Here is a 57671-nt window from a genome sequence, read left to right on the forward strand (position 1 = left end):
ACTTACCTCTCTGAGAACGAGTTGAAGAGCGGGGTGCCGAGAATCGTCAATTGGCGAGGATGACAGTGATTGCAATGACAAGCCGACCGAACTGAAATTTTATTAGTCAGATGCGTGATGCGCTGGTATCCCGTCTACGGGATACCAGCGCATATTTTCATTTAATGGACGGCTGGTTTTTAGGGCACAGGAGAACGACAGCGATCGTATTGGATATGGCGGCACCGGATATAAACTCCGGCCTGACCATTCATCACCAGAATGACCTGAATCGCAACAGATGTGTATAGCAATTTTATATACAAAGTCTATAATTGTGTATACGACTGCTACACATGAGGTATCTATGAAACCAGACGTTCGTGAAGCTCCGATAAACATTCGGGCGAAAACATCCCAGCGCGACCTTATCGACATGGCCGCAAATCTTGTATCTAAATCACGTACTGATTTTATGCTTGAAGTGGCCTGTCGCGAAGCTCAGGACATTCTGTTGGATCAGCGCTTGTTCCTGCTGGACGATAAGCAGTTTGCTAGTTTCATGGAAGAGCTTGACGCACCTATGACAGCGGAGCGTCAGGCACGTATTGATAACCTGATGAACCGCAAATCGCCATGGGAATGAGACCACCGGAACCACTCAGCACTGGACACAACATAGCAGAATTTTTTTGTCAGGATCAGGTTCTTAACGAGTGGTTGAAGAAGAAGGCGCTGAAGAACCACAGTACAGGCATTTCAAGGGTCTTTGTGGTCTGTGCCGAAAACACAAAAAGGGTCATCGCGTATTACAGCTTATCATCCGGGAGCGTGCACAGAAACACAGTACCGGGGGCATACCGTCGTAATGCACCTGAAGCTGTACCGGTCATTGTTCTGGGAAGGCTTGCGGTCGATGCAGCCTGGGCAGGGAAGGGACTCGGAGCGGCACTGCTTAAGGATGCAATATACCGTACAGAACATATCGCAGTTCAGGTCGGTGTAAGGGCGCTTCTCGTCCATGCCTTGAATGATGAAGTCAGGGAGTTTTACACCAGGTTTGGATTCGAGCCCTCGATTATCAATACACTGACATTATTGTTCCCGATAAAAGTATGAAAATGATGTTTCATTATTGATACAGCCGGCAACAGAGATTGTGGGAAACGAATGGAACTTCTTACTGGTTAAAATGGTAAACGGTAAAGAATGTTGAGTCTGATAATGAGTGGCAAACTCGTTGTTTGCGGGGAACCCTGAGACCAGCTTTAACCCTAAGCGACCGGACAGTTTCTGTGGACTGATGGTCATCAAGTTCCGCGAGTTTTTCACGTGCTAGTGTCGGCCCAAAGTCGATATAGCGTTCGCGGATTATGTTGAGTGCATACCGGGCAAGACCGGCCGGGAGCTGGTTATTGCTGGTTTTTCCCCGACGACGGTTAGCTGTGTTCGCGGAAACGTGAAAGAAGACGTCGCGACACTGACGCTCGAAGATACCCAAGGCGCTGCGCGGCTATCTGTATGGTCAGTCGCCGGCGACAACATAGTGAATGATTTTGAGTCGGTTAACTTCATCCAAAGTGAAAAACTCCGCTGCATGAACAATGCATCGGAATCCCTCGATGGTGAGAATCTACGGCTTAGGATATTATAGCTTTGCTACCACATCATTAGTGCGCATAATGTATATTATGTTAAATAAACTCCATGGGTCTATTACTTCATGGTTCACTCGTGCGGCCACAGAAATCAGCATGTTGTGAATTTTGAGATACCTCCCTTTTATTGCATTAGGTCTGTCGTACATTTACTTCACCTCATGCTGATTGTTGGGTGTTTCTATGTACTCACTTACCCAGATTGTAAGTTCAAACGGCCGAAGGCACTGGATTCTGATGGATGTAAAAATCTGTTTGCCAGCACTTTATCCGCTTAGGTATCTAGTTGACCATCTGGAGTATCGCTCGCTTTCAACTCAATCAGCTTCTCTCCAGGCGATTAAGTTTTTTTATGAGTACTGGTACATAAAGCATAGAACTACATTCTGTTATAGCTTTTACTGTTCTGGACATGACCCTGCAATCGCTATTCATGAAATGACCGATTTTTTTCAATACCTAGAAAATGGTCGCCTGGTCACCTTCGCACCACGAGCACTGCCATTTAAACATTCTTGCGGCATGACAAATGCCTCTAGTAGAGATGACAGAGCGACGCAAAGATCTGTAACCGATGTGGCCGTGACATTGTTATCTCTCATGCTCTCACAGTAGGCAATTATTTCTTCAATCAATGCCGTGGCGGATGTAGCACGGGTTTCGCCGAGTATATCCAGCGATTTGCGTCCGTATCCATTCAGTGAATGGAACTCTCGAACGATTGGTGTTAATGATGTTTCGTACCACTCGCAAAAGTCACCAGTCCCACCAAAGAAATCCAGGCCGACATGAGCATTCGTCACCACATCCAGCATTGAAGTATATCTTGGCCCGGCAAAAGCAATGGCGTCATCCAGACATTGTCGAATTTGAGCAGATGTCAGCAGCGTGTCATCAAACCAATACCTACGCATCCCTCCATTAGGGTCTATCTCAAGTAATTGATTGCAGATAACAGCTGCGGTACAAAGGACAATAGAAAGTGACTTCCCTTGCGCTGACGCGTCCGATTCGACTTTACTTTTCCATTCTTCAAAGCGTTCCGCCTGGCTTTTTCCTCGCTTTCCCGCAGCAACACGCCCGGTCAGGTCAAACGGTATATAAATCCAGTATTCGGTTAGTGTGGGATGGTTGCTTAGCGCGGCTTTAAGGGAACTATCAATCTGTGTAAGCTCTGCGGAAGCAAGCTGGAAAAAGTATTTTGCCTGAACACCGAATACGGCACCGTCCGGTGAGCGGAAATATGCCTCAACTCCACCGTCTCCACCATCTCCACGCAGACTAATAAATGTTGAATTTGTCGGTACTCGACAGGTTTTCCTAAATAACTGTACGGCGAGTGCTTCAAAGCTATCGTTACGGCTTTTGGGGGCGCTGCGAATTAAACTGAAATCAATATTCATCACCAGTCCTTGTTCCTGTCAATAATGCGGCAAAAGCAGCCACATATTATACCCATTAAAAATGTATTGGTATTGAAGCGAGGTAAGATGTTCGCTGTTATCAGGCTTGATAGCCCGTAGCCACTTGTAGAGGCTGTGCGCAGAAACGCCCAGACGGTCGGATACTTCAGCAACAGAGTAACCGCGCTCCATTATCTGACGGACGGCTTCTTCCCTAAATTCAGGTGTAAATCGTGGTGTGCCCATATGCTCCTCCTATGCTCAATCTATAGGGCAGGATCGTCTACCGGGGCGGGGTCAGTCCATAAATGGCTCTGAGGTGTCTGTTAAACCTGTGGCGATTCATGGCTCAGTGTAAGGCCATCTCAGCCTGCAAAAGGTTGACCCCGGTACAAAGCTCCGTTCTATCAGGGTTCGGGCATGGATTCGATCTCCACAGGATTTCACGCGCCACGGGTATACATCCAAAAACATGTTATTCCCATGTCAGTGCGATAACCGCCACGCTTAATCTGAGAAACATCACGGAACTGCGTTATTTTGCCGCCCTGTTACTTCCGAACTAAATATACAAGGCCCGCTTATATTCAGGCATGTACCGGACGTATCAACCAGTCCGAGCCGAGGCTTAAGACATACCGCATAAAGATTGCCCACATTTCATCCGGTAACAGGTACCGCGGTAGTATTCTCCTGGACGTGAACATTCCCGCAGCCAAGTAAAATTGGGTTGAACGCCAGAAAATATACCCAGCTGACAGTCAGCGTGCGCGTCTTACTGAGAGATAGGCGGCCTTTTCTGGTAACCTGTTATTGTTCAGACAAAAATCAGGCGGTCTTCATGGAAATGAATGATGTTTTGCTTTCGCGCATTGGGACAGTAGTAACAATCCTTTGCGCCATTGCGTCGCTTTACGGATGGCTTCAGTCGCGCCGAGCAGCAACGCAGGCCGAATCGGCCGTTAAACAAATACAGTATCATCGAAGTGTCAGGCAGGCAGGGACGGTTCATGCTGCCCTTAGCAATGCCATAAAGTCCCTGCGGACGGTGGGACTCGGTTGTAATGCTGAAAAAATTGTCGGCATTAAAATGGAGCCCATCATCGAGGAAACAGAACTGTTCCTTGAGCAGTTTCAGGCAGCATTTTCTGACCCCCACCTCGCCGATAAAATAAACGTGCATATTGATTCTTTTACGGCCGTTGTCAGACGACATATTTCACACCTGTCAGATGCGGTTTCCCCGGAAGATAAATTAAAGGAAAGCCGGCAAATCTATCTAAAATTGTCCTCTCTTCAACCGAAAATCGGCCGGATTGCCGATGAATTTACATTCAACCCAAAAGGTGACTGAACATGCAAATCAAAGACAGTGAAAAACTCATTCTTCTCATGCTATGCGATTTGTATGACAACAATGATGTTCAGGGGGATATTGATCATAACTTTATTCGCGATGCTATTTTCGACAAGCAGACGTGGGCCATTCCCTGGAAATTTTCCGGCATCCCCTTCGAAAACCAGGAAACGCCGTCTGAAGTTAAATATGTATTTGATATTCTTCAGATGTGGAGCCTCATCGAGTACAGTTATGCCGCGCTGACGGATGAAGAAAAAAACCGACTTGAAGTAGATGCAGCACCGTTTGGCCGGAACCCTGTTTTCAGAGGATTTGACGGTAATAATGAAACGGAATTACTGGTTGCCGCGGAGTTCATCATTAATAAGCTTCAGCGGTTTGAACAGTTTAAAGGTCGGGACCTGAATTCTCACGCCCCGAGCATCGGGACATATGCAAGAATGTTAAGCGCCTTTAACACGGCGTTTGAAAACAACATGGGTAATCTGCTGTCGGCAGAACAACTGGCCACAATCCTGAAAGAACGTATCCACCCTTCCAAACGCTGAGTCTCCACACGAAAAAGGGCGGGACCGAATGAGTCCCACCCTTTGAACATTATGGAAATCGCGGGCATGCGCCTGACTTTATACCGGAACGTTCATCTTCTGAGGGGCTTGCCAGCGGTAAGCATAGGTAAAAAGCGTCAGGTCCAGCTCAAAAGTCTCCCGCATTCCATCCACGGACACAGAGGTGCACAGTAATCCCCTCCGTGCCAGGGACTCCACGCCGGTTTGCGGATCATCAAGCCGGTTCATCTGCCCCCATGTCATGACGGCGCCGCCGTGTGCCACAAAGTGCTGCACCACATCTTTTTCACTGTCCGTCAGAGAATCACAAAGAGCGGCCAGCTGCTGCTCTGCAGTGGCCTTTCCTTTCCGGGCCATAAGACGCTGATGCCATCCTCCGGCAATAATCTTGACGATCGGAAACGAAATAATAAATGCAAACAGCGTCAGGACAGAGTCATGAAGGACCAGATAGCAGCTCATCCCGGCGAGTCCGGCGACAAATATGGCGACATTAATGCTGAAATCCTTCTCCGCATAAACCCTGTCGAACAGTTTTCCGAGAAATTTGGTCATTACTTCACTCCCTGCTTGCTATGTCGATAGCTTTAAAGACGCAAACCAAGTTGATGGTTTCGTTCATTGACATGCCCCCAGTCTTAGATAGAACGATCAGTCAGTAATGTCGGTTTGATTAACATCTAATGGCGGCAACCTGCAGCTGCTACTCAAAGGGCTCTTGTTCGTCTCAAGTAACGTTGACAGATGGTCCAGATAAACTTCATCGCCTCTGAACGATTCATTGTTTTTTGGGGATTACCACCACTCCCGGTACCACCAATTCCATGACGTGATGCGAGACCAAGCAATTCGAAGCTGTTTGCTGTAGCAGTGAATGCGCTAATATCGGCTAAAGGTATGCCGCAGAGCACCGAAACTAAATCCTTGGTTTGTGGTTTTGTTTTTTTTATGTCAGGTATAAATGCATTGTCGTTACTGTACTCTTCAGAAATGAAGTGCGACAGTGTATCCCATAATCTGTACAAATTAACCCAGTCATGCCTCATTGAGCACATACCTAAAATAACCCTGACATCATATCGTTGAGAGGCTACATAGACTAATTTGGAATATTCCTGAGCATTAGTGGCAAGCTTCATGTCAACACCGGAAGCGAATGGAGATGACTGCTCTATATCCAAAGATTCAATATTAGTAACATGCGATAAACTGATGCCTTCAGATGCATCTATTCCTAAAGGGCCAAATCTTTCAAATTGTTCAAATCCAAAACTTATTGAGAGTGCACCATTAATTAGCATGAGCAAACCTTTTAGCTTCCGAGTAACTTCCTTCTCATCAGTGAGACTGTTTATATGTGGTGATGTTAATACGTGTAGATCGTTGCATCCGATGTCGGAGTCTGACTCATCAGAAATAGCAAAGTCATTGGAGTTAACATTGACCAACCCTTTAACAAAAGCTGTGTATGGGGTTAATCTAAACAAATAATTTTGCGTTGTGCTGGACATTATTAGTGAACCATCCTGTATTTTTTTGAAGTGTAGGTGCTTTAAGTCACAAAACAACATCGAGAATGGCGGGGATTTCTACCCGCCTAATTTAACTTATGAACTATGTGTCACCCTGGAAATAATGACCTTCTTTTACACGAATTCGTATTAATCTATATGAATTACGATCTAATGCCATTTTGTAGACATCTATTCCTTTGTCTATTTGCTTACTGGCGTAATCTTGAAGTTTAAATGAAGCCCTGCAACCTAAAGTAATTTCTTTGATAAGAGACTTATCAAATTGTTTAACACCAGAACCCTCAGTAATTACTCTGTACTCATTTTCATAAGCCCACGGTTTACCCTTATGAAGATATGTGCCGCTTAAATAGTCTCTAGGAGCATCAGTGTAATAGTTATAATGGGGGTATGAGTCAACATACACGACATCACCCTCAATCGCACGATCTTCAATGCTATGAGAGAAGGCATCATCAAAGCCTATACAGAATCCGGTATGAGAGTTGGCGTAATGTGACCACATCAAGTAGTTATCATACTCACGCGTAAGGCACACAATACCTTTTGTCGTCAAAGTATAATTTCGCATACTATACTCAACACCCCACCTAGAATTTTCATCAAACGATTTGTACCATTCCCAAAATTCTTGCTCTGTTCTTTCTGGACGGGCTTGATGAAATCGTTGTTTGATCACCGATAATTCGGCATTATAGTCAAAAATTAACTTCAGTTCGGCTGGGTCGTTAAAGTTTAAGGCTCTGCTGGCATATATGGTGCCTTTATCAACAAAGGCATCCAAATATTCGATGGTTTTATCGTCATCAACATTTCCTACATATTTATATAGCATGGTATGAAACTGCTCCAATAAAAAGACACCTTTCAGCGCATAATAAGTTCAAACTTTCTTAATCATCTCGCAATTCATTTAGTAGTAGGCTACATCTGATTCTACAGCTATTATTCAACCTTAAAATTTTTACGGATTGCAAGCAAGGTTTTAACACTACTCTGAGATTTTTTTGACTTTAAAGACCCACTTACTCTGGAATGTTTTGAGTTTTCAACAAGAATATCCTAATGGTCGAATTGTTGGCTAAGGTACCAGAGCACCAAGTCCTTCAAGCAAATTCAGCTGTCGAAGCACAGAGATAAAATTACCAAATGGTGTCTGTGGCAATCCAGTTATTCAACTACGTTACGGCTAACCCCAATCTAGTATTAACCTCAAAGTTAGTACTTAGCTCAAATGAGGAAAACCATGCATCATTCGAGGAGTCACTAGCTTTATCACCACAGAACCACTTGCACGAATGACAAGCGACGATCAACACTCTGAAGTCTGCTGTTGAGGTGCTGCAGGTGGCACGGACGGCTTAATAATCTTGGAAAGCCGATATCCCACTATCGTCCCAATGATCTCCTTATAGCGTTCGTCTACTGTTTTGACTTTCGCTTTTCTTGCTTTCAATCCAGCCACTCCGACAATATCAATCCGTTGCTCGGTGGTCAGCGTGGACTTGTAATTTCTAATATCTGGGTTGGCCCGACAAGTAAATGTATTAATTCGCGCGTATACACCCGAATCCACAGCTAATGATCTTATATTATCAACAGTCTCACCGCTATTGGTATTGTCATCAAAAATCAGAAGCCAGTTCTCTGACTTCAATTTTTGCTTGGTATCATGGTCGAGGGTCTCATCAGTAAAAATTGAAGAATAAGGATAATCTGAAAGATTGGAAAACGAATTCGCATTCTTCACGTCATAAATCGAGTATACCAATGCACCAGTATTTGCCAGCACCTGCCCTCCTGGAATCATCCTGGAAAACGTATGTTTAGCGTACAGTCCAACCAAGGCTCCGCCGTAATTGACACTCATACTGTGCAGCACATCACGTTTGGGAACATATCCATTTCGCTTTATGAGACTCATGGCTTTCTGAGCCGTGAACACCATTACTAACGGGTCATTTTCTTCACGATATAAACGGATAAGTTTGGCCCACGCATCTTTTCTCGCTACGTCATGAATATCAGATCTTGTGAAAGGTTTATTACGAGCCAGATTCTTAGCCTGTCTTTTAAGCTGTTTTGTTTCAAAAACCGCATGATATGAGCTTAGCAAGGTAAAGAAATGCCCCATTAGCGTGACCGAATCCTCCAACTCAATAGGGCTAGGGCCATATTTACCAGTAGTCAGGAACAGTTCAACGGAGGCGTGGGAACCTGCCAATCTGTGGTAGCTAGCGCCATTATCATTCATCATCACATCCATGTATAGAGCAGTAAACTCCTCAAGCTCCGCAAGCAAACTTAAGTTTCGCCCTCGCTCCCGAATGAATCTCTGTGCCTCTTTGAACTCTCGAAATTCTTTCTGACACTCTTTGCTTACGTTCTTTACAACGTCTTGCTTAAAGATAAGGCTACCAGAAAACTCGGGATTCAAAAAATCAGAATCATATAGAATTTGCGAAACGTTTTGATGAAATGCCAGCACATTAATCTTTGCATCCAACAGCCCCAGCAGTAATTTTCTATAAGGCCTGCTGGGGTTCAGCTTGATATGTTTATTGAAAATGCCATCGATATCAACACCAAATATCACTTTGGCATGGCGTATTTCAGAACTGTGGTAGGTCATGAAGGTAATGACATCATCCAGTTCAGCGCATGTGCCCTTTTTACGATAACTGTTAACAAGCTGCCGTAGGCTATCGAGCACCTCAAGAACCCGAACCCACTGGTCCTCAAAAAAAATATCCGTGTTGTCATGACCAACGTAGTGATCACCACCTGTAGCCTTCTTGTGTAATGTCTTTAATTTTTTAGGCGCCAGCTTGTTAAGCAATTCCTTACACAACTGATCTTTGGTTATTGGGATTTCAGTCGTGATAGCATGCATCAAATGCCGCGTAACGAAAAAAATAGAATCATTAATATTGTTATAATGCCTAAGCATGTCTCTTGCAAAACGCGGATACTCCAAACCAACAACGTCGTAGTCATTGACCGAGGAAAACCTCGACTTCATATCTACACTTACGCCGTCGAACATAAAGTAATAGCCAGGCCCTCTAAACACATGCGCGCGAGAAATAGGGTACGCAAACACTGACAAAATACGGTCAATCTCTTGCCGAGCAACTTGTGACGAAATATTCGCCCCATAATTCAACATAGACAACTTAGCAACTTCTGCCTCGCTAAGTTTTATGGCCCCATCAACATGAAATGCGCAACTCAACAGAGCAGAGATGTCCGGATTTTGAAGAATATCCTTTAAATCATCTTTGGCACTCAATATGTGTTCCAGCTGTTCTTCATAGCCCAAATCCGAGTATTCTCTCAGGGTGTGAATAAAGTCGATATTCCCGTCTGCATGAATGGCTAACATACGAAATAGAGCCTTTTCATTCAACCAGTTCGGATCAATCGGCGCACCTGGTGGCTGAACTTTTATTCCCCATTTTTTCGCCATGTTCATTACCTCCTCCCTGACCCATTTCTCATCAAAATCTACGTCCATACTACGTTCCTTTGCTCAGACCAAAGAGGAAAATCTCCATCATCAAACTCCGTAATGCTACCGCTCTCGCCCTGATAAAGTAAGGGCGTTTCTAATTGCTGCTGTGCAGCAGTGAGCGATTCTCGCTGAATCTCAATAGATTTTTCAAGGCGAGTCAGTTGGGAGGCCAGATCATCACGCTCTTCTCCCATCTCCTTAATTTCAATGGCTAACTACGCAATTAACTCATCTATCAACATTTCGTAATCTTTCGCTTTACTCTCATGCACCTGCTCATGGCTCAGGCAAAAACTTAATGGCAGTCCTGTTCCGTCAATTTTCGATAAGCGCTCGCTATCCGGCCATCGATTTTCGCCATGCCGTATTGTTATTATTTTTCGGCTTGTTTTAATTGTACAACTTGATTGCCGAGTAATTGCAGTAACGCATTTCTATCTTTGACCTTTTCTTCACGTATTGCACTGTATTGTTTCCATCCATATGAACCAACACCAAGTTGCTCTTCAAGTTTTGCATCAATTTTTTTAATATCAGAATTTAGTTGCGTTAATGATTTTGTATATGTTTCCGCCATCAAATCTATTACCTTTGTTCTTTTTTCTGTTTCTTCTTTTTCTGCGATAGTTTTCTCTGATTTAGAAGTAATTAAAACGCCTCCTTTATATGCGGCTGTCAGTATAATAATGCTTGTTGATATTATTAGCAGAAATTTTTCGACCAATTCGACCCAACTTTTTAACGCAGGCGATACTAACTTCATCTTTTCCTCAAACTACTTTTGCAATATTAAAATTGTAATGCTTTCTATTTAATACTAGGCTAACGGTCCGGAGCTGATCTCGCTGACGCTGGCACAATGGGCAGAAGAGCATGGTGTGATGCTGGAATTTGTGAGGCCCGCTAAGCCAAGGCAAAATGCCTTTATCGAAGGGTTCAACCGGACATGCAGAAAAGAGCGACATGCAAAGGTGAATTTGGAAAAAACCGCTAATCCAGTCGACTCTAAGAACGCTACCGCCATCAGAGACATCAGCTCTGATTAACTATTGATGCGTCTAAATGTTACCAAAAATTATCGGTTTTTCAAGAGGGTAACTAGAAACCCCCCTAAAGTTTTACGTGTTTGGGTATGCGATTGTGATTGGAAATGGATCATGAACTGAGACAGAGCAAAAATTCAGAAGATGCTCACAAGAACCAGATTCTCTGTTAGTTCATGAAGTTATCTGAGGGTTAGTTGTTGTTTATATTAAAAATTTAATTTAAATCAATTGCATATGACACACTTGCCTTATGAACTGAGTTTACACTCAACATAAGTTAAATTGCATTTAAGGAACCCTGACGTTATACGGCCCTGATGCTATGCCAGATATCAATAAGTAAACTTTAGATGCCCGCCTTGAGTTCCTGCCCTTTTTCATACATCAGCTCGGGATACATTATCTTCATACCGCGTGCTGCTTGTTGCTGCTTCATCAACTCAGCATCACCACCGCAGATTGCTACCATAATCACAAATGTCTGTGGATGTGGATAAATACCCATTCGGCTCACCCTCAGTTGCCAGCTGATGAATTGGGCACTATCTCAGTCCTGTCTGGCTGAATACGGCCTGACTGAGTCATCACGTTGTCGGACACTGCGTTAATCCGGCTCCGGTGCATTCCAGTTTTCTCGTCAGTGCAGGCAATTCCCGGTGTCCCGAACGCCAGTGACCCAGTCAAACCACTGGTCCGGCAGCTTGTCGCTAACTCAAAATGAAACGAATAGCGGAAAAAATGAAATACAGGCAGCACACGAGCTGTATTAAATTCTATCCCCACCTGGCATAGCGCCATTAATGGCGCTCTCTGGCGTTGGCTGCGGCAATTTTGTCTTCAGGTTCTGCGAATTTTGTATTCACTCTTTTTCTTAAAAAGTCACAACACGACATAACGAGAATTAAAATCACGATCGCTTTAAAAAGTAAGGTATTAAGCATTGTCAAACAGTCAGCCTCGTCTGGCTTAATAACACAAAACCCTGCAGGTACAGCGCAGCAATGGTGCTCAGAACACAAACGTAATATTCCACGCCCAGGCACAACTACAGCGAATATCGCTGATGTCGGCGTAGCGATCCCCAAAAACTGGAATATTCCGCGTATTACCTTATGATTTATAAGGATTTAATGGAAAATGCGTGCGCTACGTGAATTCTGTATGTTTCGCAGTACGATTATGCACAAGAATTCACGTAGGCTCCCTGCTCTTTTGGCATTATTACTCGGTTGTCGGCCGTCCCGCCAGCCAGGCATACACCGATGCCAGGTCTCGATCGGCATATCCCTCATCGGCGGCGTCATCCCAACAGTCGGCGATGGTGGCCAGAATCGGCAGCTGCGTATCTTCCGCCGCTTCGAGCGCCAGCCGGGCATCTTTCAGCGCATGGCTGAGCTGCATCTGCGGAGTAAAATCATTCGCCGCGATCATCTCCAGCTTGGCTTTCACATACGGTGCCGCCAGCGGGCCACCGTCAAGCGCGCCCCAGAACGCTTCTGGCGTAAAACCTAATTTCGCCGCCAGTAGCGTACTTTCTGCCACGCCTTCCATCATGGTGATCAGCCAGGCGTTCAGTACCAGCTTCATTTTCTGGCTGTTGCCGGCATCACCAAACCATTGTGTGCCGCGCGCAATCGCGGCAAAGACGCTCTCGGCCTTTGCGCCTCGCTGACGATCCCCGCTGGCAAGCACCAGAATTTGCGCATTTTCCGCCGGTTTTTTGGTTCCCGACACCGGAGCATCAAGATAGACCATCGATGGACGAAGCGACGCCAGCAGGCCAACGGCCTCCTGTGTTTCTTCCACGCCAATCGTCCCCATCTGGCAGAAAACGGCATCTGGCTGGCAAACCGGAGCCATTTCGCGGATCGCATTCAGAGTCGCCTCACCATCGGTCAGTACCGACAGAATCACCTCCGCCGACGCCGCGGCCTGTTGCGGGGTCGCGTGACGGATTAATCCGCTGGCCATCAAATCTTCACCCCGCTCAGGGGAACGGTTCCAGCCATGAACGGTAAAGCCTTTTTTTAACAAATTGCTGGCAAAAGCATGCCCCATGGCACCGAGCCCAATAACGGCAACAACCGGTAAGTTCATTCCATTTCTCCTGCGTTAATTTCGCACCTGCATAGCGTCCCGGGCAGCGATCCGTCCGTTCAGGTGACGTCGGTAGCGTGCTAACCGGGTAAAGTTCATTCAGTATGCCCGTATCCGCGGAACAAAGGCCAGCACGTTTATCGTCTTTATCCTGCAGAAATCAGTGGCTTGCCCTGGCGAGAAAAACAAACGCCGGCGGGAAATCGCCGGCGGACAGGATATCGCTGCTTTTTTATGTTTAAATGGTGACACTGTCACTTATCAGGTGACGCCGAGATAGGCATTTCTCACCTCCGGGTTATTCAACAATTCCCTGCCCGTTCCGGTTAATTGAATCTGACCATTCACCATGACGTAGGCGCGATCGGACAACTTCAGCGCATGATGCGCATTTTGTTCCACCAGAAACAGCGTCATGCCCTGCTGCGTCAGCTCCCGCAGGATCTGGAAGATCTGTTTGACCACCAGCGGCGCCAGTCCAAGGCTGGGCTCATCCAGCAGTAACAGTTTTGGCCGGCTCATCAATGCCCGGGCAATGGCCAGCATCTGCTGTTCGCCCCCCGATAACGTCATGGCGCGTTGCGCCCGTCGCTCTTCAAGACGCGGAAAAAGCTGATACATTCGCGCTTTGTCCTCATTCTGATAGCGGCTGCCGACGGGAATTGTCCCCATCAGCAGGTTTTCCTCCACCGTCATATCGGCAAAAATTCGCCGCCCTTCCGGCGCCTGGGCAATACCGTTACTGGCAATAAAATGGGTAGATCGTCGGCTGATATCCTCGCCGCGATAGCGAATTTCTCCTGCAGCGATGCGTGGCTGGCCAAAAATGGACATTAACAGCGTGGACTTCCCGGCGCCGTTGGCGCCGATTAGCGCCACCGTCTCCCCTTCATTAACCGTTAAGGAGACCTGTTTCAACGCCTGGATTTGACCATAGAACACATCAACCTGACGAAATTCAAGCAACGGTTGGCTCATTCGGCAAGCTCCTCTTCATCCGTTCCGAGATAGGCCGCGATCACGCTGGTATTCGACTGAATCTCCTTCGGTTCGCCGCGGGCGATCACGTCGCCATGATCGAGCACGATCACCTGATCGGAAATCTCCATCACCATTCCCATATCGTGTTCAATCAAGAGTACCGTCACGCCGTGATACTGGCGCAGGAAGCGGATAATCTTGCTCAGCGCCTGAGTCTCCACGGGATTCAGCCCCGCCGCCGGCTCATCCAGACAGATCATCTCTGGCCCGGTACACATCGCGCGAGCAATCTCCAGCCGCCGCTGCTGCCCGTAGGAGAGCGTTCCCGCCAGCAGGTTAGCGCAATCCGCCATCCCGACCACCTCCAGCCAGTAAAAGGCCCGATCCAGCGCCCGGTTTTCGGCATTTCGATACCCGCGGGTATTTAAGATCCCGGCGAGTAAATTACGGTTTACCTGCATGTGCTGGGCCACCAGCAGATTTTCAATTACCGACATCTCACGAAACAGCCGGATATTCTGAAAGGTTCGTGCCAGCCCCGCCCGGTTAACCAGATGCGTCCCACCGAACATTTTGTAATACAGCCGCGATCCCAGCGCGGCTGGATGAAGAAAATCCGTCGGATGAAGCTTCTGCCCCAGAACCTGAATCACGTCGGTGATCCGCGAACGGGCATCTAGCCTGATCGCCCCGCCGGTTGCACGATAAAACCCGGTCAGACAGTTAAATACCGTGGTTTTCCCCGCGCCATTAGGGCCAATCAGCGCGGTAATTGACCCTCTTTTGACCTCAAGATTGACATCATTGAGCGCTTTAATGCCGCCAAAATGCATCATCAGATGCTCAACCTGCAAAATAGTGTCATTCATGGCGCCACTCCCTTCCGTACCGCTACCCCCGTACGACTGGTACGCACCAGCCCACGTGGCCGCCAGATCATCATCAGCACCATTAATACGCCAAACAGCAGCACTCGATATTCGTCGAACCCCCTGAGCAGTTCCGGGGCCACCGTCAGGACAAACGCGGCCAGCACCACGCCCAGCGTCGAGCCCATTCCGCCCAACACCACGATGGCCAGAATCAACGCCGACTCAAAAAAGGTAAACGAGGTCGGGTTAACAAACCCTTGATAGGTGGCAAAAAAGACCCCGGCAATTCCTGCCGTGGAGGCTCCCAGCATAAACGCCGAGAGCTTCACCAGCACATGGTTGAGCCCCATAGCCCTGCAGGCTATCTCATCTTCACGCAGCGCCTCCCACGCGCGCCCGATAGGCATTCGCGTCAGCCGGTGCTTAATAAACAGCACCAGCAGGACCACCAGACAAAGCACGGCGTAGATAAAGATAAATTTGAGGTTGGGGTTATAGCTGATGTGCAGAAACTCGTGGATGGGCACCCCGCCGTCTTTGGCCCGCCGGCCAAACTCGAGGCCGAACAGCGTCGGCGCCGGGACGGAAACCCCATTCGGTCCGCCGGTAAAACTGACCCAGTTATTCAGCACCAGGCGGATAATTTCGCCAAACCCGAGGGTGACAATCGCCAGATAATCACCATGCATTCGCAGCACCGGAAATCCCAGCAGCGCACCGGCCAACGCCGCCATAATGGCACCTGCCGGCAGCATTGCCCAGAATCCCAGCCCCAGATACTGATAACCCAACGCCAGCCCGTAGGCACCAATAGCATAAAAGGCCACATAGCCCAGATCGAGCAGGCCCGCCAGACCGACCACAATATTCAGCCCCAGTCCCAGCAGGACATAAATCAGCCCGAGAATGGCGACCGTCAGCAGATATTTCGTGGCGACGATCGGGAACAGGATTGCGAGGAGCGCCAGCAGCGGAATCACCCAGCGCAGCCGCGAACGATAACCGGCGGGTCTCACGTATACGCCATCATTCGTTCCTTCAAAACGGGCGAGAAACTGGCGACCGCTGCGACTTTGCAGCAGCAGACTGAGCAGCAGTCGCCCAATCATCACGATGCCAACCAGTATCAACACCCGCTGGGTTGACAGATTGTAACTGTAACCTTTAAGCACAATGCCCACGATCGGGCCAAATACAATCAGCGCGCACAATCCGGCCAGGATGCTGTCGATCAGGCAGCGCCTGATATCCAGCCCTGGCTTACGGGACACTTCAGCCATGTTTGACCCCTTAAACCTTAGCAACCATCGGGCGACCCAACAGCCCTTGCGGGCGGAAAATAAGGATCGCCACCAGCAGCGCGAAGGAAAAAACATCTTTGTAATCCGAGTTCACCAGCCCGGCGAACTGCGCTTCGGCCACCCCCAGCAGTAAACCGCCGAGCATCGCGCCGGGTAGCGAGCCGATCCCCCCCAGCACGGCGGCAGTAAAAGCTTTGATGCCGATGATAAAACCGATATAGAAATCAAAGGTGCCGTAGTTCATGGTCACCAGCACGCCAGCCAGACCGGCCATCGCTGCGCCAATGACGAAAACCAGCGAGATCACCCGATCGGTATTAATTCCAAGGATTGCGGCCATTCGCCGATCCTGCTGCGTCGCCCGGCAGATGCGCCCGAGCCGGGTATGCTGAATGATCCAGGTCAGGACGATCATGCCCACCAGCGCGGCGACAAGGATAAATATTTTGGTCCAGGTGATTTGCACGATGCCGTCGCCAACCTCAAAACGCAGGACGCCGGAGAGCAGCGTCGGGATCCCCTGTTGATTGGGGCCCTGGCTGATTTGTACGTAGTTCTGCAGGATAAGCGACATACCGATAGCCGAAATCAGCGGCGCCAGGCGGGTGGAGTTGCGCAACGGCCGGTAGGCGATACGTTCGATAGTCCAGCCGTAGACGCCGGTCACCACAATGGTGAAGACCAGCGTGCCGAAGATCAGCAAAGGAAAAGAGTGAATCCCAAAACCGGAGAGCAGCGCCAGCCCGATAGCGCACAGATAGGCCGAAATCATGTACACCTCGCCGTGCGCGAAGTTAATCATGCCGATGATGCCGTACACCATGGTATAGCCGATGGCGATTAATCCATATACGGCGCCCAGCGTCAGCCCATTGATCAATTGTTGTAGAAAGAACGCTTCCATAGACACCATCCTGCCGGTAAACGGGCAGCGAACAGCCTGGCGCACCGCCGCTGCCTTTTCGCGAATAGCCCCTTGCGAAGGGGCGGAAAGTTCTGGCGGTTAAAGCTGGTGATATTTGCCTTTATCATCCCACTTATAAACCACGTAATCGGATACCTTCAGATCGCCCTTGCCATCCCAGGCTTTTTTGCCCATCACGGTATCGACGCTGTGGTTTTTCAGCCATTCGCTGGCTTTGGTGTTATCGGCTCCAACGGCATTATAGGCTGCGGCGATCGCCTGGATCGACGCGTAGGCATACAGGGTATAGCCTTCCGGTTCGAAACCGCTGGCGCGGAATTTTTCAATCACGGCTTTTCCTTCCGCAATGGTGCGCGGATCCTGACCGAAGGTCATCAGCACGCCGTCAGTGAACTGCGGGCCGCCGGCAGCGGTCACCAGCTCTTCCGTCACAATACAATCGCCGGAGAAGAATTTCGCCTGTACCCCCTGTTCTCTCATCTGACGAACCAGCGGGCCGGCTTCCGGATGGCAGCCGCCGAAATAGACCACATCAGGCTTCAGCGCACCAATTTTGGTCACCAGCGCGTTGAAGTCCTTCTCGCCCCGGGACAGCCCCTCGTACAGCACCTCTTTCGTCCCGCGTTTCGCCAGCGCGGCGCGGGTGGCATCCGCCAGCCCCTGGCCATAGGTATCTTTATCGTGGATCACGGCGATTTTTTTCGCCTTCAGCACATCCAGCATATAGTTCGCCGCAATAGCCCCCTGCTGGTCGTCACGACCGCACATGCGGAACATATCTTTCATACCGCGTTCGGTGATTTGCGGGTTCGTCGAGCCCGGGGTGATCGTCAGAATACCAGCCTCATCATAGACTTCGGAGGCCGGCATGGTGGATGACGAACAGAAATGCCCCACCACGGCAGAGACACCGGACTCATCGACCAGACGGTTCGCCACCGCGACCGCCTGTTTGGGTTCGCAGGCATCGTCCCCCTGAACCAGCACAATTTTTTCGCCTTTGATTCCTCCCGCCGCATTAATATCCGCCGCCGCCTGCGAGGCCCCTTTCCAGTACTGGGCGCCATAAGTCGCATTCGGCCCGGTAAACGGTCCGGCAACACCAATCTTCACATCCGCCTGTGCGTAAAATGCCACGCTCATACAACCCGCAATCGCAAAATGAAGAGTCAACTTTTTAAGTTTCAGAGACATTCGATATTCCTCAGCGATTTATAGCCTTGCGCCCTGTTACGGCGCGGAAAATATCAATTACTGTTTGGTTTGCCGAAGGCTGACAATGTGCCGTCACGGCCGGGGTGGAAGAAGCAAAAATCCCGCCAGGGAGAAATGGCGCGTCAGATCGCTTAGTGATGGATGGCAATAACGCGTGATAACAACGTTACCGCCTCCGGCTGACGTGCATTTCAGTACGAGTCAGGAGGTCTGTTGCCATCACGTGGCGAGTCGGGAACTGCGGCGTCCATATCGACCAGCGAGCTAAACATAGTTGCTCTTTTCACTCGTTGCGCACTGCCCTGGTGCAAAAGTGCGAAAATGATCATGAGAGTGAATAATTTTGTTGCGGTATTGTGAACAATATAACAAGACGCGCGAGAAGCGGCGCGTTAACAGGGATTCCGCGCTATGGACGCATAGCCCACTCTTATGATTTCCATCGTGCCGGCTGACCTCATCTGACGGCAAAAGGCGGCGATAACGACCCGACGCTGTTGCGGCGTCGTTCGCCGCCGCGCCCGCCCAGCCCACATAACAACAGGTCAGACGCGGGGAGAATACACACACTGATTGACTTGAATCCGAATCGTAGGAGAATGCATCTTCACGCAACGGCCTATAACGATGACGAATATGATTTTCTGCTCTCGTAGCGTCCCTGTTTTCGCTAAAGTCACCCTGTCCGCCGCGGCCGTGGCCGCCGCGCTGTTGTTGGTGAGCTGTTCCGGTAAACCGCCCGCCTCTCTGGTGACTCCGCTTCCTCCGGCGCTGAAACAGCCCCATTTACCCAAAACCCATGAACCGGTACGCGGCGTCTGGCTGACAACGGTATCTCGCCTTGACTGGCCGCCTGTCGACTCGGTGACGACTGGCGACCCTGCGGTTCGGATCCGTCAGCAGCAGAAAGCGTTGACCGATAAACTGGATAAACTGCAAAGCCTCGGCATCAATACCGTCTTCTTCCAGGTCAAGCCGGATGGCACCGCGCTGTGGCCGTCAAAAATTTTGCCGTGGTCCGATATGCTGACCGGCCACATCGGCCAGGATCCGGGCTATGATCCGCTCCAGTTTATGCTCGATGAAGCCCACAAACGCGGTATGCGGGTCCATGCCTGGTTTAACCCCTATCGCGTCTCTGTGAACACCCGGCCAAAAACCGTCAGCGAACTCAACGGAACCCTGTCGCAGATCCCCTCCAGCGTCTTCGTGCTGCATCGCGACTGGATCCGTACCGCCGGCGACCGCTTTGTCCTCGACCCGGGGATTCCGGAAGTCCGCGACTGGATAACCAGCATCGTTGCCGAAGTGGTGGAACACTACCCGGTTGACGGCGTGCAGTTTGACGATTACTTCTACACCGAATCGCCGGGTTCCGCGCTGAACGACACCCAGACCTACCGGAAATATGGGCAAGGATATGCCTCAAAGGCGGACTGGCGGCGACACAATACCCAGCAGCTGATTGCCCAAGTGTCACGCACCATCAAGCAGCTTAATCCCGATGTTGAGTTCGGCGTCAGTCCTGCGGGCGTCTGGCGTAACCGGTCACACGATCCGGCAGGATCCGACACCCGCGGCGCGGCCGCCTATGATGAGTCTTACGCCGATACCCGCAGCTGGGTTCAGCAGGGGCTCCTCGACTACATCGCCCCTCAGCTGTACTGGCCCTTTGCCCGTGATGCGGCCCGCTATGATGTACTTGCTAAATGGTGGGCCGACGTGGTGAAACCGACCGGTACCCGGCTGTATATCGGCGTGGCGCTGTATAAAATTGGCGAGCCGTCGAAAAATGAGCCCGACTGGATGGTCAACGGCGGCGTTCCGGAGCTGAAGAAACAGCTGGATTTGAACGAATCGATGCCGCAAATCCAGGGGACGATCCTGTTTCGCGAGAACTATCTCAACCAGCCGCAGACCCGGCAGGCGGTGAGCTACCTGAAAAGCCGCTGGGGAAGTCGCGTCGGGCCCTCGCTCAGCCCGACGGAGACGCCGCCATTGCGTTCTGCAAGCGTGAATGGACCCACAGCAAGCGATCGGTGATCGCCTCATATACCGGTTGTGAAAAGTCAGGCGGTAAAGTCCCCTTTACCGCCTCAACCGCGCGGGGAACGTTATCGACAAAATAGCGCAGAATCTCCAGCATCTGCTGTTGGGCAAACCCTACCTCTTTAGCCGTGGCGAGAAAGTGACGCGGATAGAGCGTCTGGATCTCCGTTTTACGCCCTTTACTGGCCTTCAGACTCATCGACAGCTTGAGATCGCTCAGGTGCAGTCCCTTTCCGCCAAGCAGCGGAAACGCGGAGATAATGTCGTAGAACGGGGTTAAGCGGTAGCTGCCGCCCGGCTGGAGGAAAATCGAGAAGTTTTTGGCGTGGCCATCGGTTGCGCCAATCAGCCACTGGAACACCATAAACTTCATAAAGTTATAGCGATCCTCGAGTGCCTCGCTGGAGCCAACCAGAAAAGCCATAATTGCCCGAATGCCCGGCCCGCCGTCGGACTCATACTTAATCGATGACGGAATGCCGAAGGCCTGACACAGATCTTCCTGCGGCAAACGCAGCAGCACCGTTTTCTCCTGCGCCCAGCGACGGTCGAAACGCTCCACCGCCAGCGCCCTGATACTGGCTGTCTGGATAATGCTGGCGGGCGGAACGGCAAAACCCAGCGCCCGGGCCAGCGCCAGACACAAATATTCGTTATCGACGCTTTCGCTGAGATCCAGCACCGCATCCGGCTGTTTGATCTCGCCGATGGGCAGTTTAATGATGTGGGTAGTCGGCGTGGTACCCGTCGGGATACACCACTGATCGCCGATTTTCAGCAGCGCGGTTTTCTCCTGGGCCCCGGCCACCGAGATCCTGAAATCATCGTGTTCGTTGACCATTCCGAGCGGTATATCCGACTGGTAGGCCGTCAGTAACGCATCCAGATCGTGGTTATCCAGCAGCTCCCAGCTCAACGCCCCGCGGGGCGCATTTTCTCCTGGCGGGAGTAACGTTACCGCCCCGACGCTGTCCCGTCCGATCTCGGCCAGCAGATCAAACGGCTGCTTTGAACGCGCCTGATAGCGCTTAACAATGCGGTCCCGTACCCGCGGACTGTCCGGCAGCAGATTGTCAAAGTAGTTAAATACCGCCTCGTCGGTGATGTTACCGTACTGCAGCGGAAGCGACAGTGAGAGCGGTCTGGCGCGAGGATTGCGCATCCACGCCTCTTCATAGCGAAAGAGATGTGCGCCGTTCGCCTGCTTGATTAGCTCGCCGACCCGCTCATTGTTCATCCATGTCACGAGAGTCGCCATTACCACTCCAGATCCCGCGGGTTATCACGGTTATCGTCGGTATCCGGCGCATTTTTTTCGCAAATCGCCATCGACAGTTCCAGTGACTGTAAAATTTTAAACACCGTGGTTAACGTCGTTTTCTCGGGATGATTTTCAAAGTTAGAGACGGTGGCCTGTTTAATCCCCATACGCTGAGCCAGCTCGCTCTGCGTCCACTGGTTTTTCTGGCGCACCAGCTTGAGATAGTTTGCCAGCTGAACCGGGCTGTATATCGTTGGTGAAGGGCTCATCGGGTCTCCTTATCCTCTTCTGCGGATAAAACACTGTTTATACCCTGTCAGGGATAATGTCAACCGGATTGCTCGCCGCTCTCCGCCATTTATCCCTACTAAGGGATAAACATAAAAATATCCCCTTGTGGGGATATTTTGGGGTGCTTTGGGCTTAGTCAGACGAGCTGCATGAGAGGAAAGTTCGGAACCGGACGGCGGGCTTAGCCGTCGACCAGCTCATCGTAGAAGGTCCGCAGACGCGAACGAAGATAGAGAACGGCTTTATGTTTGCGCGAGAGCAGCGCCTGCTCGCTGGCCCCGCACTCTTCAGCCAGCTCCTTGTAGCTGTAGCCTTGCAGTTCGGTCTTCTCAAAGACTTCGCGCTGGGCGGTCGGCAGTTCGGACAGCGCCTGATTCAGCGCCTCCCAGAGCAGCGCTTTCAGATACTCCTCTTCCGGCGTTTGCGGTACGCCAAACAGCGTCTCTGAGAGCTCATCCTCCGGCAGACTGTCGTCCGGGCTCACATAGCCCGCCAAGGGCAGCTCACGCTTTTTACGCGCCCGGTCGGTCATCTCGTTACGTGCCGCACGAAACAGCCAGGCCGCCACGTTCTCCACCGGCTGTTCCACGGTCATCAGCTGACAGGTGACTTCCTGCAGGATATCATCCGCATCATCGCGCACCGGCGTCCGACCGCGGATAAACGCGCTCAGCCGTGAGCGGCAGGCGTTGATTGCCGATAGCAACAGAGACTCCCCGCCTGGCCCTGTTTTCATCTGACTCACTCGTCTGGCGTCGTTTTGACCGCGTCGTTCTGCGGCGGGGTTTTCTCCTCCCGGCGTTCGTGCCAGCCGCAATGCCCGCGCGGGTCGCGAGAAGCGCGATGGTGGAAGCGCTGAATAAACTCTTCGCGCTGTTCCGGACTCATCTTCATCCAGCGTTCGTGCATCCGGCGACGCATCCCGAACATGCCGGGGCGAAAGCCCAGACCGCCAAACAGAATGCGCGACAGTGCCAGAATACCTAACGCCTGCCAGAAACCGATACTCTTGACGCCAAGAATGGCCGGCAGCAGCGCATTCCACAGCGACATCACCAGCAGCCCAAGAATCGCGATCAGCACCACGCCGATAATCAGCGGTTTAGCCATTCGATGATGACCGAACCGGCGATCGCGCGCATAGCCGTGCATTCCAAAATCTCTCATCAGTGTGACCTCATTAACGTAGTGAAAAGTAACCTTGTGCTGAGGTAGACGAATGAGCGGCGGGAATATTGCTAAAAAAATTAAAAAAAGCGGCAAGTTGCACAGTTCGATGCGCAGTCAGAACAAACGCGACTAAAAACTCATTGCTAAACCGACGCCGTAGCCCCGGGTATTATCCCCGAACATATAGCGGGCGACGAGACGCGTGCGGCTGATGAACACGGGATACTGGCTGCTGTCGAGCTCCAGCCCAACTCCCAGCGAACTAAGACCGTTAAACCCAAGCTGCCCGCGCTGATCGCCCAGATACTCGGTATGCGCGCCTTCCAGCACGTAGCGCACCGGGCTTTTCAACAGCGTCCAGTCGGAAATGGGCGCCCGGCGACGCAGATACAGCCCCAGGTTTTCGGCGCTGGACTGTCCGCTGACGGCTTCCGGCGTGCTGCCAAAGGTTTGCAGGCTCATGCCGGAATAGCGCAGTTCAACATCGATATCCTGCTCTTTGGAGAACAGTTCGTAATCCAGCATCAGCGAACCACCGAGCCCGTATGCATTAAGCCGTCCACCGTCAAGAAATTTAAAGTCCGCATCCCGCTTATGCTCAATCAGCCGGCTGCCGATCCGCACGTCGCTGGCCATGGTCCCCAGCATAAAGTTAAAAATGGGCCGCAGGACCAGCGTACCGCCCCACTTATCGGTATACAGATTAAAGTCCCAGCCGATGCCGCCGGTCCCGGTCAGGCTGTTCCACTTCGCCGGAATAGTGCGGCTGTCATCGCCGTTGCTCAGGACAAACTGCGGATCGTAGCGGCTGTAGCCCAGCGTTCCCTCTAAATAGATCGGATAACGTTTACTCAAGGTCGCCCCGCCGCCGAACTGGGTAATCGACAGCTGATTTTTCTCATTGGTGCCGGAGCCGATATTGAGGTCGCTGGCGGTGACGTCGGGGACGACGGTGTAGCTCATCAGCATCAGCACGGCATCGGCGCGCTGTTTTAAATGGCTACCGTCAAGAGCCAGACAGGCCGGACTGACCAGCAACAGGGCAGCAGACAGAGTGCAGGCACGTGGCAAAGAAACCATCATTTCTTATTTGAAACCTCACCCGGAGATCAAAGGGTTACCCGAAAGCCTGGGCTGACAATGAAATACTGACCTGACGAAAAACAGCGGATCGGTATGATAATTCAGTATAGCGATAGTTTTGCATCCCTCCTGGCGAGCCAACGCGCGGATTGACGTATTTTCTGCCGGCCCCTGGTCGTCCGCGCGCTCAGCCGATCGTTGCAAGGCACAGATTCAGGCGTTTTTTACCGCCAGCCAGACCGTGCGCCCGCCGCAGCACGGGTCGTTGACAACATGCTTCAGTAATTCAAAACCGTGGGTTTCCAGCAGCAGGCGATACGCTTCCGGCGCCAGGCTGGCATGATAGAGTTCGTCCCCCTCAAACCGCCCGATAGCTTCCCCATCGTGGGTCCCGCTGGTGAACATCAGCGGCGCGTGCGGACGGGCATGGGCCGCAAAGCGGGCAAACATCGCGCGCTGGGCGTCACGGGTCAGATGGAAGAAGCTGTCCCACGCCAGCAGCGCGTCAAACTGCTGCCCCAGCGCCAGGGTGCGCATATCTGCCACCATCCACTGTTGTTGCGCAAAGTCCGGCGGCAGCGGGCAATCATCGTCGGGAGGCGTCGATGCCGGTCACCCGATATCCCCGGCGGATAAAGTAGGCGGCGACAGGCGTGCCGTTACCGCAGCCAATATCGAGAATATGACCGTCGGTCTCACCCGCGCAAGAAACGTATCCAGCCAGGGTTGTTCAAACAAGTGGTTGAACGCAGTTCGCCCAGCGTCGGGCATGGCGCTCATACAGATCGATGATCTCTTAGCGCACGGATTATCCGGGGGAGAAGGTTCCGGGGATTTGCATACGTTCATACTCCAGGTGTTTAATATTTTTCGACCAGATGAAGTTTTACCTGGTTTTCGCCCTTCTTTCTTCGCGGCATACAGCGCTTTATCGACGCGATTAAACAGCTGATCGATCTCTTCACCCTCTTGATGTTCCGCGACGCCGATACTGACCGTCACCGTACCGGCATGCTCGGGGAGATGATAACAGCTGACCGCGTGGCGTTCTGCCATCGCCAGCGCCGGTGCGATTGACGCGCCGGGGAGAAATAATAAAATTCTTCCCCTCCCCAGCGATAGAGTCTTGTCCTGAATTTTGGCAGCGGATTCAAGAATTCGGGAAATCGCCAGCAGCACCTCATCGCCTTTTTGGTGTCCGTAGCTATCATTAATCGCTTTAAAATTATCGACATCCACCAGCAGCAGGCAAAAACCGCCTGAATGAAATAATGAAGAATCAACAATACGATAAAACTCGCGTCGGTTAAGTAATCCGGTTAAAGGATCGTGAGTGGCGGCAAATTCAAGTTCTTCCTTCAGATGCACTTCTTCAGTAATGTCATGAACAATACACAGCATCAACCGTATATGGTTCAGCACCACCGGTCCGGCATAGGTCTGAACGTAGCGGAGAGAACCATCGGACAGAATATGGGTAAAATTAAGCGGCTTGGCCGCCGGGTAAGCTTGCCACGCTGCGCATCACGGGAAGCACGTCCCTTCCCAGAGTATTGATTTGCCAGGTATGGCGAGTGCGCATCTCATCGGCCGTATAGTTATAAAACCGCAGCGCGGCGATATTAGCATCAATAATTCGCCCGTCCTGTTCAGGGTCAATCAACAGCATCGGGGCAGAACTGGTCATAAAAAGAATCGCGAAAAGAAACTATTGCTGCGCCGTTTGTAAGGGTGCGCGGGGAGCGCCTTAAACGAGTCATTTTGCTGCAGGATCTTTGCCGCTTCAAAAAGAATTAATGTGTCATATTCTGCGGATTTAATCAGGGTGGTTTTACAATAAACCGGACTCAGACCTTCCGGGGTTTGAATCGTCCACACTTCGAATACTTCAGCAATATTTTGAAGTAGTACAGATAATTCTGCAGGCTGCGTTCCGGGCAGCTGGAGAGCGTACCTTTGCGCATTTCATCCAGCGACATCGCTCCGCTGAGGGTTCTGGAAGCCTGATTACAATAGACGACTGCTTCTTTAAAAGGATGAACCACCCAAACAGGGGTGCTTAATAAATCAAAAATCATTAACTCTTTTAATAACATGCAGCCCTCCAGCGAACAGGCACCACGCTTCTGAACGACGCGCTCATCGCCAATATGGCCCAACGGCGTAGGCTAATAAGCTAATGAAATGACGTCGAAAGTTCAGACACGAGATGGAGACGCCGGAAGTATAGTTCCTTTTTGATTATGGAAAGTGTACCGGGAAAGCAAAACGGCGCTGCCGCTGACAGAAGCCGGGCATTCTCCCCGGCGCTCGCCGTTCCTGAGTTATTTCTCGATACGCTCAAGCTGGGTTTGATCCGCCCGTTCGGCGCGATCGGCCAGTCCCTGGAACTGCCCGGGGTATAGAAGGTCTCCGGCACCGGCAGCATCTGCATGTCCTGCCCCGGATGAATTTGCAACTGACCAAGTTCTGCGAGCGAAAAGCCGTCCACCGTCTGCGGCAGAGTTAACCGCCAGGGCGTCGTCCTCTCGAACGGGACCGGCGTCGGAAGCCGATCGTCGTCATATCGTAATTGCGTTTGAGCACCAGAAATTTATCCGGAACCCGACGCTGGCTGTTCCACCAGTCGCATCCAGCTTGCGAAACATACTTTCCGTTTCACTACGCGGAGCCACCATCAGCTTCACCACACCTTTTTCAGCGCGACGTCCATCGCCCGGTTATAGTCGTCAACCGAACCGGCATGGCCGTGCAAAATGACGCTGATGGCCAGCCGCGCGCCAGCAGATTCGAATAGAGATCTTCCGGGGAAAAGGCGGAGATTTCCTCCGAAAAACCGGGAACTGACTGGAAACCATTCCACTGCGCAATTTCATGCCATTGCGCAAGTTCATAGGCCAGACGGCCTGCGAGCCAGGCGGCAATCTCATAGCGTCGGGACAGGGAAGCCGGCGGCATAAAAGCATTGAGCTGGATCCGTCTGACGCCCAGCTCCTCGCTGTAGAAAATGCGCCCCGCCTGTCCAAGATTCGGGTAAATGCGGGAGAAGAGATAAAAAGTGTTATCCGCCGTATCGCGCACGTGGGCGATATCGATAAACCCGCCGCGACGGGTATAGATCAGCCCGTTTTCCTCTTCACTCAGCCCGACAAGATTTTTTACCCGCCCCAGCGCGCTGTCGTTGTAACGATGCTTACCCAACGTATCGAGCGTCAGGACATTACCAATTTGATAGACCGGGATCGGCACCCCAATCGCTCTGACATGCAGATCATAGCCAAAGCACAGCACGGACGCAGCGATTCCGGGCGCTGGCTGACCACCGGTTTGACCCGGGGAGTGGGAACGACCGGTAATACCGGATCCTTCGCGCACACGAGAACGCGGCCGCCAGCAAAAATAACAAGCATTACGTCTCCAGGACATAAAACGGACGCTCGCAGGCGGCATTTTGCGAGGTTAAAAACGGTATTCTCCGGCAACAAAGAAGCTATTACGTTCGTTAAAAACCAAACTCGGTTAAGACGTTAAAGTTCTGCGTAATTTCATATTGCGCGCCCACCAGCATGTTCCACGGAGAAGAGAGCCGCTGCTTCACGTCAAACTTGCCCTGATCGTCTTTATTAACCGCAGCAATAAGCGGCTGGAGTTCCGGCGGCATATGCAGATCGGAGAGATTGCCTTTGAACTCCTGCTGTACGTTCTGGTACATACTGCCCACCCAGATACTTAAGTTTGACGGGCCGGCGATACCTTGCAAATTAAAGCGATAGCCAATGCGCGGCGACACGGTGGTGGCCGAGATTTTACCGTCAAGAATATCGAAGTCGGTCCGGGTATAGTTGGTATCGATCAGGCCGAACCAGTTGCCATAGCCGCCGGCGAGGGTAAACCCGGTTCCCCAGGTGGTGCCTTTAAAATCGAGCGCAAAAAATATCCTGCAGCTGTCCGTTTTCATGGAGCCGATGCACGGATCCGGCAATAATCCGGTCGATCCCGGTATATTTTGAGGGATCGGCGTCAACGGAGACTTTTGATAACGACGATCCGCTGGTATGCCCGGCGATGCCGTAGATATTTAAGAAAGGAAACACCCACATATCCAGACGCAGGTTCTCGGTCTTGCTCTTTTGTCGCGTGTGTCCGGCATCGATAGCGAACATATCGCTCGGTATCGGGTGGTTCCCGAGCTTCAGTCCGGAAAAAGAGATACTGTCGACCAGGATATCCTGGCGAATGTTCATATAGCTTAAATTGACCCCGAAAGGCAGCGGAATGGAGTATCCACGCGCCCTTGCCTCATCACCCCAAATCGGAAAATAGCTGTCGTTACTGCTGCCGGAACTGTCGGTCGTGCTGGCCCCCCAGGCGGTGCCCGACGTTAACAAACAACGTAAGTACGGTTTTAGTCCATCTCATTTTTTTCTCATCTGACCTTAAAGTCCGGAACCTACATTAAAATAAAGCGCCTGTTCATGTTCGCTGAAGGCAATATCAATCCCCGTATGTAATCCATACTGGCGCGCTATCAGGTAGCGAAACCCTGTCCCCCACGCCACTTCGGTTTGCTCCCACAATGAATGGGCCTCGCAGCGATATACCGACGAACCCTTGCAGGATCCAGCGCGGCTGAAATTCCCAGGCAAGCTGGGTCTGCGCCGTACTGACATAATCCCCCTGATAGCGGTAACGAGAAATCCCGCGTAATTCGATATAAGGGCGTGCCATTGGCGTCAGGCGCTTATCATGGTGGGTCAACGACTGATAGTTGCCAGCCACGGCGAGCGTCAGCGTGCGACTGAGCGGGATATAGTATTTCCCATCGACAGAGAACTGATCGTAATGATAGTCGCCACCTAACAATGAACGGAAAAATCGATATTCGCTTTGTACCGATAACCCCTTCTCAGGATAGAAAAAATTATCCGTAGTGTCATATTCCGCCACCACGCCCAGCGCCGATGATGCACTCTCCTGACCCAGCACCTGCTGCCATACCCGATTAACGACCGGGTTATCGGCGGAAACGTCGGTTTTCGCATACACCTGAGAGGCCCCGACAAATACCGGCGTGTCGCCTACGCGAAACAGCAGTTTTTGCAGACCTCCATAGCCGCGGGTCTGCGAATGGATAGCGGTATTTTTGTTAAAACTGGTCAATCCGTCGGAATAGATATCCAGTTTAATATTGGCGTAGCCCAGCAGCAGCAGATAGCGGATACGGTCATTATTCCAGGTATGCCGGTGGCCGCCGCCGATAAACCAGGTCCCGTTCTGCGTTCCACCGCCGCCAAAAGCGGTGATCCGGCGGCTGAATAAAATGATCGCCATCCCGCGTCCCTTTACCGTGCAAAAAGAGACCAAAACAGCCCCCCCGCCGTAGCCCACCGCCGGCTCGGTTATCACCATAGGCACCGGAAGAAACCCGTACTGGTTATCCTGGAGATAGCGGCTCATATCCAGCATGCCATCTTCGGGATCGAACAGATCGGCGCCAACGGCGGGAAGGGAAAGCGGCACGATGAGCGTCAGCAATAAGGTCGGTAGCGAAAACTTCATGCACTCTCCGGCGCCGTGATGGGTTCTGAATGCCCATGTGGCTGAAGAATAATGGGTTTTCATGGTAATGAAAATATATCCTATGGTGCCATGAACTACCAATTTTCGGCCGGCGGTTTTTTTTAATTCTGGACAAATTAGCCAGTTAAAAACGCATAGAAAGCCCATTGGTCTACGGCGAAAATATGTCGGCGCTGAGTTTTTAGCCATCATGGTAAAGTGACGGTGTCACATATTCAGATGGCAATTCGCCCGCGGCCGGGATTGTAATCAAAAAAGTGAATGCCGTATAACATGGCGCAACGAGGGGTGTCCCGTGAGGGCTGAGATGGCGGTAAGCCGAACCCTTTGAACCTGATCTGGGTCATGCCAGCGAAGGGACGGGTCGGCAATTTTGCCAGTTTACCGCCATTGCCCTGTTCATACTTCCGCACACCCGGATCTCCCCCGTAATCAGGAGGTCCTGTGATTCTGCCGATCTTTACCCAGGGTATTTATGGTCGTCTGCGCCAGCAGGCGGGAGGCGACTGGGAACAGTACGTTGCCCATCCTTTCTTCCGCCAGCTTGCCGACGGTACCTTGCCCGAACGCGCCTTCCGACGCTATCTGACTCAGGACTACCTGTTCCTGATCCACTTTGCCCGTAGCTATGCCCTGCTGGTCAGCAAACTGCGCACGCTCCCGGAGATGCGCGCCGCGGCCGCCTCAATGAACGCGATTCTTGGCGAACTGCCGCTGCACGTCGGCTATTGCGCGGGCTGGGGGCTGGACGAAGCGACAATGGCCGCCGAAAGCGAAGCGCCGGAGACGGTAAACTACACCCGCTACGTGCTGGATATCGGTCATTCCGGCGATGCGCTCGATCTGCTGGTGGCGCTGATGCCCTGCGTGGCTGGCTATGCGGAAATCGGCCTCGGACTGCTCCACAATCCGGCCACCCGGCTCACCGACAACCCCTATGCCTCCTGGATCCGTAACTACGGCGATGCGGGCTATCTCGACGGTGTCACGGCGGCTATCGGCCTGCCTGGAGCGTGTCTGGCAGCAGCGCGGCGCCGAATCGCGCATCGCAGAGCTGGGTGCCATCTTCACCACCGCCACCCGTCTGGAAGCCAACTTCTGGCAGATGGGACTGAATGCTGCGGCGGTCGCTCAGTGACGGCTCCGACTATCGCGGTGCGGGAATTAAGTCTGCGCTTCGGCTCACGGGTCATTTTTGACAAGTTGTCGTTTGATATTCCGCTGGACAGTGGATTTCGCTGCTGGGCGCCAGCGTGCCGGCAAAACCCAGCCTGCTGCGAATTATCGCCGGACTGGCTGCCCCCACTCACGGTCAGGTTCAGGCCAGCGACGGTCGCCCGCTGGCCACTCGTCTGGCCTGGATGGGGCAAAAGGACCTGCTCTATCCGTGGCTAAGCGTGCGCGACAATGTAGCGCTTGGCGCCCGCCTGCGCGGAGAGCGCGTCGATCGGCAGCGGGTTGCGAGGTTATTAGAGCAGGTGGGACTCAGCCACTGCGCCGACGATCGTCCGGCGTCGCTCTCCGGCGGCATGCGTCAGCGGCGGCGCTGGCGCGCACGCTGTATGAAGATCGGCCGATCGTGTTAATGGATGAGCCTTTTTCGGCGCTGGACACCCTTACCCGCACGCGTATCCAGACGCTGGCAGCGGAACTGCTGACTCAGCGTACGGTGGTGTTGATTACCACGATCCGATGGAAGCCTGCCGCTCAGCCATCGCCTGCTGGTGCTCTCGCCGCCGCCCGGCGGCATTGATGACTCCCATCATCTGACGGGGAAACCGCCGCGGGCGCCGGACGATCCGGCGCTGCTGAGGGACAAGCCGCGCTACTGCAAACAGTTGATGAGGGCCAACGGATGAGAGGGAAACTTTTCCGCGGCGGCGTGGTGTTCTGCGGCCTGCTGGTGTTTTGGTGGCTGCTCAGTAACAGCGGCATTCCGGCGTTCCTGCTGCCGTCGCCATCGGCGGTGGCCGCCGCCCTGTGGAACAACCGCAGCTGGCTGAGCTGGCACACCGCTGGTTACTTTGAGCGAGATCCTCAGCGGCCTGACTCTCGGGGTACTGCTCGGCGTGGTGTTGGCCCTGTGTATGATGATCTCGCCGCGCCTACAGCGCTGGCTGATGCCGCTGGTGCTGACCAGTCAGGCGATTCCGGTTTTCGCCCTCGCCCCGCTGCTGGTGCTGTGGTTTGGCTTCGGGATGAGCGCCAAAGTGATGATGGCGGTTCTGGTGATTTTCTTCCCGTGACGTCGGCATTTTTTGACGGCCTGAGGCGGGTCAATCACGACTACCTCGATCTGGCGCGTACGATGGGCGCCTCGTCAGGGGCGCAGCTGCGACATGTTCGCCTGATGGCCGCCCTGCCGGCGCTGGTTCCGGCCTGCGCATGGCCGCGGCCCGTAGCGCCAATCGGCGCGATCATCGGCGAATGGGTCGGTTCTGCCGAAGGACTGGGCTATGTGATGCTCAATGCTAATGCGCGCATGCAAACCGATGTCTGCTTTGCGGCGCTGTTTATTTTAGTGCTGCTGACCATTCTGCTATGGCTGGCAGTGGATGCTCTATTACACCGGCTGATCAACTGGACACCGGAATAAGGAATAATCATGCATAAACCGTTTTCACCGCCATCACATTAACCGCGCTTATCAGCGGACAGGCGATGGCCAACGAGAAGCTGACCCTGGTGCTGGACTGGTATATTAACCCGGACCATGCGCCGATTATGGTGGCGGAAACAGATTGGCGCCTTTAAAGCGCAGGGCCTGGACGTGAAGATTGTCCCGCCGTCTGACCCGGCCCTGCCGCCGCGTCTGGTGGCCGCCGGCCAGGCGGATCTGGCTATCACCTATCAGCCGCAGGTGCACTTTTTCGCCGATGAGGGGCTGCCGCTGGTGCGGGTCGGTACGTTGATTAACTCGCCGTTGAACACGATCATCGCTCTGGATAAGCGCATCAAAACCCCCGCGGATCTGAAAGGGAAAAAAGTCGGCTATTCGGTTAGCGGTATCGAGCAGGCTACGCTGGCGACTATGGCGCAACATGGCCATATCGATCCGCAAAGCATCAAGCTGATTAACGTCAATTTCCAGTTGACCAGCGCCCTGCTGGCCGGCCAGGTTGATGCGGTGATTGGCGGCTATCGTAATATTGAAGCGCTGGAGCTCAAGCTGCAGGGTAAAGATCCGCAGGTGATGAATGTCGAAGATTTCGGCGTTCCGGCCTACGACGAGCTGGTGATTGTCGCCAACCGCGATGAAATTCATGCGGCCAAAATCAAAAAGTTCCTCGTCGCGCTGCAGGAGGGAGTGGCCTATCTGCGCGCGCATCCGCAGGAAACCTGGCAGGCTTTTGCCGCCGCTCATCCGGAGCTGAATACCGAGCTGAACCAGCAGGCCTGGCAGCAGACGGCCCCCCTGTTTGCCGCCCATCCCGCGGCGCTGGATAAGGCCCGCTACGAAGCTTATGAAACAGTTTTTATATAACAACAAGTTGGTTAAAAAAATCACACCTTTAACTCATTATGCGGTCGAACTGGATTGAGTAACCATACGGCTGACGGAAGAATTTCCGTCAGCTACTTTAGCGAAGCGGTAATAAAACCCGGCGCTTTCCCTCACTAAGAATTACACTTTTAATGGTTTTATAACACTTTAAATAAATCATATAAATCAAAGCATTACCATTGATTTTCGTTGTGTAAAAATAACGTAAAAATACCTCAATAAATAAAACATTGAATGACGATTTAAAAAGCCATATATTGTGCGCGCTTTATGAATGGCGATTCATTTTCTAAAACCAATTATTCAACCAGTGTTCAACCGTAACGCTGGTTGTGGGAGTGATATGATGACGGATAAAGTCCGTATTGATACTTTAAGTGCAGATTTATTGGACGCTAACAACGAAACCTTTTTGGCCCGTCAGGCTGAATTCGAATCGAACGTCAGGAGTTACCCGCGCAAGCTGCCGCTGGCTATCGCAAAAGCGGAAGGCGTGTGGTTAACCGATGCGGATAACAAACAGTACCTGGATTGCCTTGCCGGTGCTGGTACCCTCGCTCTTGGTCACAACCACCCTGATGTGCTGCAAAGCATCCAAAGTGTCATTACCAGCGGCTTGCCGTTACATACGCTCGATCTGACTACCCCGTTAAAAGATCGCTTCTCCGAATACCTGCTCTCATTACTGCCGGGAGAAGGTAAAGAATACTGCCTGCAGTTCACCGGCCCGTCCGGCGCTGACGCCGTAGAAGCGGCCCTGAAGCTGGCGAAAAAATACACCGGTCGTTCTTCGGTGATTAGCTTCTCCGGCGGCTACCACGGTATGACCCACGGCGCGCTGTCGGTAACCGGCAACCTGTCACCGAAAGAAGCCGTCAACGGCATGATGCCAGAAGTGCAGTTTATGCCGTATCCGCATCAGTACCGCTGCCCGCTGGGTATCGGTGGCGAAGCGGGCGTGAAAGCGCTGACCTACTACTTCGAAAACCTGATCAACGACGTGGAAAGCGGCGTGCGTAAACCGGCGGCGGTCATTCTCGAAGCCGTTCAGGGCGAAGGCGGCGTGAACCCGGCTCCGGTTGAGTGGCTGCAGCGCATCCGCAAAGTGACTCAGGAACACGGCATTCTGCTGATCATCGACGAAGTTCAGGCTGGCTTTGCCCGTACCGGTAAGCTGTTTGCCTTCGAACACGCCGGCATTGAGCCGGACATCATCGTGATGTCGAAAGCCGTCGGCGGCGGTCTGCCGCTGGCCGTTCTGGGTATCAAGAAGCAGTTTGACGCCTGGGAACCGGGCCACCATACCGGCACCTTCCGTGGCAACCAGCTGGCGATGGCCACCGGGCTGACCACCCTGCGTCACCTGAAAGACAACGACATTGCCGGCAAAGTGGCCGCGCAGGGCGAATGGCTGAAAGGCAAACTGGCCGATATGCAGAAGCGTTTCCCGGTCATGGGTCACATTCGCGGTCTGGGTCTGATGATCGGTATTGAGATCGTGAACCCGAATGGCGAGCAGGATCATATGGGCTGCTACCCGGCTGACGGCGCGCTGTCCGCCCTGTTGCAGAAGAAATGTTTCGAAGCGGGCCTGATCCTCGAGCGCGGTGGCCGTGGCGGCTGCGTACTGCGTCTGCTGCCGTCGCTGCTGATCAGCAACGCCGAGCTGGAAATTTTCCTCGACAAATTTGAACAGGCCATGCTGGCCGCCGGTGTCAAACCGGTCTGAGTGGAGCGAGTGACCGCAATGTCCAAATTGAATCCGATTCTTGCTGGTTCGCCGCAAAGTATTGAGGCTTATCAGCAGGCGATCGCCCAGACCAGCCAAGCCGTCGCGCAATGGTTGCAGCAGCCTGAGATGTATCAAGGTAAAAGCGTCGCCGAACTGCGTGAGCGCATTACCCTTGAGTTCACCGAGCAGGGTCTGGGTAACCAGGCGGCGATTGAACGTGCGATCGAGTACTTCCTGAAAGACAGCCTGTCGGTGCATCACCCGCAGTGCGTGGCGCATCTGCACTGTCCGAGCCTGGTCGTTAGCCAGGCGGCGGAAGTACTGATTAACGCGACCAACCAGAGCATGGACTCCTGGGACCAAAGCCCGTCGGCGACCATCATTGAGATGAAGCTGATCGAATGGCTGCGTGCTCAGGTCGATTACCCGGCCGGCGACGCCGGCGTCTTCACCAGCGGCGGCACCCAAAGCAACCTGATGGGGCTGATGCTGGCGCGCGATGCCTTCTTCGCTCGTCAGGGGCACTCTATCCAGCAGGACGGTCTGCCGGGTGACGTGCGTCAGTATAAAGTGCTGTGCTCTGAAAATGCCCACTTCTCGGTGCAGAAGAACATGGCGCTGATGGGCCTCGGCTACCGCGCCGTGACGCTGGTGAAAACCGACGAATTCGCGCGGATGGACGTCGCTGACCTGAAAGCGAAAATCGCCGAAGCGCAGGCTAACGGCGAGCAGATCATGGCGATCGTCGCCACCGCTGGCACAACCGACGCGGGCGCTATCGACCCGCTGCGTGCTATCGCCGGCGTGGCGGCAGAACATCAGATCTGGCTGCACGTGGATGCGGCATGGGGCGGTGCACTGCTGCTCTCCGAGCAGTACCGCGACTATCTGGACGGCATTGAGTGCGTGGACTCCATTACCCTGGACTTCCACAAGCAGTTCTTCCAGACCATCAGCTGCGGCGCGTTTCTGTTAAAAGACGCACGCCACTACGAGCTGATGCGCTACCAGGCGGCCTATCTGAACTCCGAGTTCGATGAAGAACACGGCGTGCCGAATCTGGTCTCCAAATCGCTGCAGACCACCCGTCGCTTCGATGCGCTGAAGCTGTGGATGGGGCTGGAAGCGCTGGGCCAGAAACAGTACGCGGCGATCATCGATCACGGCGTGACCATGGCGAAAAAGGTGGCGGAATACATTAAATCTCAGCCGACGCTGGAACTGGTCATGCAGCCGCAGCTGGCGAGCGTGCTGTTCCGCTCTCGTCCAGCGCAAATGGCCGGCAGCGATGATGCCGCTATCGCCCTGCTCAACCAACGCGTTGGGGATGCGCTGCTCGACTCCGGTCGTGCAAACGTCGGCGTGACCGAGCACAACGGCATGACCTGCCTGAAGCTGACGCTGCTGAACCCGATCGTGACGCTTGAAGACGTGAAGGTGCTGCTGAATCTGGTGGAACGCACCGCGCAGGAATTGCTGGCGAAGTAATATCCTTGAGCGGGACGGTGGTTGACTGCCGCCCCACTCAACAATCCTCGCCATGAGACTTGTTGGTAAAAGCCGATAACTTAGCTTATCGGCTTTTTTATTTCTGTCTGCGGAGCAGGAATAAGTAACACCGTCACGATTTGAGTGCTGAGCGGGCCACTGATAACCTGTCAACGTCTGCCACTGGCCGCTTCAGCGCAACGCCAGCGGGACTATTACCCCACTCAGGCTTTCGCCTCTTGTAACAGCTGCTGGATCATTTTCTCCTGCTGCGCGTAGTCCCCTTCGCCAAAAGCGGTGTAGCGCAGCTTCCCCCTGGCATCAAACAGATAATGTGCCGGCCAATACTGGTTGCCAAAGGCGTTCCAGATAGCGTAACCGTTGTCCGCGACGATCGGATACGGCAGCTGCCATTTTGCCACCGCGTCACGCAGCGCCGGCAACGAGCGTTCCCACGGGTATTCCGGCGTATGCACCCCCACGACCAGCAGCCCGGCGGCGCGATATTTGTTCGCCCACGCGCGTACATACGGCAAGGTGTGCTGGCAGTTAATACAACCCCGGGTCCAGAAATCGATCAGAACCACCTTCCCCTGCAGGTCGGCCGGGCGCAGCGGCTGGCTGTTGATCCATGCGCTACCGCCGAGCAGCGCGGGTATATCGCTGGTTGGTTGTGGCGCGACAACCGGTTGTAGTACCGTTGTCTGCGCCCGCTGCGGTAAGCTGGCGCTCAGACGTTGCTCCAGCGACTGCGTCAGACCATTTGCGCCTTGCAGGTAGCGGTCCGCTCCGCTGGCAATCAATGTCACCGAGGCGAGGATCGCCCCTCCCGCCAGCTGACGCAGCCGCTGGCTAAAGGCCAGCCCGCGATGCAGACGCGCCACCAGCTTTGAGCCCAACCACCACAGCAGCGCCAGCATCAGGGCGCAACCGCTGCCGTAGGCGGCCAGCAGCAGGCCTGTGGTCACCGACTGGCCGTTAAGAAACGCAAAGCTAAGGATTGCCCCCAGTACCGGCCCGGCGCAGGGCGCCCACAGCAGCCCGATGGCCAGCCCCGCCAGCAGCGCCGAGAATCCGCCGGCATGGCGATAGCCGCGATCGTTGATACGGTTGCCCAGCGCCACCAGCGGTGAAGCAAGCCGTTGGGCGACGCGTTGCGAGAGCAGGCTCAGCCCCACCAGCGCCAGAAAAATCAGCGCCAGCCAGCGCCCGGCCAGGGTCAGACTGACGATGCCGCTGCTGGCCAGCGTCACCAGTAGCGACATCCCGGTAAACATCAGCACCATCCCGCCAAGCAGGAGCAGCAGATGGCTGCGTTTACCGCGAAGGTTAGCAAAGATGAGTGGGATCACCGGTAAAGTACACGGACTCAGCAACGTCAACATACCGCCGAAAAAAGCGATCGGAAGAGACATCATATTCACCTCGTTATCAACATGCGGCCGGTCATGGTCGCAGGCGTATTACATCAGGCGAATGTCGTTATAAAGTGTCTGAATTTACGGTTTTTTGTCTGTTAAGTTGTCTGTCTCAGCGCGAGATACAGACGGATACAAAACGGCGGAGTCGAGACGAATAATCGCCTCTAATCCCCCTTCCGGGCGGTTCCCCAGGCGAAGCGTTCCCGGCATCTGGCTGGTCAGCTGCGCGGCGATCGCCAGGCCGAGCCCGGTGCCGCCGGTTTCACGGTTGCGCGAATTTTCCAGGCGAAAGAATGGTTGCAGCACCTCCTCCAGGCTCGCTTCCGGGATCCCCGGACCGTTATCCATCACCTGAATGATGGGGTCGCCATTCATTGCATAGCTCAACCGAATATCGACCCGCTCAGCGAACTTTAAGCCATTATCGATCAGATTGGTCATGATTCGGCGCAGCGCCTGAGGCTGTGTCAGCACGACGCGCCCCTCTTCGGCGGGGATAAAGGCAACCGGTCTGCCGACATCGGCATAATCCAGGGCGATGCTGTCCAGAAACGCGTTCAGATCGAGGCGTTGGCGCTTCTCTTCCAGCGGCTGCGCCGAGCGGGCAAAAGCAATCCCTTCCCTGACCAGACGACTCATATTGTCGAGGTCCTGCAGGAGTTTATCGCGCAGTTCCGGCGCGTCGGTCATTTCCAGTCGCAGCTTCATACGCGTAATCGGCGTCTGGAGATCGTGGGAAATTGCCGCGAGGATCCGCGCGCGTTCCTGTAGATGGTCGCGAATGCGCGTCTGCATCGCGTTGAACGCCCGGGCGGCGTGCTGTACTTCCACCGGCCCCTGTTCCGCCATCATGCCTGGGGCGCTGTTCGCCGGTTGCAGGGCGTCAATCGCGCGGGTAAAGCGCGTCATCGGACGCACAACCTGGCGCACGGCATACCAGGCGCACGCCAGCAGCAGCAGGAACTGGACGATCAGCACCGCCGGGAGCCAGCGGGCAATCGCCGGCAGCCGCGGCCATAAATCAATGCTCAGCGGCGCTCCGTCATGCAGGGTGATATGTGCCTGAATATGTTCACGCGGACCGGGCACCGCAATAATGCTGACCGGATAGCTGCCGCTCAGCGCTTCCTGCAGAGAACGCACCGCGTCGCGGGAACGCCAGCTGTCAGGATAGTGTCCGCTGACGCCGGCGGACAACCGGTAGCGATAGTTGCCACGCGCCAGCCGCGCCAGCCACTGCGGACGCTCGGCGGCGGGAAGTCGGTCAAGGATCGCCACGCTGGTTGCCACGTCGTACTCCAGGTTTCCCAGCATCACGCTGCGGGCACTGCTCATCCGCTCATACAGCAGCAGCGAAAGGGTCAGGGCATTAGCCAGCAGTAAGGTGAAGAAAATCATCAGCATCAGCCGTGACCGCAGAGAAGCGGGCCACAGCCTCATTCGCGGACCTCGCGAATGGCAACCGGGACCGCGAGGACATACCCTTCGCTACGCACGGTTTTGATGTAGGCCGGTTCGCGGGCATCTTCCCGCAGCCGCTGGCGTAAGCGGCTCACCAGCAGATCGATGGAGCGCTCAAACAGCTCGGCATCGCGTCCCTGGGTCAGGTTCAGCAGCTGGTCGCGGTTGAGCACCCGCTGGGGATGGTCGAGAAAGACCCGCAGCAGTCGGTATTCTGCCCCGCTCAGCGCGACGATAGTGCCGTCATTATCCAGCAGATGACGCGCGGAGGTATCCAGTTGCCAGTCGCCAAACGCAATCAGTCTGCCGGCTTCGGTAATTTGCAGATTGGGTGGCAGCGCGCGCGTGCGCCGCAGGATCGCTTTAATCCGCGCCAGCAGCTCCCGGGCGACGAAGGGTTTGACCAGGTAGTCATCGGCGCCCATTTCCAGACCCAGAATACGGTCGCTGTCGTCGGTGCGGGCGGTTAACATCAGAACCGGGATATTTTGCTGACCGTGGCTACGCAGCTGGCGACAGAGGATCAGGCCATCCTCGCCGGGAAGCATAATATCGAGGACAATCAGATCCACATGATGACCCTGCAGCACTGACCACATCGCTTTACCATTTGCAGCACCCGTGGCGCGGTATCCCGACTTATTCAGATAATCGGTCACCAGTTCACGAATATCGCGGTCGTCATCGACAACCAGAATATGGTCAATATGTTCCACCGCAGGCTCCGTCGTGAATGAATGCAACTCAACAAGAATATGCGCTGTTGCCGGAAGCGCAACTCGCCGCCTCCGGCGCACGCGCTACAGACGGTCGGCATCGACCACCGCTTTAACAAAGTCGGCGGGATCTTCCTGCGGTAGATTGTGACCGATGTTGCCGGTTAAGGTCCGGTGCTCATATTTGCCGCTAAATTTCGCCCGATAGCTCTCCGGCGTCGGGTGCGGCGCACCGTTGTTGTCGCCCTCAAGCGTAATGGTCGGGACGGCAATCGTCGGCAGCAGCGCCAGTTTCTGTTCATAGGCGGCATATTTCTGTTCGCCTTTATCGATGCCCAGCCGCCAGCGATAGTTACTGATGGTCACGGCAACATGGTCCGGGTTTGTCAGCGCTTTGGCGCTTTGCGCAAATTCGGCTTCGCTGAAGGCCCAGCCCGGCGAGGCCTGATGCCAGATCAGCTGCGCAAAATCGCGCGTATTCTGCCGATAGCCCGCCTCGCCGCGCGCGGTGGCGAAATAAAACTGATACCACCAGGAGAGTTCCGCCTGCGGCGGCAGCGGCCTGGCGCCGATTTGCTGGCTGCCAATCAGATACCCGCTCACCGAAACCAGCGATTTAACCCGCTCCGGCCACAGCGCCGCCATGATATCGGCGGTACGCGCCCCCCAGTCAAAACCGGCCACATCGGCCTGTTTTATCTGCAAGGCGTCCATCAGGTGAATAATATCTGCCGCCATCGCCGACGGCTGTCCGTTGCGCGGCGTCTTCGCAGAGAGAAAACGGGTGGTACCATATCCACGCAGATACGGCACGATAACGCGGAACCCTTTTTGCGCTAACGCGGGTGCCACTTTCTCATAGCTATAAATATCATACGGCCAGCCGTGCAGCAGGATAACCGGCTGACCGTCGCGCGGACCGATATCGACATAGCCGATATTCAGATCGCCGGCCTGAATCTGTTGAACATGATCGAATACACCGGCATCGTCCGCCGCACAAACGCTGGCTGACCACAGAGCCGACAGCGCCAGCATCAGCGCACTACCGTTACGGACCCGAGATAAACTGTTCATAAAGCCACCTGTTAACTGAAAGAGAAGAGCGTACCCAGACAGTTAACCCGCGTTTTGTATACGGCATATGCGCAGAATGGCGGGGTTTTGTATCGCGATGTATTGCTCCCCCGGCAGATACATTGTGATACAGACGGAAGGCGCGCTGTGCGGGCCAACGCTTTACGTTAAGCCCTCAGCGGCCTGTTAAGCATGTGCAACGTCCGGCTCCAGATAGTTGGCCACGAAGCGGGTTAATATTCCCGCCGCGACCGGACACGCCTCCACCTTATCCAGCAGTTGCCGGGGATCGATCCCCTCCGTTCGCAGCACGTCATCACGATAGTGGATCAATGAACGCGCAATTTCAGGGGTAAATTCCGGATGGAACTGTGTGGACAGCGCATGGCGGGTATAGCGCACTATCTGGTGGGGATCGTGCACTGAAGCGGCCAGCACCGTCGCATCCGGCGGCAGCCTGACGACCGTTTGCAGATGGCTGAGGTGCGCGGGGAAATGGGCCGGCCGGTCGCTGAGCAACGGGTCCGTTCGTCCGGCAGCGGAAAGCGTAATCGCCTTGCATCCCGTTTCACGTCCTGCCGGATGGTACGCCACCTCGCCGCCGAGCGCGTCGGCCATCAGCTGATGACCGTAGCAGATACCAAATAACGGCATCTCTACCGCCATCGCCGAACGGATCCACGCGGCGGTTTTCTCGCTCCACGCCAGCCGATCGGTGACCATCGCCCATGACCCCGTCATTACCGCCACGGTCTGGCTATCCGGATCGGGCAATGTTTCCCCCGCATAGACACGCACGGTGGCGATCTGCTGACGCCAGGGGGCAAGCAGCCGGCCAAACCACTGCGGAAGATCGCCATGTTCGGCCTCAATTTCCGCCGGCGGCGCGCCGGTCTGCACAATAAGAAGTTTGTTTCTCAACGCCATAGCCCGTTACCCTTCGATGCTTTCTACAGTCCTTTCACTATGGAGAAAGGCGGCTGTTTCGACAAATAACCAATCTCTATGAGTGACACCATGCGGGAATAAGCGCTGCTCCGCGTGGAAGCCGGCAAGGAAACGATTTACGCCCCCCCTATTGCACTATCAGGTACGCGCGATCGAGGCAATTTTCTGGAAGCGGAGAATATCCGGCACGCTGGCAAAGTAAGGATCAGACGTGTTTACGGGTTGCATAGCCTGTCGTTTGAGCTTATCGAAATCAACTTGCCGCAATAGCTGAGCAACCGGTGATGTTGAACGAACAACCAGCACAGCGCTGGAAATCTCATCTGCCAACGCCATCGCCTGAGGATTATCCAGCGCACGAATCGTTAAGCCAATTTTATCCAGCGGGATCAGCGAAGGCTCCTGATGCCAGACACCGGTATCAATCTCACCAAGGAAGACGGAACGCGGCAGCAAGGTAAAATCGACCTCAACGTATTCGCATTGCGTCTCCGGAAACTGGGCGCGGGTAAGACGCTGATGATCGCTGGAGTGAAAATCAATTCCGACGCGCAAACGCGTCGCCGCCACGGTATCGGTTTTTTCCACCACCACCAGACTTTCTGGTCGGTAATAGCTGCCGTTGCCGACTTCAAATAACTCATAGCCTTCAGCAGCCGCATCCTTCATTAGCATTTGCGCCGAACCGGACGAGAGCAGAACGATATCCGCGGTGTTTTCGTTGAAGGCGGCCAGGCGCGAGTGCGCGCCGCGCAGATAGCCAACGGTGGTGACGACACCCCATTGGCTACACTGCTCAACCAGCGCGGAAGCCACCTGGGTCGCTTCCCGGGAGCCTCGAGGAGGGAGTAGCATATGGACCGGCGGTATCCGGGCGGCGTTCCACAGCAATGTAAAATCCCAGGAGACCACAAAGGTCCCCTGATGACCACGAGAAACAAGGGTTACCGCACCGGATTTTTTTAGTTCCTGTAGCGCTTTCTGCACGGTCCCGGAACCGATTTCCAGGACATCCTGATACCAGGAGGTCGTAGGAAGGCGTCCGGACAAGCCGAGTGAAATAATCGAGCGTGCAATAAATGCGACCGGAGAGAGATGCTTTGCTTCACGCGCAATAACCGTCATTGTTTTCGCCGACTTTTACTGTTCCAGATACTGTAACGCTTGTTCAACGCTTTGACCTTCATGCACGACAGCATTGAGCGCACGAAGGACGCCGGCAGGTTGCTGTGCGCGGAAAATACGTCGACCAAACATCACCCCTTTGGCGCCTGCCCGAAGCGCATCCGCAGCCAGCTGCAGGGTTGAGTGCGGATCTTCGCCACCCGCGCCTCCGGCGAGTAGCACCGGAGTATAGCAGGTGCTTGTTACAGCAGCAAAATCCTCCACTGACCCCGGCCAGAGCGCTTTGACCAGATCCGCGCCGATATCCGCGGCGATACGGCAATACAGACTCATGACTTTGGCACTCAGGGCATCGGGATCGACACCTTCCAGTGCAGAACGCGGTTCGATAATAACGCCAATCCCATGCCGCTCACATTCGCGTACGATACGCGTATTGCGCGCAATCTCGGCCTGTTCCAGCGCCGTATCTTTCTGCCCCAGATACATGTAGGTCATCACTGCATCAATGCCACACGCGGACACCTCTTCGATGTGCGCTAGTTGTGCCAGAACGCCTTCACTGCGGCCGTCTTTACCCGGGGTATAGATAGAACGGGCATGATTTTTCCAGTCCAGATGCAGGACAAAACCAGGCCGGTCGCGACCAATAAAGGTCTTTTCAACCACAGGAATCATCCCAGGAGTCACCATCACGCCGTCTGCATCACGCAACTGAGCGAAAACAGTTTCAATTTCATCGCGTGTTTTCAGTCCAGAGGGAGGACCTGACATCACCCCGTGGGATGCGGCAACAACCACTGCCCGCCCCGTTTCCGGGCGCAAAATACGACCTAAACGAACTGCCTTACCAGTGCGACTATCCATTTTGCTCTCCTTCACAAAGTCTGGAAAATATTAAAATGCAATTTGCAGCTTTCTGCAAATTGATCGTATATTAGCCACTAACGTGCTGTCAATGAAATATGCCCTGTGCGTTTTACCCCGTCTCATCGCGCCAGGAAAATCCTTTAAACTGAAAAAACAGGAGTTAGTATGTCCGACGTTTCCCATCTCATCACCGACCTGAAAAGCATCCTCCCTGAGTCACAGGTACTCAGCGATCGTGAAACGCTGCAGGCATCCAGCCACGATACCTGGCCTCTGTCCACAAAGCTCAGACGCTTAGGATGCCATGATTATCAGGCTGATGTAGTGGTAAAAGTCACCGACGAAAAACAGATTCAACAGGTACTGGCGCTGGCGACGGCAAATGATACGCCGGTCACCCCCAGGGCGCTGGCATCCTCAGTAACCGGCCAGCCTCTCCCGACGCGCGGCGGCATCGTATTGGATGTAACCGGTATGACGCAGCACCGCGAAATCAACATCACGAACCTCACCGTCGAAGTTTCTGCCGGCTATAACGGAGGTCATCTGGAAGATGAGCTCCAGCAGATGGGCTGGACGCTGGGTCACTCGCCACAATCACTGTATCAGTCCACCGTCGGAGGCTGGCTGTCCACGCTGGCAACCGGGCAGTTTTCATCTTACTACGGTGGTATTGAAGAGTTAGTTACCGCCTATACGGTCATTCTTGCTACGGGTGAAAAGCTGCGGCTTAAGGCTTCTCCGCGCGCAGCAATGGGCCCGGATCTCCGCCAGCTGTTTATTGGCGCCGAAGGTACGCTTGGGATCGTCACCTCGGTGCAGCTCAAAATATTCCCCCTGCCCCAGACGCGCCTGTACGATTCGCTGGAACTCCCTTCTATCGACGCTGGTCTCGAGATCATGCGTGAGCAGGCCATGGCGGGTCTGCGGCCGTTCCTGCTGCGCCTGTATGATACCAATGAAGCTCGTCATGCAATGCAAAACCCACTGCAGGATAAACCGGTGATGTTCCTCGGCACCCAGGGCGTGGATGCCGTCGCGCACGCTGAAATGGATGCTTTTATGGCCATTGTTCATCGCCACGGCGGAAAATCCATCGGCTCAGAAGGCGTGCTGAAATGGATGGAGCGCCGATTTGATTTTTCAACCGTGGAGAAACTACTTGATAGCCATGGGGGATTTGCCGAGACCATCGAAATTGCGCATACCTGGGACGGTATCTCCGGTCTGTATCACGCTCTGCACGAGATGCTTACCCCGCTCGCGGACGAAGTGCTGTCGCATTTTTCGCACGTTTATCCTCAGGGGACCTCGATGTACATGATTCTCCTTGGGCGGGAGAGCAGCGACCGCGAAGCGGTAGAAAAATTGCGCACCATCTGGCGGGAAACTATGCGCGTTTGTCTGGAACATCACGCCGAACTGTCGCATCACCACGGCGGCGGATTAGTTCGTTCGCCTTATGCCCGCGAATCTCTCGGTTCCGCACATTTATTATTGCGCCGCGTCAAGCAGGCACTCGATCCTAACGGAACGCTGAATCCAGGTAAGCTGGGATTATAAACGGCACAGTGAGGGGGATTCACCATGTGGTTTCTCGGTATAGATATTGGCACGACACATATCAAGATCATCGGTCTGAGCGAGGACGGTGTACTTTTACCCGTGAAAAAGTGCCGCACTCCCATCCTGCAACGTGACGGGTTGACCTTCCACGATGCGCAAGACGTATGGCAAATGCTGGTGATCCAGCTAACAGATTATGCCCGTACAGCGGCCCGGGCTCACGGACCGCTGGCCGCAATTTCTATTGGAACCTTTGGACAAGAAGAGTCCGTGGCCGTGAACCTCCGCGGGGACATTGTCTACCCTTCTCTTGCCTGGTGGGAAAACTACCCTGCCGCCGCGCTGGATAACGAGACGCAAAGCTGGCTGGACAGCGAGGAGCACTATGCCATCTCCGGTATGCGTTCACGACCAAACCAAAGTCCGGAACGGCTGAGCTGGATACGGCAGCATCATGAAGAACTCTGGAATCACATCGATCGCTGGGTTGATTTCGGCACTTTCATCATGTGGCGGTTAACGGGAGAATGGCGCGCACCCTCCTCGCAGCTGACCCATTCGCAGTGCATCGATCTCAAAAGCATGCAGCCGCACGAACCTACGCTGCAACAGCTGCGACTTTCGCCAACATTATTCCCGACGCCGGCAGATACCGGCGAGTGCTGTGGCGAAATCCATGCGCAGATGCTGCCGGGTGTTGAGCTGTATCCGGGCGCCTGCGTATTCATTGGCGGGCATGATCAAATCGTCGGTGCGCTGGCCGTGCAACACAGTCAGCCGACCCACGTTTTCGACTCGATAGGCACATCAGAATACCTGATGGTGTTAACCCCTCATTTTCCTGATACATCTGCTGCCTGGCAACTTGGCGTCGATATCGAACGGACCTGGAAAGCCGGCGAGTTTGTGATGGGTTGCGCGACCCCTTCCGGGAAAATAATCCAGACACTCGCTGAACTGCTTTATCAGGGGGATTATGACCACCTTTTCAACGATCTATTGACTGATGCAGACACCCGTGGGGTGTCGGTGTCGGTGTCGGTGGATGAGAGCGAAGCTCAAGGCCTTTTTTCACTACACCACCTGAATGCCGGTATTCGCCCCGCCGGATTAGTTCAGGCCACACTCGACCACATCGCCGATCGCGCCTACCAGCTGCTTACCCAGATGTGTGAAATGGGGGCGATACGCCCCCAGGACGCCGTACTTATGGGATCGCTATTCCAGCGTTCGGAGATGATTGAACACCGGAAACGCCGCTGGAAAATGCCGCTCTTCGCCAGCACATTAACCGAACCCGTCGCGATGGGGGCCGCCATGATTGCCCGTGAAAGCTGGTTTATCGCGACTCACAGGGAGGACCAGCTATGAAAGTCATCATCGCTTCACTGAATACGGCGATCGAACGTTTGCTACTGGTTGATAAACAGCGCCCTGGCGACGTTCATCGTTTGCTGGATGACAAAACGCTGGCCGGCGGTAAAGGCGTCAATGTCGCGCGGGTACTTAAACAGCTGACGACATATTTACCGGATGCCCCGGTGCCGCTGTTACTGGGGTTTCTCGGCGGCGCCACCGGACGCCTGTGCCATGAGCTTTTGCAACAAGAAGCGCTGGCCGGATGCTGGTGTGATATCGCCGGCAGCACCCGCATCTGCGAGGTCATTACGGAAACGGACTCGCCAGAGAAAGCCAGCGTATATAACGCCGGCGGTCCGCCCATCAGCCAGGAGGAACATCAGCGTCTCCATGCCCTGCTGGCGCAGGAATTACCCCATGCGGATGCGTTAATTTGTACCGGCTCACTGGCAAAAAATCTGCCTCCTGACGAGTACGGATACTGGATAGCGCAGGCACGTGCCTGCGGTGTGCTTACGCTACTCGATACGCACGGCGCAGCTCTGCTGCACTCTGCAAATGCACTTCCGGATATTATCAAAATCAATCGCGACGAACTGCGCCACGCTAATGCGGAGTCGTCGCTGCCTCTCCCTGAGACATGGTTGGTACAAGGGGTGCGTTGCGTGATTATCACCGATGGCCCGCGCCCGACATTAGCCCTTACGCCGGATGGCCATTTCGAACTAACAGCCCCCTCCGTAATGACGGCCAGCCCGGTCGGTTCCGGGGACGCATACTGCGCAGGACTGATCGCCAGCCTACTTTCCAGGCCACAGGCTGGGTGGGTGGAACATCTGAAGCTGGCAGCGGCCTGTGGCGCAGCAAATGCCGCCAGCTCGACGGCAGGCCTCGCTGCCGAACTCCCGCTTTCAACACTACAACGGCGCTGTGCGGTACGCACTATTCCAACACCGCCCCGCTCACCGACTTAATCACGGAGGGTACTATGGTTAGTCATGCACATGTCACGGCAAAAAATGTCTGGATGCGCAACGTCCTGTTGATTTCAATCGTCACCGCCGTCGGCGGGTTTCTGTTTGGCTTTGATAACGGTAGCATTTCGGGTTCCGTTGGTTTTTTGCAAAACAGATTCGCACTGGATGCCGATGGTATTGGTTGGGTGACCTCATCCATCATTATTGGATGTATTGTGGGCGTTGCGCTGGCGGGACCACTTTCCGACGCCGTAGGGCGAAAAAAGGTGCTGTTGTTAACGGCGCTGATTTTTATTTTTGGCGTTCTGGGTGAAGCCATGGCGACAACGGCGGAAATGTTGGTCTGGTTCCGTATTCTGGTGGGCGTCGGTATCGGCGTGGAAACGACAATTGCCCCGCTCTATATTGCGGAGGTCTCCCCAGCCCATATTCGCGGGCGTCTGGTCTCACTTAATCAGCTTTTCAACTGCGTGGGTAATCTGGCCATTTTTTCAATTGCCGCAGTGATTGCCAGTCACGCCAGTGAAGCATGGAATGTTGAACATGGCTGGCGAATTATTTTCGCCACCGGTATCGCACCGGCAATTGTTTTCCTGTTGCTACTGATCTGGGTGCCGGAAAGCCCACGTTGGTTGATACGCAAAGGACGAGATGCGCAGGGTCTGACTATACTGCGCAAAATAAATCCCGATGAAACAACAGCCCGCGAGCAGCTCGCTGCAATTAAGTCCGCCTTATTAAGCGACTCTCCTTCGCGATTGCGTGAACTCTTCACCCCGCGCTTACGTAAAGCGCTGGTGGTTGGCTTTTGCGTTGCACTCTTTCAGCAGATAACAGGCATCAACGCGATTTTTTATTACGCCCCGGAAATATTTAAAACCGCGGGAGTTGATGTCAGCGGCGCGATGTCGTTTACCGTACTTATCGGACTGGTATTGGTTATTTCAACGCTGGTTTCAATGTGGATAATCGATAAGGTTGGCCGCCGCTCGTTGCTCATTTTCGGCTCGGCGGGAATGGCCATTGCTCTTGGCTGTATCGGACTTCTGTTTCGAGCCAGTGAAACACAAACCACGCTTTTGCTGATTTGCATTCTGGCCTATGTGGCTATTTTTGCCGTATCTTACGGCACGGTAGCCTATGTCATTATCGCTGAAATTTTCCCGATTCACGTCCGTGGCATCGCCGTATCAATAGCAACCTTCGCATTATGGGGAGGAAACTTCCTGGTTTCACGATACTTCCCGGTTCTGGTGGAAAATATTAGCGCGGCAAATACCTTCTTTATCTTTTCCGGTATATCCATCATCGCTTTATTTTTTGTCCTGACGAAGGTGCCGGAAACCAAAGGGAAAACGCTGGAGGAAATTGAAACCGAATTACATCGAAAATAATCACCAGGCACCGTCTGGATAAATAGAAAAATACATTACCTGATTCTGTACGCCTAAATAACTATAACCGGAGAATATTATGAGACCTGGTAAAATTCTACATCCGCAGATCGCCGAAGCGCTGGCCAGTTTAGGTCATGGTGATATTGTATTAGTTACCGACGCAGGTGCGCCAATCCCGTCCCATAGCCAGCGAATCGATCTCGCTTTTTATGCCGGGATGATTGACTTACTTGATATTTTATCGGTCCTGCGACAGGAGATTTTTATTGAGAATGTAATTTTTGCCGATGAAGTACCGCAAAAAAACCCGAAACTCCTGCAGCGTGTCACTGAAATATTTACCGGTTCAGGCGCTGATTTCACTTTAATTCCTCACGCGCAATTAGTTGCTGAAGTCTATGGCAGCGCCAGAGTCATTATTCGTTCAGGATCCTTAATGCCATGGGGTAACTTTGCCCTGGTGGCGAGTACCGACCCTGATGCGTGGTTTGACGATTCAATGCAAATCATTCCTGAATATATAGAAAGATCGGCAAAAATCAAAAATGGGGCCGTACCCGTCATAAAGAAAACCGGTGAATAAAATGAAAACAGTATATACCACGAGCTATAAGTTATCCCTTATTGCCTCACTGGCCGGTTTACTCTATGGATTTGACTCCGCGGTGATTGCCGGTGCGATATTACATTTAAGGAATTTTTTCTCCCTTGATGATATAGGGATGGGATGGGCCGTATCTTCTGTTGTCCTTGGGTTTATGATCGGCGCTTTCAGCGGTCAATTTATCACCAACCGGTTGGGAAGAAAAAAGGCGCTGATTATTACCGGAGGGTTGGTTTTTCTTGCCGGAATTGGTACTGCATTCCCCTATAACTTTACCATGTTTATTCTCTGCAGAATTGCCGGTGGGATCGGTGTCGGACTGGGCTCAGCTACTGCCCCCGTGTATATTGGTGAAATTTCGGCCAGCCAGGTGCGGGGGAAAACACTCGGTTTTTATCAGATGATGATCGCCTTCGGGATCCTTTCCGTCTATCTGGTTAATGCCCTGGTTGCCGGCTGGACGCCTGATGCCGAGTGGGCGACGCAGTACTCCTGGCGCTATATGCTCGGTGCCATGTCGGTTCCTGGCTGTGTGTTCATGGGTTTAGCATTCTTTTTGCCGGAATCTCCTCGCTGGTTGATTAATAAACATCGTGAGGAGGAAGCGGAAGTCATTCTTAAGTTCATTCACGGGCAACAATATGATAGCCAGACGGCTATTGCGGAGATAAAAAAATCGTTTAATCCGCAAAATGTAACGCATAATAATGAAAAGATGTTGTCTAAAAAATACCGCAAAGTCTCCTTCACTATCATGGCCATGGCGTTACTGGCCAATCTGTGCGGAATAAATGCCGTGCTATATTATGGCAATGTATTATTCGAGAACATCGGAATTGCCAATGAACAAACGGCTTATTATCAGCAAATTATTATTGGTATCGCTTTTTTTGCGGCGGCGGTGTGGGCGGTGTATAACGTCGAGAAATACGGAAGGAGAAAACTACTAATAATCGGATCATTTGTCTGTTTTGTTGCCATTACGCTTCTCGGAATATTAATCTGGATGGGCGTCACCAGCGTGCTTATGCTGGTTATTATGATAGTTTACATCCTCTTTTTTGGTGGGACTATCGGCCCCATTTTATGGATTATCATCCCGGAAATGGCACCAAATATGATCCGTGATAAATTGATGTCGTGGGCCACGCTACTCATCTGGACGGGGAGTTTTATCGTTTCACAGACATTTCCTATGCTCACAAACAGCCTGATCCTCAACAACATCTTTAACGGCAGCTTCCCTTTCTTACTGTACGGAGCATGTTGCCTGTTATGGTTTTTACTTAACCTGTTTTTCGTTGTTGAAACAAAAAACAAATCACTTGAGCAAATCAGTGCAGAAATGAGTGAAGCCTGAATCCCCACTAAAACGTCAGCCAGCCTCGCCTCTGGCTGACGTTCTGCAAGTACCCTCACCGGCCTCGGCAGACCACATCATGTTGACGGCGATTTACCGCTGTAACCTCGCCCGGCCAGCACAACACCGGGCGATACTCTCCTGTTCTACTGCGCGTCGGCGCTGTCTATCTGCGGAACGCTGGCCTCAGCCCCCTGTGCGACATCAGGCGCGTTGGCCGGATCAAAGATGTGGTCAAGGATAGCGCGCGCCGTTGGCCCGGCGACAACACCCTCGCCGCCGCCGTTTTCCAGAATCAGCGCCATCGCCACCTTTGGATGCTGATACGGAGCAAACAAGGTATAGAAAATATGATCGCGGAGTCTGACCGGGATCATCTTCGCATTGTAGGTCTGATTCTCTTTCAGGCTGAAGACCTGCGAGGTACCGGATTTCGCGGCAATCTGGTACGGCGCGGTATGAAACAGTTTATAACCGGTGCCATTAGGCAAGTTAGCCATGCCGTACATCCCGTTGCGCACGATGCCCCAGTACGGCGATTTCGGGTCGCCCACCTGCGGCGTATTATCCGGCGGCTGATAGCGTTCAACCTTATTGCCGCGCTTCATGGAATAGAGCAGATGGGGATTTTTTACCTTGCCGTTGTTGAGCAGCGTCGTCAGCGCCTTCACCATCTGGACTGGCGTGGCGATCCAGTAGCCCTGGCCGATGCCGACCGAAATGGTGTCCCCCTGATACCACGGTTTTTTATGCACCTTCTGCTTCCACTCGCGGCTCGGCAACACCCCGGCATACTCTTCATTCAAATCAATCCCCGTTAACTGCCCGTAGCCAAACTTGCTCAGCCAGCTGTGAATGCGGTCAATGCCCATTTCGAAGGCCACCTGATAGAAGAAAGTATCCGCCGACTCCTCAATCGCCTTGGTGACATTCAACATCCCGTGACCGGTTTTCAGCCAGTCGCGGTAGCGGCGCTGGGTGCCGGGCAGTGTCCAGGTCGGCGCGCCGAAAAAGGTGGTGGTGGGCGTAATCACGCCAGCGGAAAGTGCCGACAGCGCCATATAGGGTTTTACCGTCGATGCCGGCGGATAGAGCCCCTGGGTCACGCGGTTAATCAGCGGGCGGTCCGGGTTATCGAGCAGAGAACGGTACGCCTTATAGCCAATCCCCTTCACGAAGGGATTTGGGTCATAGCTGGGACTGGAGACCATCGCCAGCACGCCGCCGTCGCGTGGATCAACCACCACCACCGCCGCACGCTGCCCCTTCAGTACCCCTTCAATATACTGCTGTAAATGCAGATCCAGCGTCAGGTAGATATTCTTCCCGGCTACCGGCGGCACCTCTTTGAGCAGGCGCACCACGCGACCATGGTTATCGACTTCCACCTCCTGATAACCGGTCATGCCGTGGAGCTCTTTTTCGTAATAGCCTTCGATGCCCTGCTTGCCGATATTATGGTCCGCAGCATAGTTTTCCGCCTCGCCGTTTTTGTCCAGGCGTTGCAGGTCGCTGTCGTTGATTTTCGATACATAGCCGACCACGTGCGCCAGCTGGGCGCCGTAGGGGTAGTCACGCTGCTGGTAGCTCTCCACCGTGACGCCCGGAAAACGGAACTCGTTGACCGCAAATCGCGCCACTTCAACATCGCTCAGGGCCGACTTCAGGGTCACCTGCTTGTAGCGACTGTTGTGGTGCATATCGTCGCGGAAACTGGCGATATCATCGGGGCTCAAATCCACGATCGGTGTCAATGCGTTCAGCAATGCGGTCATATCGGGAATTTTGCTCGGGATCACCTGCAGGCGGTAGAGGGTGATGTTCTGTACCAGCGGGATACCGTTGCGATCGAAAATAAGCCCACGGCTTGGCGCGATAGGCAGCATTTTTATGTCATTCTGATTCGATCGGGTCTGATAGAAATCGTGCTGCTTAACCTGTAAACGGTAGAGGTTAAAAATCAGCACGCCAAAGCAGACCACCACCAGTAGAAACGCGATCGCGGCACGACGAATAAACAGCATCTCTTCCGCTGAGTGATCGCGAATTTCATCTCTCAATAGGGTCATTAGCGGCAATTCACTTGAGTTTGCATAAAAGGCGAAAAAAAGAAAAAGCGCAGCAGAATAGCGTTATCGACGCGTCAGCCCTACAGAAAGGTTGCTAATGATTTAGCAGAAATGTTTCAGCATGTTAGATACCCGGCAGGCGCCAGCACAACCCCGGGGGATGAAATGAGTGTGACATTGTCACAAAAAGGCCTCTGCCCGGTTAAGGCAGAGGCCCCGGGGTCAGCCGCGGGTCAGCCAGGCCCGCCAGCCTCCGTAGCCGGTAATGTCGGTAGCCCCCTGCAGACCGTATCCTTCGCAGATAAAACCGCTCAGCCAGCGTCCGTCGGACAGTTCGACCTTGCCCAGCCCCAGCGGTGCGGGAATGGCCGCCAGCAGCGAGCCCAGCTCCGACGAGGGCAGCTCCCAGACCTCCACGGCGATGGCCGCGCCGTCGTTTTCATCACGCACCATCCCCGGACGACGTCCATCGGCCAGGGCATACAGCCGATAGCGCGGAGCGCTCTGTATGGCCGTCAGCAGACGCCCGCCCCGCTCCCGCAGCTGCCCGTTCAGCGCCAGGCCATCAAGATGGGCGCCACAGACCACCAGCGGCATACGATCGTGGCTACCGGTGGCGGCAGGCAACGATGCGGCCAGCAGATTCCCGCCGACCAGCGGCAGTGGCTGTGTGCGCTGGAACGCGTCGGCCACACCGAGAAGGTACTGGTCGGTGAAAGCCCGGCCAAACAGGGTGACGCCGGAGGGCAATCCGTTTGCCAGAAAACCGACCGGCACATTCACCGCCGCATAATCCAGCAGGTTCATAAAGTTGGTGTAGTAGCCAAGATCGGCATTTCGCTGCACCGGCTCGGCCTCCAGTTCGGCCAGCGTCACCGGGCGCGGACAGGTCGGCGTCAGCACGCAGTCCAGCGTCTCCAGCAACGCGTCACACTGCGCCTTGTACGCTTGCAGCTGGTACATTGCGCGGAATGTGGCCACGGCATCGGTATCCGGCGCTTTCGCCAGCACCTCGCGAATCACCGGCAGCACCGCCTCAGGCTGCTGCGTAATCAACGGTTCCACCACCGCATAACGTTCTGCGACCCACGGGCCGTCGTACAGCAGGCGCGCGGCGGCAAGAAACGGCGTCATATCGAGGTTGACCGGCACGCCACCAAGGGCTATCAGCCGTGCTTTCGCCTGCATAAACTGTGACTCGCTCTGCGCACAGCCAAGGAAATTCAGCGTCTGCGGCACGCCGAAGCGAAATCCCGGCGTCGGGGCGCCAAACGCCTGACGGCTGTTCCACTGCGGGTTGCGGCGACTGTAGGCATCTCGCGGATCCAGCCGTGCGGTCAGGGCCAGCAGCCGGCTGGCCTCGTCGGCGGTGGCGGTAAAGAATGTCGTACAGTCGAGGGTCCGGCAGGCCGGCACCACCCCGGCGGTAGAGATAAGTCCCTTGCTGGCCTTCAGTCCCACCAGGTTATTGAGCGAAGCCGGGACCCGCCCGCTGCCGGCGGTGTCCGTTCCGAGGGCGAAGCTGGCCACTCCGAGCGCGACAGCCAGCGCGGAACCGGCGCTGGATCCACCGGAGGGATAGTCCGCATGATAAGCGTTACGGCAGCGGCCGTAGGGCGAACGCGTTCCGTTCAGGCCGGTGGCAAACTGATCGAGATTGGTTTTGCCGACCGGGATAGCGCCGAGGGCAATCAGCTGGGCCACGATAGTGGCATCCTCAGTCGCGGTGCGGGCGAAGGCCGGACAGGCGGCGGTGGTGGCAATTCCCGCAAGATCGATATTATCTTTGATGGCAAACGGCACGCCGTACAGCGGTAGCGTCTCCGGCGCAACCGTATCCAGCGCCGCCAGCCAGGGCTCCTGCTCTTCCGCCGTCAGTATATGAATGAACAACTGATACTCCGGATTCAGCGTCTGCGCCTTCTGGCGGATATCGGCCAGCAGCGCGCGCGGCGTCAATTCGCCGCGGCGATACGCCTCTGCCAGGGTCGCAAGACGTAAATCAAAGGTTGGCTGACTCATACGTTCTCCTCCAGGATCACTGCCACACGTTGCCCGGCGCGTACCGACGCCCCCGGCTGAACATTCATCTGTTGCACCACGCCGTCGCACGGCGCCAACAGCGGGATCTCCATTTTCATTGACTCCAGCACCACCAGAACGTCGCCGGCGCGCACATGACTCCCCGCGGCGGCCTGCACCTGCCACAGATTGCCGGAGATCGGGCTCTCCACGCCCTGCTGTCCGCGCTGCAGCGGCGCCTCGACACCCGCGTCAGCCGGGACTTCCTGGCTATCGAAATGCGCCTGGCCGCTGGCTATCCAGCGTTCGCGTTCATCATTGAAGGCGCGCTGTTGATGCTGGCGAAAAGCGTCGATACTTACCGCTTCCTGCTGCAGAAACTGCTGGTACTCCGCCAGCCGCAGAGTGCTGTGCTCAATGCGCAGCGGATAGCGGCCAAGCGGAAAATCGCGGCGGATCTGTTGCAGTTCCTCGGCAGAAACCGGGTAGAAACGCAGCTGGTCGAAGACGCGCAGCAGCCAGGGTTTACCGGCGAAGTCGGCGACCTCGTGATAGCGATTCCACATCTGCAGCGTTCGGCCAACAAACTGGTAGCCCCCGGGACCTTCCATACCGTAGACGCACAGATAGGCCCCGCCGATCCCCACCGAGTTTTCCGCCGTCCAGGTACGCGCCGGGTTGTACTTGGTGGTCACCAGACGATGACGCGGATCGAGCGGCGTCGCCACCGGCGCGCCAAGATAGACATCGCCCAGCCCCATCACCAGATAGCTGGCGTCGAACACCGTCTGCCATACCGCCTGTTCGTCCGGTAAGTCGTTAATCCGGCGGATAAATTCGAGGTTACTCGGGCACCATGGCGCGTCGCGCCGTACGGTCGTCATATATTTATCGATAGCGGTGCGACAGGCCGGGTCGTCCCACGACAGCGGCAGATGTACCACCCGGGTCGGCACCTGCAGATCGTCGCTGACGCACACCGCCGCCCACGCCACGCTCACCCAGCTCAACAGCGCGTCAAGCGTCAGGGTTTCCGGCTGGAAATGAATTTGCAGAGAGCGAATACCTGGCGTCAGGTCAATCACCCCCGCGCGGGAGCCGCTTTCCAGCGCCTGCATCAGAGCATGAATGCGAAAGCGCAGCACCAGATCGAGCTCCGCCTCTCCCGCTTCCAGCAGCAGATGGGTATCGCCGGAAAGACGGGCCACCAGACGCTTATCCGCCTCTCCGCAGCTCATCACCACGGGGGAAGTTAACCGCGCGGGTTGCCACGCCACGGGCATTGCCTCCAGCGTCGCCAGCTCCTCCCGGTAGCCAGCCGCCAGTCGACGGGCCGTGGACAGATCCACGGCGACAAAACGCACCTTGTCGCCGGCTTTCAACTGCCCCAGCTGCCAGAGATCGGCTTCAATCACCGTCACCGGGCAGACGAAACCGCCGAGGCTCGGGCCGTCGGGGCCAAGAATAACCGGCATATCGCCGGTAAAATCAACCGCGCCGACGGCATAAGGGTTATCGTGAATATTCGACGGATGCAGCCCCGCGTCGCCGCCGCTGTCGCGGGCCCACAGCGGTTTAGGGCCAATCAGCCGCACGCCGGTACGGCTGGAGTTAAAATGCACCTCCCAGTCGGTGGCAAAAAAGGTGTCGATGTAATCTGCGGCAAAAAATTCCGGCGCACCGTGCGGACCGTAAATCACCCGCAGGGTACGCACCGTTGCCAGCGGCGGCACCAGCGCAACAGGCAGCGCGGCGCCAGTTTCTCCCTTGCCGTCTGGCGCCAGATGCAGAACATCCCCGCTGCGCAGCGCCCGTCCGCCATGGCCGCCAAACTGTCCAAGAGTAAAGGTACTTTTGCTGCCCAGATAATCCGGCACCTGGATGCCGCCGCGCAGGCAGAGGTAGCTTCTGACCCCCGCCCCTTCGACGGCGCCGATTTTCAGCGTCGCCCCGGCCGGGATCGGCAATACGCGGTTCATCTCTTGCGCGATACCGTCAAGGGTGACCGGGACGCCGGCGCCGCTCACCACCGCCAGGGCTGCGCAATGAAACTTCAGCGTTGGCCCGTTCAGGGTGATTTCCAGC

General features: G+C 54.1%; 43 protein-coding genes, 12 pseudogenes and 1 riboswitch (1 of these 56 running past the window's edge). Of the genes and pseudogenes, 18 read left to right on the forward strand and 37 right to left on the reverse strand.

The features are described from left to right. Positions 1-346 precede the first annotated feature (346 nt). Positions 347-625 carry a type II toxin-antitoxin system TacA family antitoxin gene (locus tag DSD31_RS12845; RefSeq protein WP_015584326.1) on the forward strand — a complete coding sequence of 93 codons (279 nt, stop codon included), beginning with the start codon at positions 347-349 and terminating at the stop codon, positions 623-625. After that, complete coding sequence (locus DSD31_RS12850; RefSeq protein WP_113991085.1) at positions 616-1098, forward strand: GNAT family N-acetyltransferase; 483 nt, start codon at positions 616-618, stop codon at positions 1096-1098. Before DSD31_RS12845 ends, DSD31_RS12850 begins: the two co-directional genes overlap by 10 nt. A 118-nt stretch (positions 1099-1216) precedes the next feature. On the opposite strand, the pseudogene DSD31_RS26440 reads toward DSD31_RS12850, so the two are convergent. The 3 genes and pseudogenes from DSD31_RS26440 to DSD31_RS12870 all read right to left on the reverse strand — a co-directional run. Then, positions 1217-1585, reverse strand: a pseudogene (locus DSD31_RS26440) (ISNCY family transposase); the annotation flags it as partial. A gap of 504 nt (positions 1586-2089) precedes the next feature. Continuing rightward, positions 2090-3040 carry a hypothetical protein gene (locus tag DSD31_RS12865; protein ID WP_227538650.1) on the reverse strand — a complete coding sequence of 317 codons (951 nt, stop codon included), beginning with the start codon at positions 3038-3040 and terminating at the stop codon, positions 2090-2092. Positions 3041-3130: 90 nt separating this feature from the next. After that, positions 3131-3286 (reverse strand): annotated as a pseudogene (locus DSD31_RS12870) (transposase); the annotation flags it as partial. Positions 3287-3881: 595 nt separating this feature from the next. Here DSD31_RS12870 and DSD31_RS12880 point away from each other — a divergent pair. Together DSD31_RS12880 and DSD31_RS12885 are read left to right on the forward strand one after the other, a co-directional pair. Beyond that, positions 3882-4394, forward strand: a complete 513-nt coding sequence (locus tag DSD31_RS12880; RefSeq protein WP_047417481.1) for a hypothetical protein — start codon at positions 3882-3884, stop codon at positions 4392-4394. Positions 4395-4396: 2 nt separating this feature from the next. Then, positions 4397-4948, forward strand: coding sequence for a YfbU family protein (locus DSD31_RS12885; RefSeq protein WP_048023574.1), 552 nt, complete (start codon positions 4397-4399; stop codon positions 4946-4948). A 78-nt stretch (positions 4949-5026) separates the two neighbouring features. Here the strand turns inward: DSD31_RS12885 and DSD31_RS12890 are convergent, their stop codons facing one another. The 5 genes from DSD31_RS12890 to DSD31_RS12910 all read right to left on the reverse strand — a co-directional run bounded on the left by DSD31_RS12890 (position 5027) and on the right by DSD31_RS12910 (position 10781). After that, positions 5027-5524 (reverse strand): hypothetical protein, encoded by a 498-nt coding sequence (locus tag DSD31_RS12890; RefSeq protein WP_113991087.1) that lies wholly within the window; start codon positions 5522-5524, stop codon positions 5027-5029. Positions 5525-5676: 152 nt separating this feature from the next. Beyond that, positions 5677-6480: a hypothetical protein gene (locus DSD31_RS12895; RefSeq protein ID WP_048023571.1), complete on the reverse strand. Its 804-nt coding sequence runs from the start codon at positions 6478-6480 to the stop codon at positions 5677-5679. A 103-nt stretch (positions 6481-6583) separates the two neighbouring features. Then, a complete protein-coding gene (locus DSD31_RS12900; protein ID WP_227505863.1) occupies positions 6584-7357 on the reverse strand; it encodes a DUF2971 domain-containing protein in 774 nt (257 codons plus the stop codon). A 459-nt stretch (positions 7358-7816) separates the two neighbouring features. Beyond that, positions 7817-10021, reverse strand: coding sequence for a hypothetical protein (locus tag DSD31_RS12905; protein ID WP_205318369.1), 2205 nt, complete (start codon positions 10019-10021; stop codon positions 7817-7819). Between the two features lie 370 nt (positions 10022-10391). After that, positions 10392-10781, reverse strand: a complete 390-nt coding sequence (locus tag DSD31_RS12910) for a hypothetical protein (protein ID WP_048023565.1) — start codon at positions 10779-10781, stop codon at positions 10392-10394. A gap of 61 nt (positions 10782-10842) precedes the next feature. Here DSD31_RS12910 and DSD31_RS12915 point away from each other — a divergent pair. Then, a pseudogene (locus DSD31_RS12915) lies at positions 10843-10977 on the forward strand (IS3 family transposase); the annotation flags it as partial. A gap of 433 nt (positions 10978-11410) precedes the next feature. Here DSD31_RS12915 and DSD31_RS26190 read toward each other — a convergent pair. The 7 genes from DSD31_RS26190 to DSD31_RS12945 form a co-directional block, all read right to left on the reverse strand. After that, positions 11411-11569, reverse strand: a complete 159-nt coding sequence (locus DSD31_RS26190) for a hypothetical protein (protein ID WP_004861965.1) — start codon at positions 11567-11569, stop codon at positions 11411-11413. Between the two features lie 716 nt (positions 11570-12285). Next, positions 12286-13161, reverse strand: a complete 876-nt coding sequence (locus DSD31_RS12920; RefSeq protein ID WP_015584329.1) for an NAD(P)-dependent oxidoreductase — start codon at positions 13159-13161, stop codon at positions 12286-12288. Between the two features lie 261 nt (positions 13162-13422). Continuing rightward, entirely contained in the window at positions 13423-14139 is a 717-nt protein-coding gene (locus DSD31_RS12925) for an ABC transporter ATP-binding protein (protein WP_004861956.1), read from the reverse strand. Beyond that, a complete protein-coding gene (locus tag DSD31_RS12930) occupies positions 14136-15011 on the reverse strand; it encodes an ABC transporter ATP-binding protein (protein WP_032717450.1) in 876 nt (291 codons plus the stop codon). Before DSD31_RS12930 ends, DSD31_RS12925 begins: the two co-directional genes overlap by 4 nt. Continuing rightward, positions 15008-16294, reverse strand: coding sequence for a high-affinity branched-chain amino acid ABC transporter permease LivM (gene livM, locus DSD31_RS12935; RefSeq protein ID WP_015584332.1), 1287 nt, complete (start codon positions 16292-16294; stop codon positions 15008-15010). Before livM ends, DSD31_RS12930 begins: the two co-directional genes overlap by 4 nt. A gap of 10 nt (positions 16295-16304) precedes the next feature. Beyond that, the gene (locus tag DSD31_RS12940) at positions 16305-17219 is read right to left on the reverse strand and encodes an ABC transporter permease subunit (protein ID WP_015584333.1); all 915 of its coding nucleotides are present in this window, start codon (positions 17217-17219) and stop codon (positions 16305-16307) included. A 99-nt stretch (positions 17220-17318) separates the two neighbouring features. After that, positions 17319-18377 (reverse strand): branched-chain amino acid ABC transporter substrate-binding protein, encoded by a 1059-nt coding sequence (locus DSD31_RS12945; protein ID WP_162180097.1) that lies wholly within the window; start codon positions 18375-18377, stop codon positions 17319-17321. Positions 18378-19091: 714 nt separating this feature from the next. Between DSD31_RS12945 and DSD31_RS12950 the strand changes: the two genes are divergently transcribed. Further along, complete coding sequence (locus DSD31_RS12950) at positions 19092-20498, forward strand: glycoside hydrolase family 10-like protein (RefSeq protein ID WP_113991394.1); 1407 nt, start codon at positions 19092-19094, stop codon at positions 20496-20498. On the opposite strand, the gene DSD31_RS12955 is transcribed toward DSD31_RS12950, so the two are convergent. The 12 genes and pseudogenes from DSD31_RS12955 to DSD31_RS13000 form a co-directional block, all read right to left on the reverse strand. Next, a complete protein-coding gene (locus DSD31_RS12955; protein WP_113991088.1) occupies positions 20431-21762 on the reverse strand; it encodes a type II toxin-antitoxin system HipA family toxin in 1332 nt (443 codons plus the stop codon). The genes DSD31_RS12950 and DSD31_RS12955 overlap by 68 nt on opposite strands. Then, complete coding sequence (hipB, locus tag DSD31_RS12960) at positions 21762-22034, reverse strand: type II toxin-antitoxin system antitoxin HipB (RefSeq protein ID WP_032717448.1); 273 nt, start codon at positions 22032-22034, stop codon at positions 21762-21764. The genes DSD31_RS12955 and hipB overlap by 1 nt, the downstream gene beginning before the upstream one ends. Before the next feature lie 203 nt (positions 22035-22237). Further along, on the reverse strand, positions 22238-22792 hold the full coding sequence (locus DSD31_RS12965) for an RNA polymerase sigma factor (RefSeq protein ID WP_004861926.1): 555 nt from the start codon (positions 22790-22792) through the stop codon (positions 22238-22240). A 5-nt stretch (positions 22793-22797) separates the two neighbouring features. After that, entirely contained in the window at positions 22798-23223 is a 426-nt protein-coding gene (locus tag DSD31_RS12970) for a hypothetical protein (protein WP_032724724.1), read from the reverse strand. A gap of 132 nt (positions 23224-23355) precedes the next feature. Further along, positions 23356-24309, reverse strand: coding sequence for a hypothetical protein (locus DSD31_RS12975; protein ID WP_004861921.1), 954 nt, complete (start codon positions 24307-24309; stop codon positions 23356-23358). A gap of 213 nt (positions 24310-24522) precedes the next feature. Continuing rightward, positions 24523-25102 (reverse strand): annotated as a pseudogene (locus tag DSD31_RS26620) (class I SAM-dependent DNA methyltransferase). 161 nt (positions 25103-25263) lie between these two features. Beyond that, a pseudogene (locus DSD31_RS26625) lies at positions 25264-25710 on the reverse strand (GGDEF domain-containing protein); the annotation flags it as partial. A gap of 82 nt (positions 25711-25792) precedes the next feature. Then, complete coding sequence (locus DSD31_RS26630; protein ID WP_369973982.1) at positions 25793-25996, reverse strand: PAS domain-containing protein; 204 nt, start codon at positions 25994-25996, stop codon at positions 25793-25795. A 160-nt stretch (positions 25997-26156) separates the two neighbouring features. After that, the gene (locus tag DSD31_RS26635) at positions 26157-26405 is read right to left on the reverse strand and encodes a hypothetical protein (protein ID WP_369973983.1); all 249 of its coding nucleotides are present in this window, start codon (positions 26403-26405) and stop codon (positions 26157-26159) included. 409 nt (positions 26406-26814) lie between these two features. After that, positions 26815-27759 (reverse strand): annotated as a pseudogene (locus DSD31_RS12990) (DUF4056 domain-containing protein). Positions 27760-27768: 9 nt separating this feature from the next. Then, a pseudogene (locus tag DSD31_RS12995) lies at positions 27769-28728 on the reverse strand (hypothetical protein). A 17-nt stretch (positions 28729-28745) separates the two neighbouring features. Next, a pseudogene (locus tag DSD31_RS13000) lies at positions 28746-29868 on the reverse strand (BamA/TamA family outer membrane protein). Between the two features lie 295 nt (positions 29869-30163). Further along, positions 30164-30268, forward strand: a riboswitch (TPP riboswitch). A 65-nt stretch (positions 30269-30333) separates the two neighbouring features. Here DSD31_RS13000 and DSD31_RS13005 point away from each other — a divergent pair. The 6 genes and pseudogenes from DSD31_RS13005 to DSD31_RS13030 all read left to right on the forward strand — a co-directional run bounded on the left by DSD31_RS13005 (position 30334) and on the right by DSD31_RS13030 (position 36614). Then, positions 30334-31027: pseudogene (locus tag DSD31_RS13005) on the forward strand (TenA family protein). After that, positions 31024-31748, forward strand: a pseudogene (locus DSD31_RS13010) (ABC transporter ATP-binding protein). Before DSD31_RS13005 ends, DSD31_RS13010 begins: the two co-directional pseudogenes overlap by 4 nt. Before the next feature lie 231 nt (positions 31749-31979). Continuing rightward, positions 31980-32485, forward strand: a pseudogene (locus DSD31_RS13015) (ABC transporter permease). Between the two features lie 65 nt (positions 32486-32550). Continuing rightward, positions 32551-33431: pseudogene (locus DSD31_RS13020) on the forward strand (ABC transporter substrate-binding protein). Positions 33432-33737: 306 nt separating this feature from the next. Continuing rightward, the gene (locus DSD31_RS13025; RefSeq protein ID WP_015584344.1) at positions 33738-35123 is read left to right on the forward strand and encodes a diaminobutyrate--2-oxoglutarate transaminase; all 1386 of its coding nucleotides are present in this window, start codon (positions 33738-33740) and stop codon (positions 35121-35123) included. A 9-nt stretch (positions 35124-35132) separates the two neighbouring features. Next, positions 35133-36614, forward strand: coding sequence for a pyridoxal phosphate-dependent decarboxylase family protein (locus tag DSD31_RS13030; RefSeq protein ID WP_162786320.1), 1482 nt, complete (start codon positions 35133-35135; stop codon positions 36612-36614). Positions 36615-36838: 224 nt separating this feature from the next. On the opposite strand, the gene DSD31_RS13035 is transcribed toward DSD31_RS13030, so the two are convergent. The 7 genes from DSD31_RS13035 to DSD31_RS13065 all read right to left on the reverse strand — a co-directional run bounded on the left by DSD31_RS13035 (position 36839) and on the right by DSD31_RS13065 (position 44229). Then, entirely contained in the window at positions 36839-38029 is a 1191-nt protein-coding gene (locus DSD31_RS13035) for a cytochrome c biogenesis protein/redoxin (protein WP_113991090.1), read from the reverse strand. A gap of 84 nt (positions 38030-38113) precedes the next feature. Further along, positions 38114-39475 carry an ATP-binding protein gene (locus DSD31_RS13040; RefSeq protein WP_088911756.1) on the reverse strand — a complete coding sequence of 454 codons (1362 nt, stop codon included), beginning with the start codon at positions 39473-39475 and terminating at the stop codon, positions 38114-38116. Continuing rightward, entirely contained in the window at positions 39472-40212 is a 741-nt protein-coding gene (locus tag DSD31_RS13045) for a response regulator (RefSeq protein WP_015584348.1), read from the reverse strand. The genes DSD31_RS13040 and DSD31_RS13045 overlap by 4 nt, the downstream gene beginning before the upstream one ends. An 84-nt stretch (positions 40213-40296) precedes the next feature. Further along, on the reverse strand, positions 40297-41289 hold the full coding sequence (locus DSD31_RS13050) for an alpha/beta hydrolase (RefSeq protein ID WP_113991091.1): 993 nt from the start codon (positions 41287-41289) through the stop codon (positions 40297-40299). Between the two features lie 186 nt (positions 41290-41475). Continuing rightward, complete coding sequence (locus DSD31_RS13055; RefSeq protein ID WP_113991092.1) at positions 41476-42216, reverse strand: glutamine amidotransferase; 741 nt, start codon at positions 42214-42216, stop codon at positions 41476-41478. 159 nt (positions 42217-42375) lie between these two features. Continuing rightward, positions 42376-43362: a YhfZ family protein gene (locus DSD31_RS13060; protein WP_004861863.1), complete on the reverse strand. Its 987-nt coding sequence runs from the start codon at positions 43360-43362 to the stop codon at positions 42376-42378. Positions 43363-43377: 15 nt separating this feature from the next. Then, positions 43378-44229 (reverse strand): class I fructose-bisphosphate aldolase, encoded by an 852-nt coding sequence (locus tag DSD31_RS13065; protein ID WP_004861860.1) that lies wholly within the window; start codon positions 44227-44229, stop codon positions 43378-43380. 168 nt (positions 44230-44397) lie between these two features. Here DSD31_RS13065 and DSD31_RS13070 point away from each other — a divergent pair, with 168 nt between their 5' ends. The 6 genes from DSD31_RS13070 (at position 44398) to DSD31_RS13095 (ending at position 51495) form a co-directional block, all read left to right on the forward strand. Next, a complete protein-coding gene (locus DSD31_RS13070) occupies positions 44398-45795 on the forward strand; it encodes an FAD-binding oxidoreductase (protein WP_113991093.1) in 1398 nt (465 codons plus the stop codon). 24 nt (positions 45796-45819) lie between these two features. Continuing rightward, positions 45820-47169 carry an FGGY family carbohydrate kinase gene (locus DSD31_RS13075; protein WP_104895650.1) on the forward strand — a complete coding sequence of 450 codons (1350 nt, stop codon included), beginning with the start codon at positions 45820-45822 and terminating at the stop codon, positions 47167-47169. Continuing rightward, complete coding sequence (locus tag DSD31_RS13080) at positions 47166-48131, forward strand: 1-phosphofructokinase family hexose kinase (protein WP_015584352.1); 966 nt, start codon at positions 47166-47168, stop codon at positions 48129-48131. The genes DSD31_RS13075 and DSD31_RS13080 overlap by 4 nt, the downstream gene beginning before the upstream one ends. A gap of 14 nt (positions 48132-48145) precedes the next feature. Beyond that, a complete protein-coding gene (locus DSD31_RS13085; protein ID WP_052626740.1) occupies positions 48146-49528 on the forward strand; it encodes a sugar porter family MFS transporter in 1383 nt (460 codons plus the stop codon). Positions 49529-49607: 79 nt separating this feature from the next. Beyond that, positions 49608-50114, forward strand: coding sequence for a D-ribose pyranase (gene rbsD, locus DSD31_RS13090; protein ID WP_004861848.1), 507 nt, complete (start codon positions 49608-49610; stop codon positions 50112-50114). A gap of 1 nt (position 50115) precedes the next feature. Continuing rightward, positions 50116-51495, forward strand: coding sequence for a sugar porter family MFS transporter (locus DSD31_RS13095; protein ID WP_004861845.1), 1380 nt, complete (start codon positions 50116-50118; stop codon positions 51493-51495). 146 nt (positions 51496-51641) lie between these two features. Here the strand turns inward: DSD31_RS13095 and mrdA are convergent, their stop codons facing one another. From mrdA to uca, 3 genes are all read right to left on the reverse strand, one after another. Then, a complete protein-coding gene (mrdA, locus tag DSD31_RS13100; RefSeq protein ID WP_004861842.1) occupies positions 51642-53564 on the reverse strand; it encodes a penicillin-binding protein 2 in 1923 nt (640 codons plus the stop codon). A 222-nt stretch (positions 53565-53786) separates the two neighbouring features. Continuing rightward, entirely contained in the window at positions 53787-55586 is a 1800-nt protein-coding gene (gene atzF, locus DSD31_RS13105; protein WP_113991094.1) for an allophanate hydrolase, read from the reverse strand. Continuing rightward, positions 55583-57671 carry the 3' portion of an urea carboxylase gene (gene uca, locus DSD31_RS13110; protein ID WP_113991095.1) on the reverse strand. Its footprint extends 1517 nt past the window's final position, so 2089 of the gene's 3606 nt are visible here — the last part of the coding sequence; its start codon lies off the right edge, out of view — the gene reads right to left on this strand; the stop codon is at positions 55583-55585. The genes atzF and uca overlap by 4 nt, the downstream gene beginning before the upstream one ends.

Origin of the sequence: Klebsiella sp. X13, assembly GCF_003323835.1 — a bacterium.
Lineage (GTDB): Bacteria > Pseudomonadota > Gammaproteobacteria > Enterobacterales > Enterobacteriaceae > Klebsiella > Klebsiella ornithinolytica.

What these genes read in the sequence shown, in the direction of transcription:
- DSD31_RS12845 (WP_015584326.1), top strand. Translation starts at nt 347, where the DNA reads ATGAAACCAGACGTTCGTGAAGCTCCGATAAACATTCGGGCGAAAACA.
- DSD31_RS12850 (WP_113991085.1), top strand. Translation starts at nt 616, where the DNA reads ATGGGAATGAGACCACCGGAACCACTCAGCACTGGACACAACATAGCA.
- DSD31_RS12865 (WP_227538650.1), bottom strand. Translation starts at nt 3,040, where the DNA reads ATGAATATTGATTTCAGTTTAATTCGCAGCGCCCCCAAAAGCCGTAAC.
- DSD31_RS12880 (WP_047417481.1), top strand. Translation starts at nt 3,882, where the DNA reads ATGGAAATGAATGATGTTTTGCTTTCGCGCATTGGGACAGTAGTAACA.
- DSD31_RS12885 (WP_048023574.1), top strand. Translation starts at nt 4,397, where the DNA reads ATGCAAATCAAAGACAGTGAAAAACTCATTCTTCTCATGCTATGCGAT.
- DSD31_RS12890 (WP_113991087.1), bottom strand. Translation starts at nt 5,524, where the DNA reads ATGACCAAATTTCTCGGAAAACTGTTCGACAGGGTTTATGCGGAGAAG.
- DSD31_RS12895 (WP_048023571.1), bottom strand. Translation starts at nt 6,480, where the DNA reads ATGTCCAGCACAACGCAAAATTATTTGTTTAGATTAACCCCATACACA.
- DSD31_RS12905 (WP_205318369.1), bottom strand. Translation starts at nt 10,021, where the DNA reads ATGGACGTAGATTTTGATGAGAAATGGGTCAGGGAGGAGGTAATGAAC.
- DSD31_RS12910 (WP_048023565.1), bottom strand. Translation starts at nt 10,781, where the DNA reads ATGAAGTTAGTATCGCCTGCGTTAAAAAGTTGGGTCGAATTGGTCGAA.
- DSD31_RS26190 (WP_004861965.1), bottom strand. Translation starts at nt 11,569, where the DNA reads ATGGGTATTTATCCACATCCACAGACATTTGTGATTATGGTAGCAATC.
- DSD31_RS12920 (WP_015584329.1), bottom strand. Translation starts at nt 13,161, where the DNA reads ATGAACTTACCGGTTGTTGCCGTTATTGGGCTCGGTGCCATGGGGCAT.
- DSD31_RS12925 (WP_004861956.1), bottom strand. Translation starts at nt 14,139, where the DNA reads ATGAGCCAACCGTTGCTTGAATTTCGTCAGGTTGATGTGTTCTATGGT.
- DSD31_RS12930 (WP_032717450.1), bottom strand. Translation starts at nt 15,011, where the DNA reads ATGAATGACACTATTTTGCAGGTTGAGCATCTGATGATGCATTTTGGC.
- livM (WP_015584332.1), bottom strand. Translation starts at nt 16,294, where the DNA reads ATGGCTGAAGTGTCCCGTAAGCCAGGGCTGGATATCAGGCGCTGCCTG.
- DSD31_RS12940 (WP_015584333.1), bottom strand. Translation starts at nt 17,219, where the DNA reads ATGGAAGCGTTCTTTCTACAACAATTGATCAATGGGCTGACGCTGGGC.
- DSD31_RS12950 (WP_113991394.1), top strand. Translation starts at nt 19,092, where the DNA reads ATGATTTTCTGCTCTCGTAGCGTCCCTGTTTTCGCTAAAGTCACCCTG.
- DSD31_RS12955 (WP_113991088.1), bottom strand. Translation starts at nt 21,762, where the DNA reads ATGGCGACTCTCGTGACATGGATGAACAATGAGCGGGTCGGCGAGCTA.
- hipB (WP_032717448.1), bottom strand. Translation starts at nt 22,034, where the DNA reads ATGAGCCCTTCACCAACGATATACAGCCCGGTTCAGCTGGCAAACTAT.
- DSD31_RS12965 (WP_004861926.1), bottom strand. Translation starts at nt 22,792, where the DNA reads ATGAAAACAGGGCCAGGCGGGGAGTCTCTGTTGCTATCGGCAATCAAC.
- DSD31_RS12970 (WP_032724724.1), bottom strand. Translation starts at nt 23,223, where the DNA reads ATGAGAGATTTTGGAATGCACGGCTATGCGCGCGATCGCCGGTTCGGT.
- DSD31_RS12975 (WP_004861921.1), bottom strand. Translation starts at nt 24,309, where the DNA reads ATGATGGTTTCTTTGCCACGTGCCTGCACTCTGTCTGCTGCCCTGTTG.
- DSD31_RS26630 (WP_369973982.1), bottom strand. Translation starts at nt 25,996, where the DNA reads ATGACCAGTTCTGCCCCGATGCTGTTGATTGACCCTGAACAGGACGGG.
- DSD31_RS26635 (WP_369973983.1), bottom strand. Translation starts at nt 26,405, where the DNA reads ATGTTATTAAAAGAGTTAATGATTTTTGATTTATTAAGCACCCCTGTT.
- DSD31_RS13025 (WP_015584344.1), top strand. Translation starts at nt 33,738, where the DNA reads ATGATGACGGATAAAGTCCGTATTGATACTTTAAGTGCAGATTTATTG.
- DSD31_RS13035 (WP_113991090.1), bottom strand. Translation starts at nt 38,029, where the DNA reads ATGTCTCTTCCGATCGCTTTTTTCGGCGGTATGTTGACGTTGCTGAGT.
- DSD31_RS13040 (WP_088911756.1), bottom strand. Translation starts at nt 39,475, where the DNA reads ATGAGGCTGTGGCCCGCTTCTCTGCGGTCACGGCTGATGCTGATGATT.
- DSD31_RS13050 (WP_113991091.1), bottom strand. Translation starts at nt 41,289, where the DNA reads ATGAACAGTTTATCTCGGGTCCGTAACGGTAGTGCGCTGATGCTGGCG.
- DSD31_RS13055 (WP_113991092.1), bottom strand. Translation starts at nt 42,216, where the DNA reads ATGGCGTTGAGAAACAAACTTCTTATTGTGCAGACCGGCGCGCCGCCG.
- DSD31_RS13060 (WP_004861863.1), bottom strand. Translation starts at nt 43,362, where the DNA reads ATGACGGTTATTGCGCGTGAAGCAAAGCATCTCTCTCCGGTCGCATTT.
- DSD31_RS13065 (WP_004861860.1), bottom strand. Translation starts at nt 44,229, where the DNA reads ATGGATAGTCGCACTGGTAAGGCAGTTCGTTTAGGTCGTATTTTGCGC.
- DSD31_RS13070 (WP_113991093.1), top strand. Translation starts at nt 44,398, where the DNA reads ATGTCCGACGTTTCCCATCTCATCACCGACCTGAAAAGCATCCTCCCT.
- DSD31_RS13075 (WP_104895650.1), top strand. Translation starts at nt 45,820, where the DNA reads ATGTGGTTTCTCGGTATAGATATTGGCACGACACATATCAAGATCATC.
- DSD31_RS13080 (WP_015584352.1), top strand. Translation starts at nt 47,166, where the DNA reads ATGAAAGTCATCATCGCTTCACTGAATACGGCGATCGAACGTTTGCTA.
- DSD31_RS13085 (WP_052626740.1), top strand. Translation starts at nt 48,146, where the DNA reads ATGGTTAGTCATGCACATGTCACGGCAAAAAATGTCTGGATGCGCAAC.
- rbsD (WP_004861848.1), top strand. Translation starts at nt 49,608, where the DNA reads ATGAGACCTGGTAAAATTCTACATCCGCAGATCGCCGAAGCGCTGGCC.
- DSD31_RS13095 (WP_004861845.1), top strand. Translation starts at nt 50,116, where the DNA reads ATGAAAACAGTATATACCACGAGCTATAAGTTATCCCTTATTGCCTCA.
- mrdA (WP_004861842.1), bottom strand. Translation starts at nt 53,564, where the DNA reads ATGACCCTATTGAGAGATGAAATTCGCGATCACTCAGCGGAAGAGATG.
- atzF (WP_113991094.1), bottom strand. Translation starts at nt 55,586, where the DNA reads ATGAGTCAGCCAACCTTTGATTTACGTCTTGCGACCCTGGCAGAGGCG.